Origin of the sequence: Bradyrhizobium sp. Ec3.3, from assembly GCF_000472925.1 — a bacterium.
Classification (GTDB): Bacteria; Pseudomonadota; Alphaproteobacteria; order Rhizobiales; family Xanthobacteraceae; genus Bradyrhizobium.
On the sequence record NZ_KI421479.1, the window covers coordinates 188,324 to 245,994 of the forward strand.

A 57,671-nucleotide genomic window follows, 5' to 3' on the forward strand; every position below is an offset into this window, starting at 1 on the left:
TATACGGTCTGGACGACCGACGCCAACGGCAATTTCGTGTCGAACTCCGGCGGCATGTCGGGCACGAGCTCAACGCTCGAAAACTACGAGACGACCTTCCATCAAGATTTGAACGGCGATGGCGTTATTGGCGTCCCCGGAACATCGGGTACCGTCATCGAATCCTTCGGCTCAACGAGCCTGGTCAGGACGGGAAGCAACTATTACTTGAACCCGGTGGCTGGCGGCACTGGTCCCGAATTAAAGAACGGCGGAGCTGCGGTTGTTGCTGGTGCTTATGCGGGCTGGGCTCCGATCGGAGCGGAGCAGGTGGGGACGAGTTACAAGGTCGCCTGGAAGGATTCCGATAGCGGCCTTTACACAGTCTGGACAACGGACAGTAATGGCAACCTAGCATCCAACACAGGGAGTATGTCGGGTACCAGCACGACGTTTGAGAATTTGGAGTCGACCTTCCAACAAGACCTCAACGGAGATGGAACAATCGGTGTTCCGGCTTCCTCGGGGACTACATTCTTGAATGCGCCCAGCGACGCTTTCATGTTTCGCGAGAGCTTTGCTACGAACGGCCAATCCGCGGACCTATTCGCCGGGTTCAAAGCAGGCGTTTGGTTTGACCATCCGCAGGACGATGGGTTGCATGGCTACTGGCAGGCGATTGCATCCCAGCCGACAATTCACGCGAATGAAGCGATTGGGACGATTGAATCTCACTTATTGGCCTCGTTGCAAGATCACTTCCTGATCAAGTGAGAATTCATCTCGTGCGGAACCGAGGTTCGGCGAACATTTTCCGCCGGACGAATCGCCGCTAAGTTGCCGGGCTGGCCCTATCTCAAGGAAGGTTACGGCTTGTCCGGCACAGAAATCAACATTTCAAGCAAGGCGCCGGCCGCAGGGGACGCGCTGAACTCCGGCGGTCGGTTGCGGCGTCTGATCCATGGCTGGTCGGCGAACCTCGTTCAAATCCTTCTGGTTCTGGTCCAGCAGCTGCTTTTGATTCCGGTGTTTCTTCATTTTTGGACCAGTGATGCGCTCGCGGCTTGGCTCGCCATCTATGCCGCGGGAAGCCTCATTGTCGTTGCCGACGCAGGACTTCAGCTCCGAGCCATCAATCGGTTTCTCGCTTTCAAATCCTCCGTCGATTGCGATGGCAGAACGGCGAGCTTCTATTCCGGTATGCTACGAATCTACTTTGGCTTGGTCATTGTGTTGGGGGCGCTGCTGCTTATCGCCACGCGGATCGTGCCTCCATCCGCGGTGCTCGGATTTCATGCGACCGTCACGTTTGATTCCGCTCTGCTGGTGATGATCTTGGGCATGCTGCTTGTCTTGCCCTCGAATCTCGTATCTGGCCTTTATCGCGCGCGTGGCAGGTATGGCCGGGCCGTTTGGCTGCAAAACCTCGCGCTGTTGCTCGGTCAGATTGCGCAAATCGTTGCCGTCGCTGTTTTCGGCCATTTACTGGCCGTGGCAGTCGCTTTCGTTTCAACCCAGGTCTTGCTTGCCTTCTTTCTTGTTGTGTTCGATGCGCCACGCTTATTTCCCTATCTGCGGCGCGGTGGGGACGTGCGGTCGTGGCGGTGGAGCATTGGGCAGTTTGGGCCGGCTTTTCCGTTTGCTGTAGCCAACCTCTCGGAACTGGCGATTGTGAACGCTCCTGTGCTGCTGGTCAGCGCCTTCGTCACAGACCGGGAACTGGTCGCGCAATGGGGGCTGACACGCGTGGTAGCAGGCCTGGTGCGAGGACTTTGCACGCAGATCGCCTTGCCGATTGCCGCCGAACTTGGCCATGACTATGCGATCGGCGACAAGGACCGCCTGCGTCGCATCTATTCTCTCGGCTCCGTAATCGTCACGGCAACTGCCAGCTTGATGGTGGCGGGTCTGCTTCCGTTCTGGCCCGACTTCTTTTCGCTCTGGACCCGAGGCAATATTCCCTACGATGCATCGCTTGCAATTATACTGTTGCTCGGGTCTGTCGCTGTTGCTCCATCGCTGTTGGCGCTTGCCTTCGCCAACTATAGCGACCGTCGCGATCTGCTGGTCCGCAGCAAGGGCTCGCAGCTTGTTGTCTTCCTTGCCTTGTCATTCATACTGATCCCTCGGCTCGGTCCGATTGGTGCGGCTTGCGCGATTGTTGTGAGCGATTTCCTTGTTCAGTTCGGCCTCCTCGCGCTCATGATCATGGGCCAGACCTTACGTCATCCGTTTCGACACGCGGCGTTCCTCGCTGCTGTTGCTCTCACGATCGTGGTGCCGGGATGGAGCTTGGGAGGGCTGATCGCTTCACTTCTGCCGGCGGCAGGTTTTGCGCATTTCATTGCAAAATGCGCCATTTGGCTCATTGCGGTAGGCCTTGTCGCGAGTCCGCTTCTGAGCGAGCGCGTCCGGGGTCGCTTGATGGATGCCGTTCCGACCTAGCGCTGCGTTAGCGCAAGGCGATGTTTCAGTCGATCCATGCGTCGCGCGAACTGCTTACGTCCCGATTCAGTTTCTTCGGCGAACTGCTGTAGCCGCTTTTCGCCTGCGTGGCGCAGCCGTTCGCGCGTCCCCTCGGCTCGCAGGCTCATGATGGCGTCCGCCAGCGAACGCGGGTCGTCATAGTCGAACAGGATCGCCGCGTCGCCGGCTTGCGCCTTGAACGCCTCGGGATAGATGACAGGCGTTCCGACCGCCCAGGCTTCCAGCGGCGGCAGATTGGTCGGGCCGAAATAGCTCGGCATGACCAGCGCGGCGGCCCCGCGGTACAGGGCGCCCAGTTCGGCCGACTCGACGAAGCCGATGATCGAGATCTGCTCGGAGAGGCCGTGGCTGATGATCGCCTTGTCGACCTTCTCGCGTCCGCCGCGGTCCGATCCGCACAAAACCAGCCGCTCTGCGCGGCCCTGTTCGCGTAGCAGTGCGAGGGCGGCCAGCAGCGTGGCGTGGTTCTTGTGCGGCCAGAACTGGGCGGGATAGAACAGATAGCCCGGCTCGAGCCGATATTTCCTCAGGACGGCCTCATCCGCGGCTCTGTCGTCGTGCGCGGATTTCGAGACATAGGTCGACGGGGAGAAAGGAATGCATACCGCGCGCTCACGCTCCATGGCGTAGCGCCTGCACAGGTCGTCGATCAGCTCTGGAGCGTTGACGACGACCAGTACCGCTTTCATGCTCGCAAGACCAAACAGGATCTCGCGCCGCTCGAACTCGCCGAACGCCCGCACTTCCGGAAATTCCGGCGCGTCGCGATGGCAGCCGTCGAAGATCGTGATGATGAACGGAAGCTGATGCAGCAGCAGATGCCGCTTGGACGTCGAAGTGAAGTGCACGACGTCGATCCCGTCGCGGACCAGGGCGCGCTCGAACGGCGATTTCAGGCGCAGAGCGATCTGCACCAGATCGAACGGCCCGACATATTTCAGGAAGAGGAAGGCGTAGTCGATAGCGCGAAATTTCAGCAGGCGCGCGTCGATGCCGAAGTTCTTTAGAACCGTCAAGGTTTGCTCGTAGGGCGAGTAAACGATGATCTCGTTGCCGGATTCCGTCGCCCAGTCGCGTAGCCACAGCACATCGTTCAGGGGCTGCTGGAATCCACCACCGACCTCGATGGCCTGCTCAAGCATTACAGCAAGTCGTAACGGTCTCACGGTCAGAAGCTCTTCCTGGCGATGGAGTAGGCCGCCCAGACGGTCGAATTCGGCGCCGCATCCGATAGCCAGGCATGGGTGCCGGCCGGTTCTAACCCGCTGCTCCTGAGCGAGGCCTCGACCTCGAACGGAAACCAGTAGCGCATGTGGTGTGTCTCGTCGACGCGCCGGATCGTCGAGCGATTGGTGTCTTCGCAGAACAGGGTGTAGCTTACGAGCACCGTCGCCTTGGTCTCGTCATGCTCCGATTGCGCGATTCGGGTCAGGCGCAGCGGCTTCTGCTCGATCACCTTGACGCGCGTCTCGACGCCCTGCGCCAGCACCGCGCCGCCATACCAGTAGTCGAAGAAGAACACGCCGCCGGGCTTCAGCGCCGCGTGAGCGGTGTGGAAGAGGGCCTCCAGCCGGTTTCGGTCCGTCTGATAGCTCGCGACGTGAAACAGCGACACCACCGCATCGTAGTCTCGTTCTGCACCGGCCTCGCAAGCGTCGCCCTGCCGGAAGGGAATCTCAAGGCCCGCCTCGACGGCGCGCGTCTTCGCCTTGGCGATCATGTCCGCGCTGAGGTCGATGCCGGCGACGTCCCAGCCGCGGCGAGCGAATTCGATTGCGTGCACTCCCGTGCCGCAACCAAGATCCAGTAGTTTGCCCGACGCGACGCCGTGGTCGCGCAGCCGCCCTTCGACGAAGTCCACTTCCGCGGCGTAATCCTTGTCCCGGTACAGGAGATCGTACCAGGGCGCGTAGTCCGCAAACACGCTCACGCCAGGATCTCCTTCAGCGCCTCCGCGGACCGCACTATCTCGTCGTCAGTCAAGGCAAGCCCGCTCGGCAGATAGAAGCCGCGGCGCGCGATCAATTCCGCATTGGGATGGGATTCGCTCAGCATGAAGCCCATGCGGCGCAGCACCGGCTGCTCATGCATGCACCAGAAAAATGGTCGCGTCCCGATGCCCTTCGCGGCAAGGCGCCGCATCGCCTCCTTGGCATCGAACGGCACCTCGTCGTCCAGCACGACGCCGTAGACCCAATAGATGTTGTCGGCATAGTTGGTTCTGGCGACGGGACGGCGTATGCCCGGCGCGTCGGCGAGATGCTCATCGTAGAGACGGCCGATCCGGCGCTTGAGTTCGACCGTGCGGGGCAGGCGCTCGACCTGGGCAACGCCGAGGGCCGCCTGCAAATTGGTCATGCGCGCGTTCCAGCCGAGCTCTTCATGAATGAACCGCTGCTGGGGCTGGAAACAGAGGTTGCGCAGACTTTGCAGGCGATCGGCGAGCGCAGCATCGTCAGTGAGAATCATGCCGCCTTCGCCAGTCGTGACGTGCTTGTTGGGATAGAAGCTGAAGGTCGAGACATCACCGAAACTGCCGCAGGGCGCACCGCGATAGGTCTGGCCGTGCATCTCGGCGGCGTCCTCGATCACCTTCAGCCCACGCGCACGCGCGAGCTCGAGGATCGGATCAAGATCGACCGGGAGACCGTAGATGTGGACCAGCATGATCGCGCGCGTTCGCGGCGTCAGTGCGGCTTCCACGCCTTCAACGGTCATGTTCCAGGTGGCCGGATCGCAATCAACGGCAACCGGAACGAGGCCGGCTCTGACCACGGCTGCTGCACAGCTGATGATCGTGAAGGTCGGAATGATGACTTCATCGCCCGGTGCGAGCCCAAGGGCGTGAACGGCAATATCGAGTGCGACAGAGCCGTTGGTGACGGCGACGCCGTAGCGGCGTCCCGCGGCAACAGCCATCGCCTGCTCGAAGCGTTTGATGAAAGGGCCCTCGGACGAAATCCATCCGGTGCGGATGCACTCCGTCAAATAGTCAGCCTCGTTTCCGTCGAGCAACGGCGTATTGACGGGGATGAACGCTTCGGTCACAGGCCTGGACCCTTGATCCGTATCTCGGACGGCGCGGCTTCCGAAAAACGAGTCTTGTCGTTTTCTCCGGCATAGGGCCCTTGCTTGATTTCGAACATCTCGAGTGGCTCGAGCACATGGAAGCCATGTGCTCCGCTACAGAGCAGGATGATGTCGCCTGCACAGAGCACGCGGCTTTCCAGATATTCTTCCTCGACCGTGTAGAAGTCGACCTGAAGCTTGCCCTTCTGGATGAGGAGCACTTCCTGCGTATAGTGCACCTCTCGCGTCACCTTGTTGTGGCGATGCGGCGCGATGCTCTTGCCCGCAGGATGGCTCATATAGGCGAGCTGCTGCGACAATTCGGGCGGGGAAAAGAAGTGGATCCCCGGCTCGCGAAAGGACGCTCGTACGATGATCGCGTACAGCTTTCCATCGAATTGACACTGCTCGACGCTATTCACGTTCCACCTGGAAAATGTTGCAGTTGCAAGAGGCTAATGACCTTGGCGGGTTTGTGCCAAGCCGTCAAGGCGACACTCCCTTCCTTAAGCTACTGCGCCAGAAAAGCTAGGATTTCCTCGACGCGGCGACGATAGGTGTGGTGTGCGAGGGTCTTCTGCTGACCGGCCGTTGCAACGGCTTTGCGCGCCCCTTCATCAGCGAGATACCGGTCTATGGCGACGGCGCATTCTTCCGGTGAACGCCAGACTGCCACCTCGATGTCGGGCTCGAAGAGGCTTTGCAGATTGCGTTTGAAGTCGGTCAGGAGGAATGCGCCGATCCCGGTTGCTTCGAACAGGCGCACATTGCCGGCTTCGTCGCCCGCGATATCGATGTGAGAGTTCAGCGTGACGCGCGACCGCCGCAGGGTTTCGTACATCTCCGCGCCCCACACCTCGCCCTGGAGGCACTTCCAGAGCGGCGAGGAGGCGGAAACGGTCTGCGAGATGTTTCCCCAGATCTTGAGGTCGTAGCGCCGCGCGAGGAACTCCAGGAGTGCGATGCGCCCGCGGTGATCCTCTGATATCGAGCCGACGAAGGAGACATCGACGTCCGGAGTGGAAGGCGGCGACAAGCGGTTCAGAATGTCCGGTTCAAATGCCAGATGATTGACCTCGGCGCGAACGCCCGCCAGGCGAAACTTGCTGACGATCCGCGGGAGTTGCGAGATCATCAGATCGTAGGGACTCCAGTCCACGCCTCGCGATGGCTCGATGCCCACCTGTCCGACCAGGAAAGGGGAGCCGATTTGCTTGATTCGCCTGACGAGGCGGCTGTCGACGTGAAAAACGTCCTGGTTGAGCACGAAGTCTGGCTTGTGCTCTTCGACCTGCGCGAGCAGGATTTCCTCGGATTGCCGTTTCAATCGAGGGCTAAGCCCCAGATGCCGGGCGAGCGGCCGCAGCAGCGGCTTCACGGGCGCAGCAACTCTCTTCAGCCAGGCTGGAACCCGCTGTGTCGTGGCGGGCGCTTCTTCGGATTCGACCGCCATTCCGTGTTCGCGAGCCCATGCCGACTGGAGCGACCAGTTGTTGACGTGGATGTCGGTGGCCTGGTGGCCCAAAAAGATGAAATTGCGAGAGTAAAAGTCTGCAACCCCGAATAGACTTGCGTTCCTGGCCGCCATCTGCTGCACGTAGGAGGCGTTCGCAAGCTCCGGACTCCGGCGGTAGAGCCAGGTCAGAAACTTGGGATAGTCGGCGTTCAGTATCAGGACACGCATGTGCAACCAGATCGTTCCGGACTTGTCTGCGTCCCTGCGCAAAGCATCATTTCGCAGGCAGATCAAGCGTTCCACCGCCCTCTCGGGGCACCGCAAGCAAAAATCGAGGCGGGGCCGAGCGCGGGCAATTGGCTTGATCTGAAAGGACTTTTCCGTATAGACACATGCTTCGTGCGTGAGGACATGAGCGGCCCTGGCCAGCCTCGCCGAAGGGGAACCCAATGATCAGATTCGGCTTGCTCGGTTGCGGACGCATCGCCACGCGGCATTCGGATCTTCTTGGCAGCGGCCAAATCGAGAATGCCAAGCTCGTGGCGGTCTGCGATCCCATTACCGCACGCGCGGATGCGATCGCGGCGAAATTTGGCGTGGCCGCACACCACGACATGGACAGCTTCCTGGCGCGGCAGGATATGGATGCCGTCGCGGTCCTCACGCCGAGCGGGCTGCATCCCCAGCATGCGATCGCCGCCGCCAAGGCGGGCAAGCACGTCGTCGTCGAGAAGCCGATGGCGCTTCGGCTCCAGGACGCCGACGACATGATCAAGGCTTGCGATCAGGCCGGTGTGAAACTGTTCGTCGTGAAGCAGAATCGATTCAACGTTCCTGTCGTCAAGGCGCGCGAGGCGCTGGACGCCGGCCGCTTCGGCAAGCTCATTATGGGGACCGTTCGCGTGCGCTGGTGTCGTGACCAGGCCTACTACGATCAGGATGCGTGGCGGGGCACCTGGGCTTACGACGGCGGCGTGCTGACGAACCAGGCGAGCCACCATATCGATATGCTGGAATGGTTTTTCGGGGAAGTGGTCAGCGTTCACGCGCGCGCCGTCACAGCGCTGGCAAAGGTCGAGACAGAGGATACCGCGGTTGCGACGCTCAGGTTTCGTAACGGGGCGCTGGGTATCATCGAGGCGACGACGGCGGCGCGCCCCACCGATCTCGAAGGATCGTTGTCGGTGCTCGGCGAGAAGGGGACTGTGGAGATCGCCGGCTTCGCGGTCAACCAGATCAGGCACTGGCGGTTCGTCGACGAGCTTCCGAGCGACAAGATCGTCGTCGAGAAATTCTCCGTGAACCCGCCGAACGTATACGGCTTCGGGCATCAGGCCTATTATCAGCACGTCGTCGATTGTCTCCTGCACCAGCGCGCTGCGCTGGTGGATGGTCTGGAGGGACGGAAGAGCCTCGAGTTGATCTCGGCGCTGTACGAATCCATCGAGACCGGGCAGGAGGTGTCGCTCCGCTTCGAGCCTCGGCGAAGCCGGCTTGGTGCCATCTCATGAACACGCCGATCGTATCCCGGGTCGGCGTGCGCGATGTCCGGTTCGGGGAACGCGTCAAGTTCGTCGAGCCCTGCAATCTCTATGATTGCACGATCGGCGACGACTGCTTCGTCGGTCCGTTCACGGAGATCCAGGCCGGCGTCGTGATCGGCGCCAGGACGCGCGTGCAGTCGCACGCCTTCATCTGCGAATTGGTGTCCGTGGGAGAGGACTGCTTCGTCGGCCATGGCGTGATGTTCATCAACGACACGTTCGCGATCGGAGGACCTGCGCGTGGGCGCAAGGAATTGTGGCGCGCGACGAGGATCGGTAACCGTGTCTCGATCGGCTCCAACGCCACGATCATGCCCGTCAGCATCGCCGATGACGTCGTGATCGGTGCCGGCGCCGTCGTCACCAAGGACATCATCGCGGCCGGTACCTACGCCGGAAATCCCGCGCGCCTGCTCAGGCTGCACAAATAGGGAAGATCAACAATGGCGGTACCTTTCGCGGATCTCGGGCTGCAATACCGATCGATCAAGGATGAGATCGACGGCGCAATTAGTGCGGTCATCCGCGACAACGCGTTCATTCGTGGACCATATGTCGATGCCTTCGAGCGCGAGTTTGCCGAGGCAGCTTCCGTCGAGCACTGCGTGTCCTGTGCCAATGGCACGGATGCCCTGTACCTTGCGATGTCCGCACTCGGCGTCAAGCCAGGCGACGAGGTCATCACGACGGCCCATTCCTGGATCTCCACCTCCGCAATGATCACGCATGCCGGGGCGACCGTGGTGTTTTGCGACACCGACGCCGCCACGTTCACGATCGATCCGGCCGCGATTGAGGCCGCGATCACGCCGCGCACCGTCGGCATAATCCCAGTCCACCTCTATGGGCAGCCCGCAGACATGGATGCGATCATGGCAATCGCCCGCAAGCACGGCCTCTGGGTGGTAGAGGATTGCGCTCAGGCGCATCTGGCGAAGTTCCGCGACCAGCCCGTCGGCACGTTCGGTCAGGCTGCGACGTATTCGTTCTACCCCGGCAAGAATCTCGGGGCGTTCGGTGATGCCGGCGCCGTCGTGACCAACGACGCGGTGCTTGCCGAGCGCATGGCGATGCTGGCCCGTCACGGCGGCTTGGTGAAGCACAATCATCAGATCGAGGGCATCAACAGTCGGCTGGACGGCTTGCAGGCGGCCATCCTTTCAGCAAAGCTGAAGCACTTGGCGGTTTGGACCAGGGCGCGTCGGGAGGCTGCGATGATTTATGACGCGGGCCTCAATCAACTCGATGGGGTGGAAGTACCGTATGTCGCGCCCCAACGTACTCACGTTTATCATCTCTACACAATCAAACACCGGAACCGCGACGGCCTGGCGTCGTACCTGAATGCGAATGGGGTACAGACGGCGATTAACTATCCCGCCGCGCTACCGTTGCTGCCCGCCTATGCGCGATATGCGCACAGGCCAGATCAATTCCCGCACGCCTTCGGCGATCAGGGTAGGATTCTCTCGCTTCCTATGTTTGCCGAAATCACGCGCGAGCAGCAGCACGAGGTGATTAGGCTGATCCGGGATTTCTAGCTGGCGTTGCTTCCGGGAGAAGACTCTGCACGATCGGTGATCGTGACCGTCACCACGGCACATACACCATCACCAGCACGAGGAGCCCGCCAAGAACCAGTGCCCACAAGGCGGCACTATCGAAGGTTCGAGTGTCCCAACGGGATCGCTTGAGGTTCCAGACCATTCTCTTCTTCCCCTTCTGATGCGCAGGTGCGCCTCTCAAGCTACGCGTTGTGCTCGCCGCCACGAAGACTCTTCATCTAGCGAATCCAATGCTCGGAGCAGCTGTGACCTGACCAAGTTGAGGGAAGGTCAGCTCTCGATAGACCGTGGACCGACTCGATATTGAGGCTCAAAGATTGAACGAGGGGTAAGAAACCAGAGCAAAAAGAGGAGCGCGGCGCCATAAGTGACGAACGAAATCGTGAGCGGGACGTTGACGAACGTTTGCGCGAGAACGCCGGCAGACAAAAGCACGAATCTCGGCGGTAGACCCGATGATAGGCAATTGCCGAGCGATATGATCAACCCGCATACCAGGGCAGAGATGGGAGCCCAAATCATTCCAACTGATGCGATACCTTCGGTCGCGAACAGGGAGGCGTTGAAATTCCCGATCTGATAGGCATTTTGCATCGCGATGGCCAACGGCTCGCGGTAAGGGCAATTGACAAATGTCTTTACGAAATTGACCTGACAAAAGTAGGTCAACTCGTGCGTCGAAAAGAAATCATTGTAGTAGTCAAGAGCACTCGATGGTAGGGCGACCATCCTGAAGTTCACCAAACTGAAGTATGCGATGAATTGCTGAAATGTGATCGCATCCGCGTCAAATAGTTTCGCCAGAAGTACTCCAACTGAAATCGGCAAGAGGAGCGAAAGAACGACAGTTGTTCTGGCTTCAAACAGAACCGAGCCTAGGCTCAGCAACAACAACCATCCCGGCGCGAACAGCGAAAGCTTGCTGAGTGTGATCGGGTAAAACAGCAACAGGAGCATCAGCGTCAACGCAGCTCGCCACCAGCTCTTCTGCGTAACAAAGTATGCAAATGCAAATGGAAGCAGCACGTTCGATGCGATGCCCATTGCATACTCTAGCCAGGTCGGAAATTGAAGCTCGTTGCGGAAGCTATAGATGTCGGACAGTCCCACCAGTCTTAGGTTGAAGACGGCGCCGCAGCCAACAATGATCGATGCGAGAACAACGATTGACATCAAGAATCTGCCAAAGGCCTTTTCCGATATGACAAATGGCGGTTTTATGGGGGACGCAATGAACAGTGCAGGAATGAGAAAGGCGATCGCCGACGTAAAAGCCGAGGCGTATGCCAAGGAATGATCGTAGGAGAACTTGGATAGTTCGATTAGCCCAAGATAGCCTAGAATCATCGTGTAGAAGTAGAATCCGAGCAGGTAGCCGAAGTTGAACCGGGCAAAGGAAAAGAAAACTGAGATCAACGCAAAGGGCGCGATATTCAGGGCGGCCTTGAACAATACGTCCGGATTAACTTCGGTTAGTCGCATCAGCGATCCATAAAATCGCGTGACGTAAGCGAGTGACACGGAGCAAAGTACGACGTGAACGGAAATAAGTAGGGCGGGCCCGAGCCTGCTGGCCGTGAGTACAGTTGATGCTTCAGGGCTTCGATCAAAAGTCGTAGTCATTGAACTGTGCGACATGGGCGGGGTTTGCCGATCAAATGAGTCGAAAGCCCGAGCTTCAGGTCTTTGTCTCTGCAAAGTTGTGTAAGAGAGCAGCTGCCGCGAACATGACCAAAATGGAGGCGACGGCAGCAATGAACAGGAATTTGAGTGGTCGCGATCTTTCTGTCGTGGTCGCTCTTTCCGGTGCGAGAGAGACTCGCGTTTCGTTGATGGATTTCAGCAAAAGTTGCGCTTCCGCGAGAGCGCTTTCCTGCGACGCGTGTTCCGTGCGGGTCGCCATAAGATCTCGGGCGAGTTCAGTTCGTTCGATGGACAGGCTAGCTAACAGGTTCAGTTGGGCCGAGATGAGCTCTCGAGAACGTTTGGTGTCGTCGGTGGAAGAGGGCGGTGGTTGCTGAGCATCGCGAGCCTGCTGTGCAGCCAAATCTTCGCGTTGTGAGCGCAAGGACGCTCGTAGCTCATCGGACAATTCCTCAAAGTCGTTACTGGCCTTTAGGCTGTTGGTGATCTGCTGGCTCAGATCATCGGTCGATTTCTTGGCCAACACGGTGCGCGCAGCGATGCCCTCGCGGATGAAATCGCTTCGTCGTTTCTGGGCGCCGATGATTTGATCAAGGACGTTTTGTTGAAATTGCTTCGCGTCGGTCTCGGCGCTCGGGTCAATGACGCTCTGCAAAGCCACGGTACGTCCGATGCTCTCTGCGGTGGAGTTCCGCAGGGCGCTCAGAGTCGGGGCCGGCACGCCCTTCTTCCCTAACTCCAACAGGGCGAGTGGGACGTAGACGACCGGAATTCGCTTTGCCACCAGGTCTGGAACGTCCAACAGCTCGTCTTTTCCGTTCACGGTAAAGGAGCCAATATCTATTGCCGATCGAATAGTTGTTAATGGCCCGACGAGCAGGAAGATGGCGGTTGCCAAGAGAAGAAATGTCACGCCCCCGATCGAGAGCAAGATCCAACGATACGACAAGAACGAACGTACAACTGAAGGTTTCATGATCTTGTCGGCCATCGTCTTGCGCCAGCTTCGGAAAGCTAGGTTGCGTCGAGGCTATTCTACGTCTGATAGTGATCGAATCAGGGCAGATTCGACATCTGCGGCGACCAATCCAACAGGAGCACCGTCGGTAGCTCACTGAGCATGTCGGGAGCACAAGCTCCGCAGAATCTTTCGGTAAGCGCCAGTCGAAGCTTCCTCGGTATATTTGAGGGCAGCGGTGGCCGCTCGGTGGCTTCGTTCATGCGTGGTTGCCCGATCTGCTGCCGCGTTGCGCACCGCCTGCGCGAGTTGGAGTGGGTCTTCCGGGGGCACAATCCATCCGATACCTTCTTCGGTTACCGCTAATGCAACCTCAGAATGTGGTTCCGTCGCAACGATGACGGCGCGCCCGACCGCCAGAAAATTATAGAGCCGGCTTGGGATGGAAACGCCGGCTACTTTATGCCGGTAAGGAATAAGCCACACATCCGCAGCCGCAAGAAAATCGACGAGCTGGTCCTCCGGTACGGGGTCCAGCAGGGTTACATTCTCTAGCTTCTCGGACTCTTGAAGGCTTCTAAGCTCTGACCATCCAATCCCCCATCCGGAGAGAACGAAGTGTATATTTTGCTCGTTTCGTAACAGCCGTGCAGCCTCGAAGACGGTACGAGGCGCGTGCGTGAAGCCGAGATTGCCGCATAGCCCAACAATGAATTGCGAGGAATGGGCCTTTCTGAAGCGATTTTCATCATCGGGCTCGCGGAAGCCAATAGGAAGCAGCGTCCAGTTTGGCACGAAATGGATCTTCTCCGCATTCACTCGCGGATAGCGCAGCAGAAGAGGAGGTACGTCGCGGCCGATGACGAAGATCACATCCAACGATCTGAAGAGCCATGCATTGGCAACACGAAAAGTGCGCGCAACCAGGGACGTTCGTCGGGCAAGTCCGGCTGCCTCCAGCGCCTCAGGATAGAGATCGTAGATCAGTAACGCCGTATTTGCCTGCCGCAACCTTGCGGCAAGCGTGATCGCATATGGTAGCGTGAACGGGCTCGTGACTGACATGACGACGTCGTTTGAGCGTGCTCGTCGGTAGACCGCCCAGAACATCCTCATCGCCAGCGCCATATTCGCGATAAGGCGCCTTCCAAGCGCGTGCTTGGGCGGGCGCCGGTTCAGGATCTCGATGACATCGGGAGCCTTTGGGTCGTCCTCCGCTTGCCTGGCGGAACCGGGAGTTCCAGAGAGCACGACTACCTTCATGTCGAGGGCGATCGAATGGGCGATAGCTCCGAGATAGGTCGCCGTCGTGCTTTCATCTGGTGGATAGAACTCCGACGCAAGGATTAGCCTAGGTGGTCCCACCGCCTTCACCTGTTCTGCGCCAGGAGTGGCGCAATGAAGCTCTGGAGGTTCCCGCCTCCAAAGAGACGGCCGGACAACCCTGCGGCGCGGGCTGCGTCCATATCGGACGACTTGTCACCGACGACGAAGCTATTCGTGACGTCGATGGGAAATCTGTTCAAAAGATCAAAAATCATGCCGGGTTGTGGCTTTCGTCGGTCACTTACACATCTGTAACGCTCGACCACTCCTTCTGGATGAAATGGGCAATATTCAAAGGCATCAATACGTGCATCATGCGCCGCCAACTGGGTTGCCATCCAATCGTGCAGGATATGCACGTCGCTCTCTTCATAGAGGCCTCTAGCTACGCCTGATTGGTTGGTTATCACGAAAGCGAAATAGCCAGCATCATTGACCGCCTTTACGGCTTCAATCGCGCCCTCGATCCAGACGAATTCGGAGATCTGAAACGTGTATTCGCGGTCGACATTTAGAACGCCGTCACGATCGAAAAATACTGCCGGGCGTTGTTCCGCCAATCCTTTACGTGGGGCATACGGAATTTGGATTCCTGCCATGTCATTCACGACCTGAACAAATGATCATAGAACAGCTTGGTATTTCAAACTGCCTTCAACTTCCGAAAAGCAAATAGTACCATTTTTAGTAGCAGCCAACCGTCTCGAAAGCGGGAGATCTGGGTATCGCCAAATGTACGCGCTTTGTAGTGGACGGGAGTCTCGATCATTTTGAGATTTTGCTTCGCCGCGCCGAAGATCAGGTCGAAATCACCAAACGGATCGAAGTCTCCAAAGTAGGACCTCTCCTTGATGAGGGCCTCGTAGTCACTGCGGCGCAGCACCTTCGTGCCGCAAAGCGTGTCGGTAAGACGGGTGTTGACGAGATAGCTGAAGATGTAGGCGAACGCCCGATTTGCTAGAAGATTGAGTGGCCGCATCGCCTCGTTCTCCATCGGGTAGACGAGGCGCGTTCCGTTCACGAAATCGGCTTTTCCCGTTTCCACGATGGCGTGATACCTCGGAAGCTCCTCCGGCGGCATCGTGAGATCCGCATCCAGGATCATCAGTACGTCGCCCGTCGCGTGAGCAAATCCTTTGCGAACGGCGTCTCCCTTGCCTTTGCCGTCTTGCTTCAAGATCTTGATCTGCCACTCGTCTCTGTACTTATCCTGAATGCGTTCGCATTCCTCGAACGTGCCGTCCACGGAATTGCCTTCGACGAAGATGATCTCCTGTTGCGATGCAAAGCGGGGCATTCGAAGAATGGCATTTTCGATGTTGCCTCGCTCGTTGCGGCAGGGAATGACGACGCTCGCCGAGAACTTTCGGCCCGGGAATGGCCGGATCGGTCGTCCCACCAGATAGGTACGTAGGCAGAGCCGCCGTATTCCCGGCAGCGGTGCGACGAAGCGATTGACGAATGTGCCGAAACCCAGAAGCTTGCGTGGCAAGAGCTGGCGTTGCTCCTGTCGGATGACCTCGAAATCCGCAAGGTCCATCAGGTTGAGGAAGTCAGCGGTCGCGAAGTAGTTGATCGGCGGCTGCTTGCTCTTGAGCTTAAGGATTTCGCCGACTTTCAGGATCGGCTCCCAGAGATGCGAGTAGTAGGCAATTACCAGCCGCGTCTCCGGCGTACTGAGACGGTGCACCGTTCGCAGCGTTTCATCTATCTTCTCGAACATTCCTATCGTGTCTGAAATCACGATGTAATCGAAGGGACCCTCGATGGACGTCATCGTGTCCGGATCTTCGACGTCGCCAACAATGAAGTTCAAATTGGGGTACTGGGCCTTTGCGCGCTCGATCGCGCGCGGGCTGAAGTCGACGCCAACGCCGTAGCTCGGTTCGAGCGTCGCCAGCAAGTCGCCGCGGCCGCAGCCGAGCTCTAATACCCGCTTCTGACGCGGGATCAGGAATCGCATGTAGGCGCGATCATCGTTGTAGTAGGCGGAGTTGATCGTTCGCCAATGCACCTGGTCATCGATCGTGTCCTCGGTGTGCTGAACGAAGCCGTGCTTCCGGGCACTGCGGGGGGGGAGGACGTCGGCCGTGGGAGGGGTGGACATGATCGTAGCGCTTCCTTCGGAGCGGTCTTCGGGCGTGTGACGACTTACTGGATGACCGGACGCAAGAGAAGAAAGACGGTGCGAAGCTCGAGCAGGGTGTCGCCGTCCTGGTACTGGACGGGCTTAGGCCCCAACAGATCGACGTTGCTGGCCGCTTTGACTGCATCGGCAGTAGGAAAATAGTTCTTGTCGATCACGTATGCTCCTACATCTTCATGCACGAGAGCCTCCGCAAAACTGTTCGTGGTGCCCCGCCTATCTCCTAGATAGGCCGCGGTCAATGGCTGGATACCGGCATAGGTCAGTACAAATCCTTCCCCGTATTCGGGAAAGGGTACGCGATAGGCGAATTCGATGACCCTGCTTCCAGTCAGGTTGCGAATCTCGTCGCGGTCGAGCACAGCGGCCTTGGTTAGCTCCGCGTGATTTCTCAAATAGGACTGTAGCCGCAGGGCGACCGGATACGCCACGAGCACCGTGACGGACGCAGCAATCAAGGTTGCGATCCGCGAGAGACGTCCCTTCATGAGGAGATGAAACGCAATGACGCAGCCCGGTAGAGTGGCCGAAACGCCGGCGGAGTAGTGGAAGGCGTAGTGCTTGAAAACGAACAGGGCGGACAGTGCGCTCGCAACGCCGCACCCAATGGCAATCGTAAGCTCGGGACGCGGCTGCCGACTTCTGAGCAGGAGTAGTCCTGCCGTGAGTGACAGTCCTGCTCCTCCGATGAGTGCGATCGGAAGGGCAAATGTCTTGTCCGATGGAATTGCGCGAAATGCACTGAGGACCTCATCGGAACTTACGACAGTCTGGCTACCGGCTCCGTAGAGGCCAGATCCGAGCGCCACGGCGCGATGAAAATTCAAAAGCGCGCGGAAGTCGTTCCAGCCAATGATGAAGTAACCGATGGCTATGAGGATTGCGACGAACATTGCGCTGAAGACGATCAACCCTCCCAGAAGTCGAACGGAATTGCTTCGGGAGAAGCCGTATTGCGCGATCATTGCCGCGCAGAGAGCCGCGGGCACGTAGATGTAGGACAACTTGTTGAGATACGCGATTGAACTGACTGCGGCCGCGAGGACGAACGTTTTGAGCATCCCGCGGTCATCCCGCGTGATCTGGAACAGGCTGAAAAGGAAGAGCGAATTGACCGCAAACGCGAAGGATTCGTTACTCGGCGAGAGGAACGTCGTGACCGTGCCCGGGGTCGACAACATCCAAAGCAGAATGCTGAGGACGATCACCGGCGCGGAGACCAGAGAAGCGGTTATCCGGACGAACAGGTAGACACTACAGGCGCCGACCAGGGCAGCCAGCGCGATCGCAAGCAACTGGTAGGTGCGGATGTGCTCGAGGACTGCGTGAAAGAATTCGAGTGGGGTGGACGCGAACGGATATCCGCTGAGCGCCAGAGCCGACCAAGTCAGAAAGTAGAAGGGAAGGCCCGGATGGTTCGTCAGGCCATTCGCCGGATACATATGGTGGTGGCCCAGGCGGAAAGCGAGATTGAGTGCATTGGCAAGGCCAAGAGGCTCATAGTCGTTGCCGAGCCAGAACGAGATCGGGTACAGAAGGGCCAATGACGGCGGCAGCAGGAAGAACAGGGCGGCCAGGACAAGCGGCAGTTTCGCAGATCTAGACTTCATAAGAGGGTAATCTCGTGCGGGCAGACCAAACCGACCAATTCTCTTTGCACCGCTGGCTCAATCGTGGATTGTACAGAAATCGGCAGAGTTGACGCAACAATGTTTCAAAAGCTATTGCGGGATCTTGCCGTCAGGGTGTTCGGAGTCGTGGCCGAATTCGGTTCCAGGTCTAAGCTGTTTCAGCGGATGTTTCTAGCATCCTATTCCATGTATAAAGAGTACCTGGAAGCTGGGCCAGTCGACGAGCTCAAGCAGTTTGTTCCGGTCGGCTCCGTCGTGATCGATGTGGGGGCGAATGTTGGTTTCTTTTCGAAGCGCTTCGCGTCCTGGGTGGGTCCGCAGGGTCAAGTGATTCTGCTTGAGCCGGAAGACAGAAATTTCGAAGCCTTGCAGTCGATGCTCAATCGGGATGGCTTGATCGGTCGAGCCCGTTTGATCAAGGCCGCCGCCTCAGAAACGTCCGGCAAAGCACTGCTGAAGATCAATCCTCACCATCCAGGGGATCATAAGCTGTCCACGGACGACACGGGCGTCGCGGTAGAAACGGTGCGCTTGGACGATCTGGTGTTGGACAAGGGCGCTGGCAAGCCGAGCTTGATCAAGATTGACGTTCAGGGTGCCGAGCTGATCGTGTTGCGGGGCGCGCCGGAGATATTGAAGCAGGCAAAGCCGGCGCTTTTTGTCGAGCTTGACGAGGCGGGGCTCGGGAAATTCGGTGCGTCTGTCGCGCAAATACTCGGCTACATGGGCAGCGCCGGGTACGATGCGTATTGGCTCAGAAAAGGAGGGCAGTGCACGAGGGCGACTGAAAGCGACATTGTCGCGCGAATCTCAGAGATCGGATACGTGGACGTGCTTTTTCTGTGTTCGAGCGGGCGGGCCTCGGGCCGGACCGGGTGAGCGAGGGAAAGTGCGGAGGCTCCTTGCCCGGAGGCCACGCATTTCCCACGCCTGATCTACGCGGCCGATTCATCAGTTCCAGCCATTCGTCCGGGACATGTCTGGGCTTGACCCGGCCCCCCCGACATGTCCAAAGAAGGGCCGGATGGGGGCGTTGAGACTCCCAATTGGCGACCCCTTCAAGAGCCTCCGGCATGTTTGCGAGTAGTGGCATCCTGTTCAACCACGAGAGTCCAATCTGCGGCGAAACCTTCGTGACCCGCAAGATCACCTGCGGTGTCGCTCGCATCGAAGTCCGCCTCGAGGGCGCGCTCCCTCTCGGCAATCTCGAGGCCAAGCGCGACTGGGGCCATGCCAGAGGCTATGTCGAGGGCATGCGCATGATCTTGCAAGCCGACAAGCCCGACGATTTCGTGTTGGCAACCGGCGAGACCCGCTCGGTTCGCGAGATGGTCGAGCCCGCCTTTGCCGAGGTTGGCCGCCGGATCGAATGGCGCGGCAAGGGCGTCGACGAGACCGGCGTCGATGTGAAGAGCGGCAAGACGGTGGTGAAGATCGATCCCACCTATTTCCGTCCCACCGAGGTCGATCTCCTCGTCGGCGAGGCCAGCAAGGCGCGCGCAACTCGGCTGGAAGCCGAAGCGCACTTTCGCGCAGCTCGTGCAGGAGATGGTGGCAGGCGATCTGGCCGAAGTCAAACGGGAAGCCACCGATGGCAAGCTTAGCGTTTGAGCTGAAGGGCAAGAGCGTCTACGTCGCCGGCCATCGAGGCATGGTGGGCAGTGCGCTTTTGCGCCGGCTTGCCCAAGAGGACGTCAGGCTGCTCACGGCCAGTCGCAGTGAAGTCGACCTCTGCAATCAGGCCGCCGTGTTCGACTGGTTCGCCCATAATCGGCCGCAAGTCGTCTTTCTTGCCGCCGCCAAGGTCGGCGGCATCGTCGCCAATGATACGCTGCGCGCCGAGTTCATCTACGACAACATCGCGATCGCCGCGAATGTGATCCACGCCGCGCATCTGAACGGCGTGGAGAAGCTGATGTTCCTGGGCTCCTCCTGCATCTATCCAAAACTGGCGCCGCAGCCCTTGCGCGAGGATTCGGTACTCACCGGCCCGCTCGAGCCGACCAACGAACCCTATGCGATCGCCAAGATCGCGGGCATCAAGATGGCGGAGGCCTATCGCAGCCAGTATGGCAGCGATTTCATCAGTGTGATGCCGACCAATCTCTACGGCCCCGGCGACAACTATCATCCCGAATACAGCCACGTCGTCGCCGCCCTGATCCGCCGCTTCCACGAGGCGAAGCTCTCGGGTGCGGCGAGCGTCGCGGTCTGGGGCACCGGCACGCCGCGGCGCGAGTTCCTCTATGTCGACGACATGGCGGATGCCTGCGTCCACCTCATGAAGACCTATTCGGCCCCGGAGCTGATCAATATCGGCACGGGCGAGGACGTCACCATCGCCGAGTTCGCCCGCGTCGTCGCCGACATCGTCGGGTACCGTGGCGCCATCACCTTCGACACTTCGCGCCCCGACGGCACGCCGCGCAAGCTGCTCGACGTCAGCCGCCTTTCCGAGCTCGGTTGGTGCGCGCAGACCTCGCTCGATGACGGCATTCGGCGGGCCTACCAGGCATTCCTGTCGAGCTAGTCCATCGAATTGGGAGTTCGTTGTCCCGCCACGTTGCGGGCACGGCTGTTACGAATGTCGGGACACGCTCGCCTTGGGCTCGAGATCGACGTCGCGCTCCGCGAACAGGGAACGAGGTGTAACATACCAAAGCAGGAGCAACAGCAAGGCGCCGTGACTCGCTAGCGCGACCGACAGCGGCACGTTCATCAGGATGTTGAGCAGAACTCCACCGGACAGGAAGACGAGTTTGGCCGGCAGTCCCGCGGAAACACGGTTGGCGAAGCCGAACAGGAGCCCGCAGCCGAGGGCTGAAAGTGGCGCCCAGGTCATGCCGAGGGAGGCGATTCCTTCCGTCGCAAACATCGAGGCGTTGAAGTAGCCAATATGATAGGTGTTCTGCATCACAACGGAGAGTTGGTCCTGATAGGGGCAGGCCACCAGCCGATTGATGATGCCGATGTGGCAGAAATGGGTCACGTCGTGGCTGGAGAAAAAGCCGTTGTAGAAGTCCATTGCGCTGGACGTGAGCGCGAACGCTCTGAAATTTGCTGACCCGAAGTAGGCAATGAATGCCTGGTGTGGAAGCAGGTGGAAGGCGTTGAGTGCGGCCGCTGCAATCCCCACCAGCAGTGGCAGGAGAAGAGAGACCATGACCGCGGTCCGAACCTCGAAGAAACGGGTCAGTGCGGCCAGGAACATCAGCCATGCCGGGGCGAACAATGACACCTTGCTCAGCGTGATCGGCCAGAAGAGGACGAGCAAGAGCAGGCACAGCGCTGCGCGCAGGCGCATGTCGAACCAGACGAAACACGCAAATGCAAAGGGTAGCAGCGTGCCCGAGGTCATTCCCATGGCGTATTCCAGCGGCTTCGGGAATCCCAGCTCATTGCGAAACTGGTAGATGTCCTCGAGGCCGACCAGCCGAAAGTGGTAAAACATCCCCATCGCAACGACAGCCGCGGCCGCGATCAGGATCGCCGACAGAAGTCTTCTGAACATTTCAGGCGTCAGCGCGAAACGCTGTTTGATCGGCGACGTGATCAGGAGCGCCGGTGCCAGGAAGGCGACCCCCGAGGCGAAGGCAGACACTGACGCCTTGAAGTGATCATAAGGAAACGTCGAAAAGTTCACGAGCCAGAGATAGCCCAGGATCAGAGTGTAGGCATAGAAACCGAGCGCATAGCCGAAACTGAAGCGGCTGAAGGCAAACGCGACGGACACGAGGGCGAAGGGGGCCACCCCGAGAGCAGCCGCTCGAAGATGGTCAGGATCATTTCCGGCGAGTCGAAGAAATACGTCGTAGTTGTCGACCACGATGATCAGCGAGATGCAGCACGCGATGACGTGGCAAAAGCCGAGTAAAGTTAGCCGCATCCAGCCAGAGGGACGCGAACCAAATGTAGCCTGATCAGCAATCAAGTCTATTTCTGCGCGAGAAGGCCCACCGATGAATGTCGAGGTCAAGACGAGAATAGCCTTCCATTGTCACGATCCGCAATCCAGGGGGCCACTTGGCCGACCACGAACACGCGCATGTGCCAGACAATGTCTTCCCCCGAGAAGCGGGCGGGTGCTCCGCAAACACATGTGTTTGTTTAAGGCCAAGCGTGTGGAAAGTCTAGTTTTCGGCGCATAGGACTTTTTGGGGATGGGCGGGCCCTGCCTCGGGCGCGGCCGATTGTCCGATAGCGACTGAGGCAATCGAAGTACGGATCAATCAGCGTGCGTACGCTCCGAAGTCGCTTGAGATCTCGCGAATGGCTGATCCGGTCGCAGATTCAGTTCAACCGGGAATACTGCTGCTGCTCGCATTCTTCGAAAAGCACCGATTGTCTCGAGCCCTCGTAAACATCGTTATTGAAGAACACCGAAAAGGTGTAGTGCGGCCTGCCAGGCACCGGAGCCGCCTCTCTCAGACAAACAAAATAATCACCTGGCCCATGGTCAGTTCTGCGCAGCGCCGATATCTCGACGGGCTGCGTCAGTTTGGCTTCTTTCACAGAACTGCCGATGCCTTTTTGCAAGGCTTCCTGGCTAGGAGGTCCCACTGGCTGGACGGCTGATGGGGGTGCAGGGGCGTCTACCCACCCTGAAGAACAGCCGGATAGAAATAAACAGAGCGGTAGGATGTAGCGCATCACTCGACTCCCTAAGCGGCCGGAATGGCTGCGCTAGAAGTTCGGAGGCTCGGGCTGCGGCAACAACGTGCCACGGCCGTCAGCGAATGAGACTGTACTTTTAGCCTCCTTCGTTCAGTACTGGCAGGCGATCGTGAAACGCCAGCCTCAGTCGTGCTGATTGTCACTCTGGGCGTATCGTCTTGGGGCCCGTACGGCCCGTCGGCTTAGATTCAACTACCGTAAACAGCAGGGTCCAGAGCGAAAGTGCGGCGCACGGAACTGTGTAGTAGGGCGTAAAAACGGGATGTGTCGCAAAAAATAGGATATTGACGGCGAGATTGGCGGCTAAGACCATCGTAACTCCGCCTCTTGCACTATGGCGCGTCAGCAGGGCCGTCCAACCGACGGCGAGCAATAGCAATCCGAACTGCGGGTCCATCGCATATTCGAGCAGCGTCGCCAAATCCAGTTGCGGAGAAACGGCATCAGCAGCTCCGTAGGTCGTCGAAAATGGCGAGCCAGCGTTGATGGCATTCGCGACCAAAGTTGGCGACACCCCGAACAGCAAGCCCACTCCGAAGGAGACCCCCCTCAAGAAGCTCGTCATGTTGCGCGTTAACAGGAATGTGCCGAACAAAGTCAGAGAGTATCCGGCGGACAGCAGCAGATTGGCCAAACGAAAGTTGACTGATAGCCCGAGCAGGAATCCGAGAGCGGAGAATATTGCAAAGGAATGGTCGCGTCGCGAATTGAACAACTGCGCCGTTAGCCAACCCGCGGCTGCACAAACGGCCATGGTCGGCGCCATAGAATAACTGGCCTTGGTCGGATTGATCATCAAATATAGCGCGACGGCGCCGAAAACCATTGCAATCGCCAGGGTAGCTTGCGTCTGGGCGCGCCGAATCGCGAGGACAACAAACGCAAAAACGAGAAGGGTACATACGGTGTACAGGGGTACTACCTGAGTGCCGGGCGAGAATAGGGCCAGCACGAACCCCGTGCCCGGCGGATATTGAAGAACCCATTTGTTCAGCGTGGATATGTACGTGTGACAAGGGGGTATCTTGCCTTCGTCCCATCCTCCTGGCAGTCGGTGCAATTTGTTGATCAGGTAACGGTCGTCGTCCTTTGTGAGGGAAGTCTCGAGTCCGTCGACGCCAAATCTCTGGAAGAGATGCGCCTGCCGAAGATAGCAAATGTCATCATTGACGCCGCGATCTTCCGTCCAGCGGGACATGGACAGGAGATTGCTTATTGCAATGCCAAGGCAAAGCGCCAAAGCAAGTGCTTTTTGTACTCGAATTGTCATTCCGCCGCCGCTCTATCTTTCGCGGGGACATCAAGCACCGCACTCCGTTTCACGGCGTCCACAATGAACAGCGGACGCGCCTTTCCGCTCAGATATATCCGCCCGACATATTCGCCGATGATGCTGAGCGAGACCAACTGGAAGAAGGATGCAACAATGATGGAGATCATTAAGCTGGTCCAACCCCGTTCAACTGTCAGGTACATCCAGGCGTAGAGGGAGTAGAGGCCGACGGCAAAAAGTACGATCAGAAGACAAATCGCTGCGATAGAAGAAAACCGAAGCAGAGTCATCGAGTAGCCAAGAAATGCATCGGCCGCGAATGCAAGCATTTTTCGCAAGGGGTATTTGGTCTCGCCGGCAAATCGCTGCTGACGATCGTATTCAAACGGAACTTGCCGGAAGCCGACTGACGCTACCATGCCGCGGATGAAGCGATCCCGTTCTGGCATTTGGGCGATCAAGTCCGTCACGCGACGCGACATAAGTCTGAAATCGCCGGTGTCGACGGGTATCACGATATCGGTCATCCTTTCCAATAGCCGGTAGAAAAAACGCGCCGACGCCTTTTTGAACCAGCTATCGCCCACCCGACTTCGCCGTTTTCCATAGACTACGTCGGCGCCCGTTGCATATCTGACCCGGAGCATCTCGCCGAGCAACTCCGGAGGATCTTGCAGGTCGGCATCCAGCACAAAGATGTCGGTGCCTCTCACCGCCGATAGTCCAGCGGTTAATGCAATTTGATGACCAAAATTGCGGGAAAGCCGGATCCCGATGATGGGATCACCCTTATTGATGAGTTCCTCAATAGCTTTCCACGTTTCATCCGAAGAGCCGTCGTCGACCAGGATGATCTCGTAGTTCGCTCCCACGGCCGTTACTGCGCTTAGGCTTGCGCGCCGTACGAACTGACCGACGCTTTCCTCCTCGTTGAAGCATGGCGCGACAATGGAGACGAACGCCCGCGAGGCTTCATTCGCCATGCCAATCGCATTGGTGTTCATGCTGGAGCTAGAGTGGGCCACAAGTACCTTCCATGCATCCGTCATTTGTCGCTGATCTGAAGGTTGATCTGAAATGGAGTGCAGGCGTTGTCCGGCGGCCCAAGTAGGCCGACGCTGAGGCATCCTTTTGATCGATCGGACAAGGCGGTCGTCAGTGGTGTGAAGCCATTGGTTGCCGCGTGCTCGATATCGACCAGGGTGCGTTCAAGTCCGCTATAGAGCGCGTTGTCTTTTGTGTTTTCCTCAGGAGTGAACCTGACAGCTATGGCATTATGAACACCTAACGCGCGCAGATAGGCCATCACTGAAAGTACTGGTTCATAGGCGCGTGGGCCATGAGCATCTAAGACAACTGGACTAACCGGGGCTTGCTGAGCAGCACGTGCTACGCGCTCCACTTCGTGGAAGAACGTATTGGTGGAGTCGATGTTTTTTTTGACAGCGACCGCGAGGGCGGGCGGGCTTTTTAAGTTTCCGGTTACGAGAGCGAATATCCAGAAAACCGAGGCAGCGAGTTGTGCGTATTTGATTGTGCGGTCAGGGAAGTGATCGCGGAGTTTGCTTGATAGCTCGCACAAGATAAGGCAGCAGACGGCTGGAACGAGCAGCATCGCTGGGAAGTCGTATCGAGAATTGTGTGGAAAGAGCATGCGGTACACGCCGCATTGAGCGGCGTACATCGCGACAAAGAAGAGATAAATCGCGAATGCGCCGCACGAGAGCGTGATCCAATGTGTAAGTGGTTTGTTCGGGAGGACCTTCAACAATCGGAAGAAGACTATTGGGAGAACCCATAACCACCACGTAAGCGACAGTGCTTCCAGCGTGCCCACTATTGCGAATAGAATAGTCTGGGATGGGCCGGCCGATTTCCCATAGTAGTCAGCCCCGCCCATGCTGCGTACCTCCTTGACGATCATGAAGGCGATCGAAGCGATGGAAGTCAGAACGAGCGCTGTAAGTAGAAGGATGAGAATTGTGGACAGTCGTTTGTAGGTCCGCGCCAGCGCAAATACGAAAGCGGGTCCAAAGAGCGCCAGAGGCAGGAACGTCTCTTTCAGGCCGGCGAGAGCAACCGCTGCAACGGTGAGGAGGATCGCGCCTGCGCTCGGGCCAAGCCTCCATCTGGAAAAGAAAACAAGATCGGCGCCCAAGATCATTGCCGCGACAGCCGCGGCGCCAAATATCTCCGACGGTCCGAGGCGGGACCAGACATCACTCCACAAAGGTAGAAGCGCGATCCAGGCAACTATCGGCCCGCCGAGCCATACGCCAACAAATCGCGAAATCGTCCACCAGACGGAGGCAAGAAAGAAGGCAAAGCAGACCGTGTTGACGAGATACCACAGGTGAACGTCGGGTCCGAAGAGGGAGGCCTCGCTAACCTTGAGGAGATAGAAGACGGGTCGAAAGCGTCCCTGCAATTGCCCGACCTCGGTCTTTTCGATGAGCGTGCTCCAGATTTTGCCCGCGGGCAGATGCAGATCGGGTCCCAGATAGCTAAACACCTCGTGGTCATCGATCACGCCCCAGTTGGCCTTGGATATCTGGTTGCCGGTGAGGAGATAGGAGAAGGCCACGGAGAAGCTCAGGATGGCAACAAGCTGCAGCGTCCGGTTATTCGGAAAAAGCAGCCGATCGAGCCAGTCCATTTCAGTCCCCGTTCCGCTCCAGCCCATGCCAAAGACGGCCGGCCAATCATTTAGGCTGGGAGGGTCGCACTAGGGACGGATCGCGTGGACGACAGGTGGCCGAAGGGTCAAAAGGTGGGCACCCTCTTCGGATAAGCGGGGCCGCCAACAGGCCAATCCTCAGCAGCAGACAATAATTCTGCGGCCCGCCAAAACAAGGCGGGATGCCCAATGTTGCTCGTCGTCCCGAGCTATGCCTAATGCATTAAGATAACCCCCAGCTCCCAGAGCTAGTAAGCGCAACTCTCGGGCGAGATCAATAGCCTGCAACCGCGCGCTGATCGACGATGTCACAGTGATGGGTCAACCGGTCGAGGAGCGCGGCGGTCATCATGGCGTCGCCGAACACGCTGGGCCATGCTCCGAAGGTGACGTTGACTTGGACCTCGGCGACGATAGAGCCGCGCCAGGGTGATTTTCCCTGCAGAATTCCCTGATCCCAAGGAAACTGGGATTTAAGCACTCACCGCTCGTCGGCGATCACCTTGCCATCGTTCGGTAGTGCGCCCTGGCTCACCAACTCGACATTGCCACCGAGCTTCGTCACCGCGCGTAGCGTGGCGGCGATCTCCTCGTGGAGCGCCTCGCTTGCTGCCGCCGTCTCGGCCTTCAACGTCATCGCATCCGTTTCGCGCTCGCGGGTGACGACGAGACGCAGGCGCCCGAGCGCGGGATGGCGCTTGCCGATCTCGGCGATCTGCTCGGGGCGGACGAACATGCCCTTGACCTTGGTGGTCTGGTCGGCGCGACCCATCCAGCCCTTGATGCGCATGTTGCTGCGGCCGCAGGAGCTCTTGCCCGGCAGCGCCGCGGTGAGGTCGCCGAGCGCAAGGCGGATCCAGGGATGATGCGGGTCGAGCGAGGTCACCACGATCTCGCCGACGTCTCCTGGCGCAACGGGATCGCCGGTGCCTGCCTTGACGATCTCCATGATCAGGTCCTCGTTGACGACCATGCCTTCGCGGGCCTCGGTCTCGAAGGCGATGAGGCCGAGATCGGCGGTACCGAAGGCCTGATAGGCGTCGATGCCGCGCGCCTTGATCTCGGCCTGGAGCGAGGGCGGAAACGCGGCGCCCGACACCAGCGCGCGCTTGATCGAGGAGACATCGCGCCCCGCGCTTGCGGCGGCGTCGAGCAGGATCTTCAGAAAGTCCGGCGTGCCGCTATAGCCGATCGGCCGGTAGGCCTCGATCAGCTCAAATTGCGCTTCCGTGTTGCCCGGGCCCGCCGGGATCACCGCGCAGCCCAGCGCCCGCGCCGAGGCGTCGAAAATGAAGCCCCCGGGGGTCAGATGGTAGCCGAACGTGTTGAGCACGACGTCGCCGGGCCGAAAGCCCGCGGCGAATAATGCCCGCGCCCCGCGCCAGGGGTCGGCCTGGGTTCCCTCCGGCTCAAAGATCGGTCCGGGCGAGGTGAACAGGCGCGCGAATGCCCCGGGCGGGTGCGCCACGAAGCCGCCGAAGGGCTGGGAGGCCCTGTGCAGGGCGGGCAGTTCCGACTTGCGCAGCACCGGCAGCCGCGCCAGCGCCGCCCGCGAGGTCACGGAGGCCGGCTCGAAACCCTTCAGACGCTCGGCATAGGCCGGTGCGGCCATGGCATGGTGCAGGATGCCTGGCAGCCGCGAGAACAGCTCGGCCTCGCGCTCGTCGGGCGCGCGCGTCTCAAGGGCGTCGTAATGGGCGGTCATGGCTGGTCCTCAACTGGTTCGCTTCCGTTGCGCCGCCTCGCGCGCGTCGCTATCAGGGCGGCAGCCGGAGCTGGAGAAGGTGGAATGGCCGACGAACAGGGGATCACGACGGAGGAGGCCGCCGATGTCGTCGCCAGATTGAAGCGGCGAACGATCGACGCAGCGCTGCCGTTGTGGTCGGGCGAAGGCTGGGATGGGGCTACGGGCGGCTTCATCGACCGGCTGCACAAGGATGGCACGGCGGATCGTGTGGCGCCTCGCCGCGTGATGGTGCAGGCCCGCCAGATCTACTGCTATGCCAAGGCGGCACAGATGGGCTGGTATCCGGACGGCCGTGCGATCGCGTTGAAGGGTCTCGAGTACATGCTGGCGCGCGCCAAGGCGCCGGACGGCCGTCCGGGCTACGTGCATCGCTTGACGCCGGAAGGTACCGTGCTGGACGGCAAGCGCGATGCCTACGACCACGCTTTCATCCTGCTCGCGCTTGCGACCGTCTATGCGCTGGACAGGGACGCGCAGGTTCGCGCCGAGATCGACGCGCTGCTCGCCTTCATCGACGCGCATTTGCGCTCGCCGCATGGCGGTGTTCACGAGAGCCTGCCGACGGCGATGCCGCGCCGGCAGAATCCACACATGCATCTGTTCGAGTCGATGATCGCGTGTTTTGACGCGACGCATGACCTGTCGTTCCAGAACCGCGCCGGCGAGTTCTTCGCGTTGTTTCTCGCCAATCTCTACGACAAACAGAAGCGCGCGCTCGGCGAATATTTCGAGGAGGACTGGTCCAAAATCGAGCCAGTCAGTGTCGAGCCCGGCCACCAGGCCGAATGGGTCTGGCTGTTGAAGGGATTCGAGCGCATCACGGGCTGCCCGACGGGCCGCTATCGCGGCGAATTGCTGCAGACAGCGGTGCGCTGTTACGACACCGCAACTGGCTGCCTCATCGACGAAGCCGACGTCGACGGCAATATCCGCCGGCATTCGCGGCGGCTGTGGCCGCAGACCGAGATCGCGAAAGCGTGGATCGCGCAGGCCGAATCCGGCGAGACGGGCGCGGCGGACAAGGCGCTCGCGGCGCTGGTGCGGCTGGAACGGCACTATCTCAGCCATCCGGTGAAGGGCGGCTGGTATGATCAGTTCGACCGCGACGGCAACTCGCTGGTCGAGACCATTCCTGCGTCGTCGTTCTATCATGTTCTCTGCGCGGTCACGGAAGCCGAGCAAGTGCTGGGGTGAAACGCTTTTGTTTTGACGCGTTTTCTTCACGCGAACCGGTTCCCACTTCGCTTGAAAACGCTATAGCCAGCGCTTGCGTCGCTTGAAGCTCTTGAGTTTCTTGAAGCTCTTGCGTTGGTCGCCGGCGCCGCCGAGGTAGAATTCCTTGACGTCCTCGTTGTCGCGCAGATCGTCGGCGGTGCCGTCGAGCACGACCTTACCCTGCTCCATGATGTAGCCATGGCTCGCGACCGAGAGCGCGGCGCGTGCGTTCTGCTCGACCAGCAGGATGGTGACGCCGAGGTCGCGATTGATCTTCTTGATGATCGCGAACACTTCCTTCACGAGCAGCGGCGACAACCCCATCGACGGCTCGTCCATCAAAATCATCTTCGGGCGCGCCATCAGCGCGCGGCCGATCGCGAGCATCTGCTGTTCGCCGCCGGAGAGATAGCCGGCGAGGCCCGTGCGCTCCTTCAGGCGTGGGAAATAGTTGAAGACCATGTCGAGGTCGGCATCGATCTCGCGGTCGCTGCGGGTGAAGGCGCCGAGCTTGAGGTTCTCCAGCGACGTCATGTCGGCGACGATGCGCCGCCCCTCCATCACCTGGAAGATGCCGCGGCGGACGATCTTGTCGGGGTCGATGCCGTTGATGCGGGCGCCGTCGAACATGATCTCGCCGCGCGTGACCTCGCCGTCCTCGGTCTTGAGCAGGCCGGAGATTGCCTTCAGCGTCGTCGACTTGCCGGCGCCGTTGGCGCCCAGCAGCGCCACGATCGCGCCCTTGGGCACTTCGAGGCTCAAGCCCCGTAGCACCAGGATGACGTCGTCATAGACGACCTCGATGTTGCGCACGCTGAGCAGCGGCGGCGTGGGAACGACGCTTGGATTGGGGCGCTCGATATGAGTCACTTCACTCATGGTCAGTTACTCTCGTTCTCTTGGTTCGTCATTCCGCGGCGCCTCGAAGAGGCGAGTCCGGAATCTCGAAGGTTCCGGGTTCAATGCTTTGCATTGCCCCGGAACGACGGGAGAAAGCTGCGGATCCCCCGCTTTCGCGGGGGATGACGCGGCGAATAGTTGGTACGCTCGTTCCTACCTCACCACCCCAGCCATTCCGGCTTGCGCGGCAGCTCGACCGTCTTGACCTTCTCGAGCTTGATCACGCCCTTGCTCATGAGATCATTGAGGTCGCCATCGGTCGCGCCCGTGATCTTGGTGCGATAGAGATCGACCTTGAGCGTGCCGCGATGGTCCTTGTCGGTCCAGGTCGAGGGATTGCAGACGCCTTCCATTCCCGCCGGCACCCAGTCCTTCTTCTGGTAGAAGCCCTTGGCGACGTTCTCGCCGGTGGCGCCGCCGTTCTTGACCGCCCAGTCGAGCGCTTCCTTGGTGTAGAGCGCGCTGCAAACGGCGGCGACGTAGTGCACGGGGCGATAGACCTTACCGGTCGGATCGGACATCTTCGAGATCTCCATCACCGTCTTCATGCCCGGTGCGTTACCGCCCCAGCTCACTGCGGTACGCAGCGGGAAGATCACGCCGTCCGCCGCATCGCCGGCCGTCTTGGCAGCGTTCTCGTCCATGCCCCAGACGTTGCCAAGGAACTGCACGTCGACGCCCGCGGTCTTGCAGGCCTTCAGCACGGAGATATTCGAGGCAGCCGTATTGCCGAGATAGGCGTAGTTGGCGCCGCTGCTCTTCAGGCTCAGGCATTGCGCGCTGTAGTCGCCGGGCGTCAACGCAAACACGATCGGCGGCAGCACCTCGAAACCGAGCTCGGTCGCGAGTGCCTCGCCGGCGGCCTTCGGTGCGTTCGGGTAGGGATGGTTGCCGCCCATGTGCACGAATTTGGGCTTGCCGCTCTTGCCCTTGGCCTTCCAGTCTTCGGCCGCCCAGGTCAGCATCGCGCGCATGGCATCGGAATAGCTCGGGCCATAGAAGAAATTATACGGCGCGGCCTTCGCCTTGCCGCTGCTGCCCTCGGGATCGGTGAGTGCTGCGGCGTAGGAGCCGGACATATAGGGGATCTTGTCCTGCGCGACGAAGGTCGTCAGCGCTTCGGTGTCCGCGGTGCCCCAGCCCATGATCGCCGCGACCTTCTCGCCGCCGGACCACTTCTTGTAAAGCGCGACCGCGCGCGGCACCTGGTAGCCGTAATCATTGCTGTCGACATTGAGCTGCTTGCCGCCGATGCCGCCATTCTTGTTGATCCAGGCGAAGGTATCCACTACGGCCTGGCCGTAGGGCGTTCCCACGTCGGAAGTGGCGCCGGAATAGTCGGCGAGATGGCCGATCGCGATCTGCGCATGTGCCGGCCCGGCTACGGCGCCGATCAGCAGCGCAAGCGATGCGGTGCTCAAAAGGGCTTTGATCTTCATGGGTTGGTTCCTCCTGTTTTTCGTTTAGATGGCCCGCGCTCAATGCGAGAACGGGTAGAGTTTCCAGTAAGCCTTGATCTGCCGCCAGCGATGCGCGAGCCCGTCCGGCTCGAACATCAGGAATGCGATGATGATGAGCCCGATCGCGATCTCGCGCAGGAAGGTGATGTTGGTATTGAGCGACAGCGCGTGATCGATCGCGCCGCCCTTCAATTGCAGGCTGAGCCATTCCATCGATTCCGGCAGCAGCACCACGAAGGCCGTTCCCATCAGCGTGCCCATGATCGAGCCGGTGCCGCCGATAATGATCATGGCGAGGAACAGGATTGACCGCTCGATGCCAAAGCCTTCCTGCGAGACCACGAGCTGGTAATGCGCGTAGAGCGCGCCGGCGATGCCGGCGAAAAAGGCGGCGAGCCCGAACGACAGCGTGCGGTACTTCGTCAGGTTGATCCCCATGATCTCCGCGGAGAGATAATGGTCGCGGATCGCGACCAGCGCTCTGCCGTCGCGCGTGCGCATCAGATTGGTGACGAGGACGTAGCTTGCGAGCACGTAGGCCAGCACGACGTAGAAATACTGCTTATCGCCGCGCAGCGCATAGCCGAAGATCGAAAACGGCTCGGCGCTGGCCGGCACCGAGCCGCCGGAGAACCATTCTGCGCGCGAGAAGAAGTCGAGCAGGATGTATTGCGCCGCGAGCGTCGCGATGACGAGATAGAGCCCCTTCAGCCGTGCCGCGGGAATACCGAAGACCAGGCCGACGAGCGCGGTGACGATGCCGGCGAGCGGGATGGCGAAGAACACCGGGATCGGTGCGTTGTTGGAGATATAGGCCGAGGTGAAGGCGCCGAGCAGGAAGAAGGCAGCATGGCCGATCGAGATCTGGCCGGTGAAGCCGACCAGGATGTTCAAGCCGAGTGCAGCGATCGAGAAGATGCCGATCTGGATCAGGATGCTCAGCCAATATCCGCTGAAGAATTGCGGCGCCAGGCAAAGCAGCAGCACGCCGGCAATCGCAAAGTTGCGGCTGGTCCTGGTCGGGAAGATCGTGGTGTCGGCCGCGTAGGTGGTGCGGAAATCACCAGCAGGGATGAGGGCAGGGCCAGCCATGGTCAAATCCGCTCGATGTCGTGGGTGCCGAACAGGCCGTAGGGCTTGATCATCAGCACGATGATGAGGACGTAGAACGGTGCGATCTCGTAGAGATTGCCCCAGTGCAGATACTGGCTGTCGACATATTGCGCGATGTTCTCGAGAAGCCCGATGATGATGCCGCCGAGCACGGCGCCGCCGACGGAGTCGAGCCCGCCGAGGATCGCCGCCGGAAACACCTTGATGCCGTACGCGGCGAGCCCCGACGACACGCCATTCACCACGGCGACGACGACGCCCGCGACCGCCGACACCGTCGCCGAGATCGCCCAGGCCATCGCGAACACGCTTTTGACGGAAATGCCGAGCGACTGCGCCACTTGCTGATTGAACGCGGTGGCCCGCATCGCAAGCCCGTATTTCGAGGCCCGGAAGAACCAGGCCATGCCGATCATCATTGCCACCGACACCACTAGGCTCATGATGTAGACGGTCTGGATCTGCAGCCCGAGCAGGTTCACCGACTGGCTCTCGAATACGCGCGGGAACGGCTGCGGGTTGACGCCGAACATCCACTTCAGCGCGGCCTGGAAGACCGTCGAGAGGCCGATGGTGACCATGATCACCGAGATGATCGGCTCGCCGATCATGGGCCTCAGGATCAGGACCTGGATCGCAATGCCGAACACGAACATGAAGACGAGCGTCATTGGCATGCCGATCCAGAACGGCACCTGGTATTTCGCCAGCAGCGCCCAGCACACCCAGGCGCCGACCAGCAGCAATTCACCTTGCGCGAAGTTGACGACCTGCGTCGCCTTGTAGATCAGCACAAACGACATCGCGACCACGCCATAGAGCGTTCCGACCACGAGGCCGTTGACCAGGAGCTGGATGAGGAATGCGGTATTCATGTCGATTTCCGCGCAAAATGCAGAAGCGTTGGCGGTGCACCCTCTTCCCTTGCGGGAGAGGGTGGCTTCGCGAAGCGAAGCCGGGTGAGGGGTTGCCTCCGCATTGAAGGTGTGGAGACAGGACCCCTCACCCCTACGAGCTTGCGGCTGAGGGTGGAGCTGCCCTCTCCCACAAGGGGAAAGGGCACAATAAGGTGCATCGTGCTCGTTGCTTGCGAAAGACTCACTCCGCCGCCTCCGCCATATGCGCGTCGGCGCTCAGGTCCACCACCCGCAAGCTCGTGCGCACCCTCTGCGTGGTGCCGTCCTGGAAGCGGATCACGGTGTCGACGGGGATGTTGGCGTCGCCCCGGTAGATGGCGTCGATGATATCTGCGTATTTCTCGTTGATGACGCCGCGGCGCACCTTTCGGGTGCGGGTGAGCTCGCCGTCGTCGGCATCCAGCTCCTTGTAGAGCAGGAGGAAGCGCGAGATGCGCTGCGCCGGCGGCAGCGTCGCGTTCACGGTCTCGACTTCCTTCTGGAGCAGCGCATAGACCTCCGGCCGCGAGGCGAGGTCGCTGTAGGTCGTGAAGGAGAGGCGGTTCTTCTCCGCCCATTTCGAGATGATGGAGTAGCGGATGCAGATCATGGCTGCGAGCGCGTCGCGGCCCGCACCCAACACTACGGCTTCCGCGATATAGGGTGAGAACTTCAGCTTGTTCTCGATGAATTGCGGCGAGAAGCGTTCGCCGCGCGAAGTCTCTGCGAGGTCCTTGATGCGGTCGATGACGACCAGCTGCTTGCTATCGTTGAAATAGCCGGCATCGCCCGAGAGCATCCAGCCATCCCTGATGTCGGCGACGCTTGCCTCGGGGTTCTTGTAATATCCTAAGAACATGTTGGGATGCCGCACCACGATCTCGCCGACACCATGGATGTCGGCATTGTCGATGCGGATCTCGATATCGTCGGCCATCGCCACGCCCGTGGTGTCAGGGTCGACCTTGCCCTCGGGATGCAGCGTGTAGGCGCCCAGGAGCTCGGTCTGGCCGTAGAGCGTGCGCAGCGGCACGCCCATCGCCTGGAAAAACTTGAAGGTATCAGGCCCAAGCGCCGCGCCGCCGGTCGCAGCCGAGCGCAGCCGCGTGAATCCGAGACGGTCGCGCAGGGCGCGGAACAGGATCATGTCGGCGAGGCTCGAATGCTTGCCTTGCGCGAGCGCCGCAAGCCCGGTCTTCATGCCAAGATCGAACAGCCGCTGCTTGAACGGCGTCGCGTCCATCACCTTGGCCCGGACATCGGCGGCGATCGATTCCCATACGCGTGGCGCGAAGAGAACGAACGTCGGCGCGATCTCGCGCAGATCGTTCATCATGGTGTCGGGCTCTTCAACGAAGTTGATCTTCATCCGGCAGAGCAGGCCTTTGCCGAGCACATACACCTGCTCCATGATCCAGGGCAGAGGCAACACCGAGACGTATTCGTCGTCCGGTCCCTTCGGATCGAAGGCGAGGTAGGTCGCGCAGTGGCCGAGCACGCGGCCGGCGGCGAGCATCGCAAGCTTGGGATGCGAGGTGGTGCCCGACGTGGTGCAGAGGATCGCGACGTCCTCGCCCCTGGTCGCATCCACCAGCCTGTCGTAAAGCTCCGGCTCGCGCGCGGCGCGCGCACGGCCGAGCTCGGCGAGCTTCTCGGCCGGCATTAGCCGCGGATCATCATATTTCCGCATGCCGCGCGGATCGGAATAGATGATGTGCTTCAGTTTCGGCACGCGGTCGGCGAGCCCCAAAAGCTTGTCGACCTGCTCCTCGTCCTCGGCGAAGACGAGCTGCGCTTCGCCATAGGTGAGGAGATAGGAGGCCTCCTCATCCAGCACGTCGCGATAGAGCCCGAGGCTCAGACCGCCGATGGCATGGGTAGCCACTTCCGCCGCGACCCAGTCGGGCCGGTTGTCGCCGATGATACCGATGACGTCGCCGCGGCCGAGGCCGAGTTCAACGAGGCCGAGCGCGAAATCGCGCACCCGCCTCTGGTAGTCGCTCCAGGTGAAAAGACGCCAGAGCCCAAAATCCTTTTCGCGAAGCGCGACCTCGCTGCCGTGCTCCTTCGCATTCAGCCGTAGCAGTTTCGGATAGGTGTCGGCCTGCGCGACGCGCCCCGCATAATCCATCATGCCGCGCACTCCGGGGCAGCGGGCTTGTCGTCGGGATCGACCAGCACGTCGTCCTCTTCGCCGAGATAGGCGCGCTTGACGTGGGGATCGGCCAGCACCGCCGCCGGATCGCCCTCGGCGATCTTGCGGCCGAAATCCAGCACCATGACGCGGTGGGAAATATCCATCACTACGCCCATGTCGTGCTCGATCATCACCACCGTCATCCCGAACTCCTCGTTGAGATCGACGATGTAGCGGGCCATGTCCTCCTTCTCCTCGAAGTTCATGCCGGCCATCGGCTCGTCGAGGAGAATGAGGCGCGGCTCCAGCGCCATGGCGCGCGCCAGCTCGACGCGCTTGCGCAGGCCGTAGGGCAGGGTGCCGGCTTGCGCTTTTCGAACCGATTGCAGGTCGAGGAAGTCGATGATCTCCTCGACCTTGCGGCGGTGCGCGAGCTCCTCCTTGCGCGCGCCGGTCAGCCAGTACAGCGAGCCCGTGATGAAATTGTTCTTCAGCAGGTGATGGCGGCCAACCATGATGTTGTCGAGCACGCTCATATGGTGGAACAGCGCCAGATTCTGGAATGTGCGGCCGATGCCGAGCGAGGCGCGGGCGTTTGGCGTCAATCCGGTGATGTCGCGGTCCTGGTAGAAGAGCTGGCCTTCCGTCGGCTTGTAGCGACCGGAAATACAGTTCACGATCGAGGTCTTGCCTGCGCCGTTGGGGCCGATGATCGAGAACAGCTCGCCGTCCTTGATGGAAAAGCTGACGTCGGTCAGCGCGCGGACGCCGCCGAACCGCAAGGACACGCCGCGCACTTCAAGATTGGTTGCCACCAATAATTCCCTCCCCGGCGACGGCGCTTTGGCGCTCTTTCGTCCATTTCCTTGGGCTGATCCTATATCGGCCGTTCGGGCGAGGCCATGCAGCCGATGGTCCCGGTCCGATCACGCGGCCGGCGCTGTCCCCATTGGGAACAAAAGCCGCATCGCGCGAGGTGGTCCTCAATAGGGTAAAGCGCTATCTTGAAATGTCTTGTGCCTGACAATTCGTCGGCAAAGTTTTTCGCGGGGGCGGGGCTTGCTTCTTTCGCCGCAGGGCGAATGAGGCGAGTTTGCTGCGATGCAGCAATCAGGCGGGGTGGCGTTACGGTGCGGTTGGCTTCGGGATCATGATTTCAGAGGATCAATTGAAGCGCGTCGCCGCCTGGTCGCGCGAACTCACGACGCGCGAGATTGAGGTCGCCCGCGCCGGGATCGTCGAAAAATCCTACGCCAACGGCGAGACTGTCTTCATGCGCGGCGACAAGTTCGACTATTGGGCCGGCGTGGTCAGTGGCCTCGCCCGGATGGGCGGGGTTTCGCGCGACGGCAAGGAGACGAGCCTCGCAGGTCTCACCGCGGGAGCCTGGTTCGGCGAGGGCAGCGTGCTCAAGAACGAGCCGCGGCGCTACGACGTGGTTGCGCTCCGCGACAGCCGTCTCGCTCTGATGGAGCGCAGCGCCTTCCTGTGGCTGTTCGAGAACAGCGTCGGCTTCAACCGCTTCCTGGTGCGCCAGCTCAACGAGCGGCTCGGCCAGTTCATCGGCATGCTCGAGGTCAACCGCACGCTGGACGCCACAGCGCGCCTTGCCCGTAGCATCGCCTCGCTGTTCAATCCGATCCTCTATCCGGATTCCAAGACGCATCTGGAGATCACGCAGGAGGAGATCGGCGCACTCTCCGGCATGTCGCGGCAGAACGCGAACCGCGCGCTGAACCGGCTCGAGAAGGAGGGGCTGCTGCGGCTCGAATATGGCGGCGTCACCATCCTCGATGTCGAGCGGCTGCGCGGATATGGGGATTAGGGTTTAGGGCGCCAATCCATCATCGCGCATTGGCTGGCGCGTGTGCCGGCCACAGATCGGCGCGCCAGCGCACTGCAATCGCCACCATCGCGATGAAGCCAGAGATCGCATACAGCGAACCTGTCGCCGAATAGCCGATGCGGTCGATCAGGCTGCCCGCCGCAAGCAGCCCGAGCGGCAAGCCGTAGATCACCATCATGCGCACCCCCATGACGCGGCCCCGGAGGTGCGCGCTCGCCGCGCGCATCAGGATCACGGCGGCTGATATCATCGACATGCTCTGCGCGATGCCGGCGAGCACGAGGCAGGCCATGGCGACCGGCATGGTCCTCATTCCGACGAACACCAGCAGCATCGCGTACCAGGCGAGCGTCGCGCCGATCAGAAGCCGGGCGATCCGCAAGCCGCTCATAAGGCTGAGTGCGATCGAACCTGTCAGCGAGCCCACGGCAAAACTCGCCGACAGATAGCCGAGACCGGTCTGGTCAGTATGAAAGATATCGCGCGCGACGAAAGGTAACAGCCCGCTCGTCAGCGGAAATGCCGTGAGATTGGCCAAAAATGCGACGCAGAGCGCCGCTCTCATCCCGGGGCCGTTCCAGGCATAAACGATGCCTTCCTTCAGGTCGCGCAGCAATCTCGTGCCGGCGCGGCCGTCCGCCGGGCGATGGCTTGCGGCAGAGGACTTTGCCGGCCGGGTCAGGCAGAGCATCAGGATCGCGGCCACGAGATAGAGGCAGGCGGTCGCCACATACACGAGGCCGATGCCAAGCGCGGCGAACAGTCCGGCGCCGGTCAAGGCACCGGCGATGCGCGCGCTATCCTGGGTCGTGCGCGACAGGCTGATTGCACCAACCAGTTGTTCGGCCGGCATGATGCTGGCGAGCAGCGCGCCGCGCATGCCGAGGTCCGAAGGGCGGATCAGGCCCATGACCGCGACGATGATCATCACATTGAGCGGCGCCAGATGGCCGGTGAGGGCCAGCGCCATGATGGTCGAGGACAGTGCCGTATAGGCAAGACGCATGGCGATGAGAAGGTCCCGGTGACCGATGCGGTCTCCGATCATCCCGAACACCGGCGCAATGAGTGTCCCGACATATTGCAGCGATGCCAGGATGGTAAGCAGCAGAACCGAGCCGGTCTCCACCATGATGTACCAGCCGAGCACCAGCGTCTCCACCTCGAACGCCCACGAGGTGAGGAGATCGGATGGCCATTGAAAGCGATAGTTGCGGATGCGGAACGGCGCGAGCGCGGAAGGTCGTTTAGGTGTGCTCAAGATGCGATGACGGGTTTCACGGCGATTCCCTGCCCTTATTATTGGTTCTTTCGTCAGCGTAGTGCGGGCGATACTCGTGTCAATTGACGCTACCGCATGCCGCCATGCTCGCCGACGATTCGCGATGAGCCGCGCTCCCCGGGACTTCCGCCTGTTGAATAGAATCGCTGCAGATTGAAGAGTGCAGTTTTGTGCGGGGTAGCGCACAGCAGTCGCCTTCGGTCCGCCAGTGCACCCGCAGCACGGCCTCGCTGTCCCACCTGTTTACGTGGATGAGCAGACGAGCCGCCGCTTGCTCTTCCGGCGCGTCGAGCCCATTCTGGTCGCATCCCTGGGCCCATTCGGTCGGGCCTGCTGATCGCGCCATCGTGGCTTCCGCGAGGTCTTGGGCTACGAAAAGGTCTTGGGCCATGAAGTGCTCGGGTTGCGAGTACGAGGTTCAGAGCGGCTTTGCGTTCTGCCCGAAGTGCGGCACGAAGCAGCCGATCGCGTGCCCTGGCTGCGGCTTTCCATGCGCGCCGGATTTCGCATACTGCCCGAAATGCGGCATTCCCGTCTGTGAGGCTTCCAAAGGCGGCGGGCAGGCATCGGTTCGGACGAGCCCGACGACAATCCCGATCAGGTCCTCCTCGCCGCCGCTCGCGCCGATGGTCGAGGCTCAACACGCGTCTCGACCGCAGTCGGACAAAATCGATGGCGAGGCAAACCGTCGTACCATCACCGTGCTGTTTGCCGACCTCAGCGGCTTCACTACGATGACCGAGCGGCTCGACCCCGAGGTCATGCAGACGCTTCAGAACGAACTATTCGAGGAGCTGACGGCCGCCGTGCAGGGCTTTGGCGGCTTCGTGGACAAATTCATCGGCGATGCGCTGCTTGCTCTTTTTGGTGCGCCGGCCGCGCACGAGGACGACCCGGAGCGGGCGATCCGCGCCGCCCTGGACATGATCAGCCGGACGGCGCGCCTCAGCGAACGCGCGAAGGCGTATGCCGGTTCACCGCTGCTGCTCCATGTCGGCATCAACACCGGGCACGTCGTTGCGGGAGGGCTGGGTGTGGGTGTTGCCAAATCCTATTCGGTGACCGGCGACACGGTAAATACCGCACAGCGATTGCAGTCGATGGCTCCTCCGGGCGAGGTCCTGGTCGGGCCGTTGACCCACCGGCTGACGCGGCATGCTTTCTCCTATGACTCGCTTGGCGAGGTCTCGCTCAAGGGCAAGATGGGCAGCGTCCTGGTCCATCGTTTGAAGGGGGCGCTCGAAACGCCCCGTGCGGCGAGAGGCCTCGACACGCTGGGCCTCAGCGCGCCCCTGATCGGGCGCGACGCCGAGCTTGCCCGCGTGATCGGCAGCCTTGATCGTGCGTGCGGCGGCGCGGCTCAACTGGTGCGGCTGGTCGGCGAAGCCGGAATCGGGAAAACGCGCCTGGTGAACGAATTCGTCGCCCGTATCCGCGATGAGGATCGCTTCGCAGATGTGGCGATCCGGCAGGCTGTCTGCTCGCCATTGGGTGAACAATCCTACGGCACGCTCGCGGCGGTGCTGCGCAGCGCCTATGGCATCGCGCAGAAGGCCAGCGCCGCGGAGACCGAGGCCAGGCTGGCTGCCGCGCTGTCGGAGCTTGGCCTTGCGACTGATGAGGCAGAGCGATTGATGCCGCTCTATTTCCACGTTCTCGGCCTCGGCGACCCCGACGCCGTGTTGCAGCACGTCGAGCCCGAACAGCTCCGGCGGCAGATATTCTTTGCGATTCGCACCGTCTTCGAACGGCGTCTGGCCTTGTCGCCGCTTCTGATCATTGTTGAAGATCTGCACTGGGCCGATGCCGTGTCTCTCGAAGCGCTGCGGTTCCTGATGGACCGGCTGGAGCGTACGCGGCTGATGCTGTTGTTCACGCATCGGCCAATGCTGGAGCTGGATCAGTTCGGTTCGGGTCGGATCAGCCACACAACCCTTCGGCTGCCTCCGCTTGGTGACGCCGACGGACAAAAGCTGCTCGCGGCCTATTTCAGTCAGGGTTGGCGCGAACCGCCGGGGCGTCTGTTCAGTCGAATCCTCGAGCGTGCGAGCGGCAATCCACTCTTCTTTGAGGAGATCATCCGCGGTCTCATTGAAGCCGGCGCCCTGGAGCGCGACGGCTCGCAGTGGCGGATCAAATCGGATGAAGCCGCCGCCGATATTCCGGCAAGCATTCAGGCGCTGTTGCTGGCGCGCCTGGACCGGCTGCCGCATGAGGTGCGCCGGCTGGCCCAGGAGGCCGCGGTGATCGGCCCGCGCTTCGATGCGGCTCTCCTCGGTGCGACGGCGACCGATCGGGCAAAGGTAGAGGTGGGGCTCGAGCTTCTGTGCGACGCCGAGCTCGTCGAGGAGGTCGCAGGCTCGAACTCCATTTCGCTGCGATCCTACCGCTTCACGCAAACCATGCTTCAGGACGTGATCTATCAGAACCTGCTCTTGCAGCGCCGGATCGAGCTCCACGCGCGGATTGGTGCCGCTCTGGAGCGTCTCTACGGCAACGAGCCAGAGCGGCTCGAAGACCTCGTCCTGCTCGGGCACCACTTCAGCCTGAGCGCGAGCAAGCCGAAAGGTGCTCGCTATCTGCGGGCAGCCGGCGATCGCGCTCGCGCGACCTATGCCAATGACGATGCCATCCGTCTCTACCAGCAGGCCCTCGCCGTACTGTTGACCGGCGGCGAAGGCGAACCGGAACGCCTGGCCCTGTACGAGCGGATCGCGGACCTCTGTGGCGCGGCCGGCCGTCGAAACACCGCCGAGGAGCACTACCAGAGCGCGCTGGAAGGTCACCGGGCCGCAGGGGACCGCATCGGCGAAGCGCGCATTCTTCGCAAGCTTGGCCGGATGTTGTGGGACGCCGGCAAGCGGACCAAGGCAGAAACGCACTACGCAGAGGCGGCTGAACTGCTTGGAGGGACCGAGGCGCCAATCGAGTGGGCGCACCTCCTGCAGGAGCGCGGCCGTCTCGCGTTTCGCATGGGTGACCACGTAGCTGCCGCGAGATGGGCCGACGAGGCGCTTGGCTACGCCCGATCCGCGCCGGCGGACGCGGACAAGCAAGCCGAGGCAGCGCGGGCCATTGCCGAGGCTCTCAACACCAAGGGGGTTGCACTGGCGCGGCTTGGACGACACCAGGAGGCGGTGCGCGAGGTGGAGCAAAGTGTCGCAGCCGCCGAGGCCGCCGGCCATCTCAACGTGGCCTGTCGCAGCTACACCAATCTTGGCGTGCTCTACACCACTGTCGACCCGGCGCAAGCCATGGAGGTTTGCCGGCGCGGCCTCGATGTCGCGCGTCGCATCGGCGATCTCGGCTTCCAGGCGCGCCTGTTTGCCAATTATGCCGTCGCCTGTTGCACCTTCACGGACAAATGTTCCGAGGAGGGGGTGCCGGCTGCCGAGAAGGCGATCGAGATCGACCGTGCACTCGATCAGCGCGAGCATCTCCCGGTGCCCTTGATCGTGCTCGGGCAAATCCATCAGTGCCATTTCCGCCCCGACCTGGCTGCCCGCTGCTACAATGAGGCAATCGAGGTGGCGAGCGAGACCGGCGAGCCGCAGCAGCTCTTTCCGTGCTATGATGGTCTTGCGACACTGAACCTTGATCGAGGCGACATGCCCGAGGCCGAGCGGTATTTCGCGCTGGCCCAAGATGTCTGCGCCCGGCACGGGCTCGATCCCGCAGGGCTGATCGTACTGCCATTTCTGGACTAGCCAATGTGAGGGAGTTCAACCATGTCAGACCGCCATGTCGATGGACCACTTCAGCCCGGCGATCGCGCACCGAACGTCGTGCTGGACGCCATCACGCGCGAAGGAAAGGTCGCGCTCGAAGATTTCCGCGGGCATAGTCCGATCTTGGTCGGCCTGTTTCGAGGCCTGCACTGCCCGTTCTGCCGGCGCCATATCGCCGCACAGGCGCAGCTTGACGCAGCCCTGCGCGAGAAGGGCGTCGAAAGCCTCACGGTCGTCAATACGCCGATCGAACGCGCGCGGCTCTACTTCCGCTACCATCCGTTGCCCAACCTTCTTGCCGCGTCGGACCCCGAGCGGGTCTCGCACCGCGCGTTTGGCCTGCCCAATGTCGAGTTCACGCAGAACGAGACCGAGTGGCCGCGCAAGGTGGGCATGGACGTGGTTCTGAGCATGCCAGTCAATATGCCCGGCGAATTGCCCGGCCCGATGAACCGGCCGGCGGCCGCGGAGTACCTCAACAACAAGGACGGCTACGAGATGACCGAAGCCGATCAGCGCATGGCCGCGGCCGGCACGGGCCAGCTGTTCGGCCAGTTCCTGCTCGATCGACAGGGGATCGTGCGTTGGACGTTTACCGAGGTGCCTGACGGCGGCCAGCGCATGTTCGGAGCGCCGAACCCACAGGAGTTGATGTCGGCCGCCTCACAGGTGGCAGGCTAGGCGTCTGACGATTAACCCGTCGCTTTCGACCGTTTCTCTGCGAGCGCCGCCGCCATCGCCGAGATCAGCGGGCGCATGAAATAGTGGTCTTCCACCGGCGCGACGTCGGTGCGCAAGCCGTGGGCCGCGAGCTCGCCGGAGACAGCCGGGCCCACCGACGCGATCAGCGTCCGCTCGAACCCTGCGCGCAGGCGCGCCTCGCTGCCATGCGCCTTCGCGGCTTCGATCAAGCGGCGGACCTGGCCAAGATTGGTGAGTGCGATGGCGTCGATCCGCCCTTCCGCCATCTCGTCGATCGCAGTGACGATATTCGCATCCGCCGCCTTTGGATCGTAGACGTAAGGCAACACGGTATCGACTTCAGCACCCTGCGCCTCGAGCGAGCCGATCAGCGCGCTGTGATCCTTGTCAGGATAGAGCTGCAGGCCGAGGCGATGCCGCCCGAGGTCGATCTTCGCCAGCATCTCGATCACGCCCTCGGTGGTCGGCTTCTCCGTGGTCTGCTGCGAATCCAGCCCAATCTCGCGCAGGGCACGTCCAGGCTTCGGTCCGCGAGTGAATTTTCGCGATTTGGCAAGCGCCTCGACAAGCGCCTGGTCGATCCCACGCTCGCGCGCGAGCTTCATCATCCGCCGCAGGCCTTCGCCGGTCATCAGCACGAGGTCGTCGAACGGCCTGTCGATACAGCGTCGGATCCAGGCCTCGACCGGCGCGGGATCCGGCGCATCGTGAATGGCGAACATCGGGCATTGCACGACATCGGCGCCCTGTTCGGCGAGAAGCTTGGAGAATTGGGCCTCCTCGCGCGTTTCCAGGATCAGGATGCGGTAGCCGTTCAGCCGGTCCATGGTCGGGCCTCAGTTTGGAATTGCAATGTTACGTTCATCCTGACTCCGGTCTTGGGATTGGCGCAAGGCCGGCTCCGGTGATAGAGCAGGACGCAAATCGGCCTGTTCCGCTTCATTTGCCCAAACCTTCATCAACGCTCATGCCCGACCAGCAATATGTTCTGACGCTCTCCTGTCCGGATCGCCCCGGCATCGTCTCGGCGGTGTCGACTTTCCTTGCCCATAACGGACAGAACATTCTCGACGCCCAGCAGTTCGACGACATCGAGACCAAGAATTTCTTCATGCGGGTGGTGTTCACGGCGGCCGATCTCGCCGTCGAGCTGTCGGCCTTGCAGACCGGTTTCGCCGCGATCGCGGAGCGCTTCGGCATGGAGTGGCAGATGCGCGACCGCGCCGCGCATCGCCGCGTGATGCTGCTGGTGTCGAAGTCCGACCACTGCCTGGTCGACATCCTCTATCGCTGGCGCACCGGCGAATTGCCGATGACGCTCGCAGCGATCGTCTCCAACCATCCGCGCGAGGTCTATGCCGGGCTCGATTTCGGCGGCATCCCGTTCCACCATCTGCCGATCACCAGGGAGACCAAGCGCGAGCAGGAGGCGCAGATCCTCGAACTCGTCGCCAAGACCGCGACCGATCTCGTGGTGCTCGCCCGCTACATGCAGATCCTGTCGGACGATCTCTCGGCAAAACTCTCCGGCCGCTGCATCAACATCCACCACTCGTTCCTGCCGGGTTTCAAGGGCGCGAAACCCTATCACCAGGCGCATGAGCGCGGCGTCAAGCTGATCGGCGCGACCGCGCATTACGTCACGCGCGACCTCGACGAGGGACCGATCATCGACCAGGACGTCGAGCGCATCAGTCATCGCGACACGCCCGAGGATCTCGTCCGCAAAGGCCGCGACATCGAAAGGCGCGTGCTTGCGCGCGCGATCCGCTACCATCTCGACGACCGCGTCATCCTCAACGGCCGCAAGACCGTTGTGTTCGTGGATTAGTCGGCCGTCGTTCCGGGGCGCGCGAAGCGCGAACCCGGAACCTCGAGATTCCTGGTTCGATGCTGACGCATCGCCCCGGAATGACGATTTGCGGCTCAATGCACCGCGTCGCTGGACGTGGAGCCCGTGGCGCCTTTCTGCGCCTGCTCTTCCTTTTCGCGATCCGCAGCCGGCATCATCCGCTTGCGTTCACGCTCCTTCATCCAGGCGTCGTATTGCGGCGTGCCAGGGCGCGGAGGTGCGTCGGCCGGCAGGCCGCCGGCCCAGTGCGGAACGTAGTCGCCCATCCCAGCGGAAAGCTTCTCGTTGACGGTGCCGCAGCCTGCAAGGCCGGAAGCCAGCAGGGCGGCTGCGGCAGCAATCGAAAGCGAGTGGAAACGCATGGGTATCTTCTAAGGCGATGCCGGATCAGGCGCGGTGACGGGACGCCGGATGGCGCCAGCGGCGGACTCTAGCGCTTCAACAGGTAAAATTGGCTTATTCGAAGACCTGTTTCATCTGTATACAGAAATGGTATTTTGGTACGATAATTCGGCTCTTGAAGCGTCCTTCCCAGCTGGTATGTATACATAGCGTATTCACTGAAGCTGAACTGTAAAGCGTATCGGCGTGTTCAAATTCTGCAAATGAAAGGCGCAATTCTCCATCCACGCCGCGGCGGGGCTTCTTAGAGTGTCGGCCCCAGTTCGCGACAAATTGGCTGTCGCAGCGACGGGGTTTTTCGTTGACAAGACCATTTTATTTGTACAAGCGTACAAATCGTCGAAAGACCAATAACTGGTAACAAATACCGTGGAAATCGGGCCGTGTTGTCCCGGGTCGCATCGTCCGGCTTGCGCCGAACGTTCGATTGACAACAGGGGCGCGAAAGACGCCTTGTGGCCCCCGCCACATGGTCCGGTCTGAGTTATGGTGAGGCAAGAGCCGGGTACTCGGTTCAGGGCGCAAGAGAAGGAAGAAGGGGAGGGACATTTTGATGTTCGGACGTCGCAGATTGTCATGGGTCGCCACGCTCGCGGCCGTCGCAGGCCTCGTGGCCGCCACGGCCGCCAGGGCTGAAGATACCGTGAAGGTCGGCCTGATCCTGCCGATGACCGGCGGCCAGGCCTCGACCGGCAAGCAGATCGAGAACGCGATCAAGCTCTACATGCAGCAGAAGGGCGACACCGTCGCCGGCAAGAAGGTCGAGATCGTCGTCAAGGACGACGCCGCGATTCCCGACAAGACCAAGACGGCCGCGCAGGAACTGATCGTCAACGACAAGGTCAATTTCATCGCCGGTTTCGGCGTGACGCCGGCGGCGCTTGCCGCTGCGCCGCTCGCCACCCAGGCCAAGATTCCGGAAGTCGTGATGGCGGCCGGCACCTCGATCATCACCGAGCGCTCGCCCTACATCGTGCGCACCAGCTTCACGCTGGCGCAGTCCTCGACGATCATCGGCGACTGGGCGGTGAAGAACGGCATCAAGAAGGTGGCGACGCTGACCTCGGACTACGCGCCGGGCAATGACGCGCTCAACTTCTTCAAGGAGCACTTTGTCGCCGGCGGCGGCGAGGTGGTCGAAGAGGTCAAGGTGCCGCTCGCCAACCCCGACTTCGCGCCATTCCTCCAGCGCATGAAGGACGCAAAACCCGACGCGATCTTCGTGTTCGTGCCGGCCGGCCAGGGCGGCAACTTCATGAAGCAGTATGCCGAACGTGGACTCGACAAGGCCGGAATCAAGGTGATCGGGCCGGGCGACGTCACCGACGACGATCTCCTCAACAACATGGGCGATGCCGTGCTCGGCACCGTGACCGCGCATCTCTACTCTGCGGCGCATCCCTCGCAGATGAACAAGGATTTCGTCGCGGCCTACAAGAAGGCCTTCGGTACCCGCCCGGGCTTCATGGCGGTGAGCGGCTATGACGGCATCCATTTGATCTACGAGGCTCTGAAGAAGACGAATGGCGACACCGACGGCACCAAGCTGATCGAGGCCATGAAGGGCCAGAAGTGGGAGAGCCCGCGCGGTCCGATCTCGATCGATCCCGAGACCCGCGACATCGTGCAGAACATCTACATCCGGAAGGTCGAGAAGGTCGACGGCGAGCTTTACAACGTCGAATTCCAGACCTTCGAGGCCGTCAAGGATCTCGGCAAGACCAAGAAGTGACGCGCGAGGCGCGCGTCACCCCGGGGCGCGCCTTGGCGCGAACCTCAGATGCGCAATTGCGCATCGGGGGATCTCGAAGTTGTTGAAATGAGATTCCGGGTTCAGCGCTCACGCGCTGCCCCGGAATGACGAGCGTCTACCAGGATCAATCAACTTCCGATGACCGCAATCCTCACCAACCTGTTCGATGGCGTTGCCTACGGCATGCTGCTGTTCGTGCTCGCCTGCGGGCTCGCGGTCACGCTCGGCCTGATGAATTTCGTCAATCTCGCCCATGGCGCCTTTGCAATGGCAGGCGGTTACATCTGCGCCGTGCTGGTCAACCAGCAGGGCTGGCCGTTCTTCGCCGCACTGCCGCTCGCCTTCGTCTCCGCCGCGGCAATCGGCATCGTGCTGGAGCGAACGCTCTACCGCCACCTCTATACGCGCAGCCATCTCGACCAGGTGCTGTTCACCATTGGTCTTACGTTCATGTCGGTCGCGGCCGTCGACTACATCCAGGGCTCGTCGCGCGTCTTCATCAACCTGCCGGCCGCGTTGCAGGGCCAGTTCGACCTGTTCGGCGTTGGCATCGGCCGCTACCGCTTGATGATCATCATCATCTGCGGGCTCCTCACCATCGCGCTTCAGCTCGTGCTGGCCAAGACGCGTTTCGGCAGCCGTTTGCGCGCCGCCGTCGACGATCCGCGCGCGGCGAGCGGCCTCGGCATCAACGTGCCGCAGGTGTTCGCCTTCACCTTTGCGTTCGGCTGCGGCCTCGCCGGCCTCGGCGGCGCGCTGAGCGCGGAGATTCTCGGGCTTGATCCGTACTTCCCGCTGAAATTCATGATCTACTTCCTGATCGTGGTCACCGTCGGCGGCTCCTCCTCAATTACCGGTCCATTTCTGGCTTCGCTTCTGCTCGGCATTGGCGACGTCGCCGGCAAGTATTACGTGCCGAAGATGGGCCCCTTCGTGATCTACACCATGATGATCGTGATCCTGATCTGGCGCCCGAACGGCCTGTTCGGCCGCACGGCTGCGCGTTGAGTAATCCGATGAGCGCTGCATCCGACGTCGGTTATCACGCCCAGCGCCATGCGCGCTGGCACTATGGCGAAGTCGCCTTCTGGCTCATCGTGCTGGCCTGCGGCTTCGTGTTTCCCTCGCGCTATCTCATCATGACCGACATCGTGCGGCTTGCGTTGTTTGCGATGTCGCTCGATCTCATCCTTGGTTATGCCGGTATCGTCTCGCTCGGCCATGCCGCCTTCTTCGGCGTCGGCGCCTATGGCGCGGGGCTTCTTGCGCTGCACGGGATTATCAACGAGCCCGTGATTGCGCTCGTTGTCGCCGGTCTTGCGGCGATGGTGCTGGGGTTTGCCACCAGCTTCCTCGTCATCCGCGGCGTCGACCTGACCCGTCTCATGGTGACGCTCGGCATCGCATTGCTGCTTGAAGCGCTCGCCGAACGATTCTCCAACATCACCGGCGGCACCGACGGCTTGCAAGGCATCGAGATGCAGCCGATCTTCGGAACGCTTGCCTTCGACATGTTCGGCAAGACCGGGTTCTTCTATTCGGTCGCCGTCCTGTTCGTCCTGTTTCTGCTCGCGCGCCGCATCGTGCATTCACCGTTCGGCCTGTCGCTGCGCGCCATCAAGAACAATCCGCTGCGGGCCGCCGCCATCGGCATTCCGGTCAACCGCCGCCTGATCGCGATCTATACGCTTGCCGCGTTCTATGCCGGCATTGCCGGCGCGTTGTTCACCCAGACCACCGCGATCGCCTCGCTCGACGTGTTCGCTTTCGAGCGCTCGGCCGATCTCATGCTGGTGCTCGTCATCGGCGGCACCGGCTATCTCTATGGCGGGCTGATCGGCGCGGTCATATTCCGCATCCTCCAGGAATGGTTCTCCACCATCACCCCGCAATATTGGCAGTTCTGGATCGGCCTCGTGCTGGTCGTGATCGTGCTGGTCGGGCGCCAGCGGCTGCACCGCTGGGTGCTGTTCGTGCCGAACCTGATCATCAAGCAGGTCGCCGGTCGCAAGGCGGTCGTCGCCGTGCCGGAGGGCGATGCATGACCATCGCGCTCGAAACCAAAAATCTCGAAAAGACCTTCGGTGGCCTGCGCGTGACGCGCGACCTGTCGCTGAAAATCGAGCAGGGCGCCCGACATGCGCTGATCGGACCAAACGGCGCCGGCAAGACCACGGTGATCAACCAGCTCACCGGCGTGCTCAAGCCGAACTCGGGGCGTATCCTGCTCGAAGGCCACGACATCACCGATCTGCCTGTGCACAAGCGCGTGCTGCGCGGCCTGTCGCGTACCTTCCAGATCAATCAGCTCTATCCCGACTTGACAGCGCTCGAAACGATCGGCCTCGCCGTCTCCGAACGCCTCGGCCATGGCGGCGACTGGTGGCGGCGCATGGGTACCCGTGACGACGTCAATGGCGAGATCGCCGAGCTCCTCAAACACTTCCATTTGCTCGACGTCATGAACGAGCAGACCGTGACGTTGCCCTACGGCAAGCAGCGCCTGCTCGAGATCGCGGTCGCAATCGCGGCCAAGCCGCGCGTGCTGTTGCTGGACGAGCCCGCCGCGGGCGTGCCCGAGAGCGAGCGCCACGACATCCTTGCCGTGGTCGCAGCGCTGCCCCGCGACGTCACCGTGCTCCTGATCGAGCATGACATGGATCTCGTCTTCTCCTTCGCTGACCGCATCTCGGTGCTGGTCTCGGGCGCGCTGCTCACCGAGGGCCCGCCCGACCAGGTCGCGCGCGATCCGCAGGTCAAGGCCGTCTATCTCGGCGAGGAGGCGGTCAATGTCTGACCTGCTCGCAATCGAATCCCTGCGCGCCGGCTATGGCGAGGCGGTGGTGCTGCCCAACATGTCCCTGCGCCTCGCCGAGGGGCAGGTGCTCGCGCTGTTGGGCCGGAACGGCACCGGCAAGACCACGCTGATCAACTCCATCGTCGGCGTCACCCGACGCTTTTCCGGCTCGGTCGCGCTCGCCGGCACCGACGTCACCTGGCTGCGGCCCGACCAGCGCGCGCGCGCCGGCATCGGCTGGGTGCCGCAGGAGCGCAACATCTTCCGCTCGCTTACGGTGGAAGAGAACATGACCGCCGTGGCGCAGCCCGGCCTCTGGACGGTCGAGAAGGTCTACGAGATGTTCCCGCGGCTGAAGGAGCGGCGGAGCAACTTTGGCAACCAGCTCTCCGGCGGTGAGCAGCAGATGCTGGCGATCGGCCGCGCGCTGACCCTCAATCCCAAGGTGCTGCTTTTGGACGAGCCGACCGAGGGCCTTGCGCCCATCATCGTCGAGGAGCTTCTGAAAGCGATCGGGACCATCACCCGGGCCGGCGGCATTTGCTCGATCATCGTCGAGCAGAACGCCCAAAAGATTCTGGGGCTTGCCGACCGCGTTGTGATATTGGAGCGCGGAACGATCGTCCACGACGCCCCGAGCGCCGCGCTGAAGGCCGACCCGTCGGTCCTCGAGCGCCATCTGGGCGTCGCCGGAGCGGCCGCCCATTAGTCTGTCTGACGCGTTTTCTTCACACGAACCGAAAACGCTCTGGAAAATTCGGGAGTGAACCAATGCAGCGAACCAAAGCCCCCTTCCGCGCCGACGAGGTCGGCAGCCTCCTGCGTCCGGCCAAGATCAAGGAAGCCCGCGCCAAGCTGGAGAAGGGCGAGATCTCGGCCGATGATCTGCGCAAGATCGAGGACATGGAGATCGAGAAGGTCGTGCACAAGCAGGCCTCGATCGGCTTGAAGCTCGCGACCGACGGCGAATTCCGCCGCTCCTGGTGGCACTTCGACTTCTTGGCGAAGCTCACCGGCTGCGAAATGTTCCACCCGGACACAGGCATCCAGTTCGCGGGCGTCGAGACGCGGCATGACGCAGTGCGGGTGATCGGCAAGCTCGACTTTCCCGACCACCACCCGATGCTCGACCACTTCAAGTTCCTGAAGAAGTATGCCGACCAGGCCCACGTTACCGCCAAGATGACGATCCCCTCGCCGGCGGTGCTGCATTTCCGCGGCGGCCGCAAGGCGATCTCCAAGGACGTCTACCCCGATCTCGATGCCTTCTACGAGGATCTCGGCAAGACCTACCGCAAGGCGGTCAAGGCGTTCTACGATGCCGGCTGCCGCTATCTCCAGTTCGACGACACCGTGTGGGCCTATCTCTGCTCGCAGGACGAATTGAAGAAGGCGCGCGAGCGCGGCGACAATCCGGATGGTCTCCAGCAGATCTACGCGCGCATCATCAACTACGCGCTGGCAGAGAAGCCCGCGGACATGGTGGTGACGACCCATGTCTGCCGCGGCAATTTCCGCTCGACCTGGATCTCCTCCGGCGGTTACGAGCCGGTGGCCGAGACCTTGCTCGCCGGCACCAACTACGACGGCTACTTCCTGGAATATGACTCAGACCGCGCCGGCGGCTTCGAGCCGCTGCGCTTCTTGCCCAAGGGCAACAAGGTCGTCGTGGTCGGCGTCATCACCTCGAAGTTCGGCGAACTCGAGAAGAAGGACGACATCAAGCGCCGTCTGGAAGAAGCCGCCAAGTTCGCGCCGCTGGAGCAGCTCGCGCTCTCCCCGCAATGCGGCTTCGCCTCGACCGAGGAAGGCAACATTCTCTCCGAGGAAGAGCAGTGGGCCAAGCTGAGCCTGGCGGTCGAGATCGCGAAGGAAGTGTGGGGCAATTAAGACCCGCTAGCTCGCTGTCATTCCCCGCGAAAGCGGGGAATCCAGTACGCCGCGGCTTCTCCGTGCCTCTCGCTGTCTCTGGAATACTGGATCGCCCGGTCAAGCCGGGCGATGACGACTGAGTTTGTTGCGGGCGCCGTCACTTCTCCGCCAGATAAACCTCGCCCAGCAGCGACGAGTTCGACCACGGCACCTGCTTGTTCTTGGTGGACGAGACGACCTCAGCACGCACGCGCGTCAGCATCTGCTGCACCTCGAGCCCCGGCGTGCCGATATGGCGGGAGAGGGCGGACGAGAAAGGCGAGTTGGCGCCTTCGCCGTCGAGGGCAACCTGGCCCGGCGCCGTGGCGAATGCGATCAGCGTGCCGGCCCCTAAGGTCGCGCCGGCGCCGAGACTCGCCGGCGCTGCGAGACCCGAGGCGCCCTCGATGCCGCGATTGGCACCGGCGGCAGCGACCTGCGGCGCCATCGGGTTGTTGCGGCAGGCATCGAAGATCAGGATGTTGGTGCGGACCTGATCGTCGAGGCCGGCCATGATCGTGTCCGTGTCGATCATCGCCTCCGTCATGTTGGCGCCTGCCTTGAGTTCGACGTCGATCGGGATGAGATAGTTGCGGCCGTCGATCTGCACACCGTGGCCGGCGTAGTAGACCACCGCGACCTGCGCCCGCGCCGCATCGCGCAGGAAGTCGCGCGTCATCTTCTGCATCGTCGCGCGGTCGAGGTCGATGCCCTCCGACACCGTGAAGCCGATGTCACGCAGGCTCTTCGCGACTGCGCGCGCATCGTTGGGCGGATTAGGCAGCGCCTTGACGTGGGCATAGGCGCCGTTGCCGATGATCAGCGCCATGCGCTTGCCGCGGCCTGCCGGAGCGGGCAAGGGCGAAGGCGCCGTGCTCGCCTGCTGCTGCCCTGAAGGCGCCGTCGTCTGCTGCGCGGTCGAGGTCGGCGCATCGCGCGGCGTCGGCACGGTTGTGTCTGATAGCAGGGACAGTCGCACCTTGGCTGTCGCCTGGTTGGACTTGCTGCCGGCGTCCGACGCCGTGACGCCGAGCGCGCCCTTGTAGTCCTCCTCGGCGTGCGCGTAATCGCCCTTGGCCTCGTAGGCGAGCCCGCGAAACGTATAGGCCGAGATCAGCACGCTGTTCGGCGGCGTCATGATGTTGACCGGCGGCTTGTCCTTGGCGAGTCGGATCGCCTCCGTGCCGTCGGCGATGGCGCGATCGAACTCGCCCTTGGCGCGCCAGATCGTGGTCCGGTGCACCAAAGGCTGCGACAGGCTGGGGTCGAGCCTGATCGCCTGGTTGATGTCGGCGAGCGCGCCGTCGAGCTCGCCGAGCGCCTTCTTACAGTTGCCGCGGTTTTGGTAGGAGAATGCCGATTTCGGATCGGCCTTGATCGCAGCATCAAAATCCGCGATCGCCTTAGCGTACTCCTTCTTGCCCTGATAGGCGTTGCCGCGGTTGTGGAAGATGATTCCGCTCGGCGGCCCAAGCTTCAGCGCATCGTCGAAATCGGCGATCGCGATGTCGTACTCGCCTTTGTCGAAATAGGCGGAGCCACGCAGGTTGTAGACCGCCTGGCTCGGCTCCAGGCGGATCGCTTCGGTCGCATCCGCGATGACCTTCGCGTAGTCGCCCTTCTTGTTCCAGCCCACCGCGCGCCAGAAATAGACGGTGGCGAGCTGTCCGCCCTTGAACACCTTCAGCGCGATGATCTTGTTGCAGGCGTCGATCTGCTGGTCGGCCGGCGTGGTGTCGGTGGTGCAGAGCGGACCGAGCTGCGCGCGGCTTTGCGCGAAGGAGGGGGCGGACCAGGCGGAGGCAAAGAGCAGGCAGAACGCGACGAGCAAACGACGCATGAAGGCCTCGGGAATGCGGAAATGAAATGGATCGTCCGTGTGTTTGTCGCCACCGTGGGACGGGCGGTTCAGTCCGGGTGCCGCGCCGCAGGCCTTACCTCTTCGGCTGGCGGGTGCGGACCTCGATGAAGCCGCCGGCCATCTGCACGTCGAACCGAGACAGGAAGCTCATGCCGAGCAGGCCGTCGATGCCGGGGCCATAGCTCTTGTCGTCCACGTTCTGGATCGCGATCGGGACGTTGCTTGCCTCCAGCTTGCCGAGCGCGATCTTGTCGGCCCTGGCGAGCCTGGCTTTGGTTTGCCCATTGGCCGTCACGAGAGTGATCTCGCTGGAGCCGGCATCGGGGATTTTGGCCCGGCCGGCGAAGGCGGATTTCACGGACACATAGCTGGCACCGGTGTCGAGGATGAACATGCCTGACACGCCGTTGATCTGGGCCTTGACGGTGAGAACGTTCTTCTGGCCGTGGAGCGGAAAGGTTTCCTTTCGAAGCGCGGTTGATGCGATACAGTTTCCCTGGCTTTCGTAGTCGGCGATGATCTTTCGGGTCTGGCTCGTATCGCGATTCATCGGATCGAGCGCAATCCACATATTGATCGGCGCAGTCGCTTCGCAGAACTGCTTGAGCGCCGCATAGGCACCGGCCATGCGCAGAAAGACACGGCTCGATATCGTTTTCTTGTCCGCACCATAGAGCTCGATCGCATCCGAGTAATCGGCAAGCGCGCGGTGGTAGTCGCCGACGCCCTCCAGCGCAACGCCTCGCAGATAGTGCGCCTCGCGATTTGATGGCGCGCGCCGCATGAATTCGTCGGCGACCTCGACCGCTTTCGGATAGTCGGTCAGCTTCAGATAGATGTCGATCGACCGGTGCAGAGCGGTCAGCGGTGCACCGCAGTTCTTGACGAACTTATAAAGCCCATCGGCGGCCTGTCGCCGGTAGCCGAGCTTATCCAGCATCAGTGCGAGATCGGCGATGCTCTTCTGGTCGCACGGCTCACGCTTGAGCTCTTCCAGACGCAGCCAGACATAGGGATCGCGCGCGGCCTGGACCGGCAGGGACCCGATGCGTTCATAGACCGTTGCAAACACCTCGTCGGGATTCTCGTCCAGATAGCCTGCGCGCGCGCTGGCCAATAGTGCCGCAAAAAGACACGCGGCCAGCCAAAACGACCTGAACATATCCACCCCGAACATCCCCGTACGTTACGTATACTGGGAAGTGTGCGCGCTGCCAAACGCACGACAGGGATGTTTGGGGGCGACCTCGCGGGGCCGGCCGTATGAAGCTCAGAAGCGGGCGGGAAGCCCCTCATTCGGAAGTGGAGCAATTCCAGAGGGTATTCCCTGAGTGGGCAGAATTTGCTATGCGATCGGACCCAACATCGCTGCCCACCACCGTCCCACCCATGAAGAACGACGAAATCCTCAGCCAGATCACCGAGTTCTGCCGCAAGGCGGACATGGCGGAATCGACCTTTGGCCGGCGCGCGGTGAACGATGGGAAGCTGGTGCAGCGCCTGCGCGAGGGGAAGCGCATCACCATCGACACGCTCGAGCGGATCCAGGCCTATATGGCCGCATCGATGACCGGGGGCCTGCCACCGCCGCGAGGGCTTCAGGTGCCGCCGGAGAAGCGCGATCCGCGCGGTAATTTCCGCTTCTTCGAGAACCGGCAGAAATACCTGCTGTTCGTCCATACCTGCAGCGAGAAGCGCGTGGTCGCCGAGCGCGTGGCGCTCGAGCTCACCAGCATCCATCCGCGCCCGCCGGCCCTGCGCATATTCGACGCGGGCGTCGGCGACGGCACTGTGCTGGCGCGGGTCCTGCGCGCCACGCACCAGCGCTTTCCGCACATGCCGTTCTATGTCGCCGGCAAGGAGCTCAGTCTCGAGGACCTGCGCCTGACGCTGGAGAAGGTGCCGGACCGCATTTTCGAGCATCCGGCGTCGGTTTTCGTCTTTACCAACATGTTCTACTCGGAGGCGCCCTGGCTGACGCCGGCATCGCCCGCCGCGGCGGCCGCCGCCGTCTGGCACGAGGTTCCGCTGCGGGGCGCTTCCTCGGGAGAGTTCGAACAGCAGATCGCCGAGCTGAGGCCGTTCCTGGAGCAGAACTGGCGCGCCGCGATCAGCCCGCGCACGGCCATGCCGCTCTACGAGCGGCCCGTCGTCCTCGTGCTGTATCGCGAAGATCACAGATTCCTGCTGGATTCGACCATTCCGCGGCCGGGCCAGACCGAGGCCAATTTCGACCTCGTTATTGCATCCCAGCCATACCGCGCCCTGTCCTCGGTTAATTTTCGGGCAAAGCGGATCATTGCACCTCTGGCGCGGGCATTGCGACCGGGGGGGCGCCTGATCGGAATTCACTCTCATGGTCACGATCCCGGCATGGAAATGATCCAGGCGATCTGGCCTGGAGAAAATCCTTTCGCGGTGAGCCGTCATGAGCTATTGCGCGCTGTTAGGTATGAGCTCGGATCGTTGGGCCGCGACCTTAATTTTAATGCTTATGCTGATAACCGCTCGATCTTCAGGTATGATATGGAAGCGCTGCCCAACGAGGTGACCGGGACCATCGGAACCTCGACAGCCTTTGCAGCGTGGAATGCGGCGGTGTATGTCGCTCAGATTGAGGACGACCGATTGACAGAAATGACTCAAAACGGCCGCACTCTGGATGCCGCCAGGGACGTGCTGCGCAAACACAACGGGCTCTGGTTTTACGACGAATCCTACGTCATCTCGCGCCGGCGTGACTGACATAATCCAAAAGTAAACATCGCAAACGACCGCCCAACGGGGCGGGACAAGGGGTTACTGATGCGAGCGTCCTATCTCTTCACCAGCGAGTCCGTATCTGAAGGCCATCCGGACAAGGTCTGTGACCGGATCTCCGATGAGATCGTCGATCTGTTCTACCGCGAGGGGCCGAAAGCCGGCATCGACCCGTGGCAGATCCGCGCCGCCTGCGAAACGCTTGCGACCACCAACAAGGTCGTGATCGCGGGCGAGACCCGTGGTCCCGCATCGGTCACCAACGAGCAGATCGAGAGCGTCGTGCGCGGCGCGATCAAGGACATCGGCTACGAGCAGGAAGGTTTTCACTGGAAGACCGCGGATATCGAGATCCTCCTGCATCCGCAGTCGGCCGACATCGCGCAGGGCGTCGATGCGCTTCAGCCGGGCGAGGTCAAGGAAGAGGGCGCGGGCGACCAGGGCATCATGTTCGGTTACGCCACCAACGAGACGCCCGACCTGATGCCGGCACCGATCTTCTACGCCCACAAGATCCTGCGGCTGATCTCCGAAGCGCGCCACTCCGGCCGCGAGAAGGTCTTGGGCCCGGACTCCAAGAGCCAGGTCACCGTGCAGTACGAGAACGGCAAGCCGGTCGGCGTGCGCGAGATCGTGGTTTCGCACCAGCATCTGGTCGAGGACATCTCGTCCAAGCAGATTCGCGACATCGTCGAGCCCTATGTGCGCGAGGCGCTGCCGAAGGACTGGATCAACGGCAAGACCATCTGGCACATCAACCCGACCGGCAAGTTCTACATCGGCGGTCCCGACGGCGACACCGGCCTGACCGGCCGCAAGATCATCGTCGACACCTACGGCGGCGCGGCCCCGCATGGCGGCGGCGCGTTCTCCGGCAAGG

At 61.3% G+C, this 57,671-nt stretch carries 47 protein-coding genes and 3 pseudogenes (1 of these 50 cut by a window edge); 21 read left to right on the forward strand and 29 right to left on the reverse strand.

All coding sequences use genetic code 11. The annotated features are described in order from the left end of the window. Both YUU_RS54710 and YUU_RS0148185 read left to right on the forward strand, forming a co-directional pair. Positions 1–753, forward strand: a pseudogene (locus tag YUU_RS54710) (hypothetical protein); the annotation flags it as partial. Between the two features lie 99 nt (positions 754–852). After that, positions 853–2,424 carry a hypothetical protein gene (locus tag YUU_RS0148185; RefSeq protein WP_156944977.1) on the forward strand — a complete coding sequence of 524 codons (1,572 nt, stop codon included), beginning with the start codon at positions 853–855 and terminating at the stop codon, positions 2,422–2,424. Here YUU_RS0148185 and YUU_RS0148190 read toward each other — a convergent pair. From YUU_RS0148190 to YUU_RS0148210, 5 genes are all read right to left on the reverse strand, one after another. After that, positions 2,421–3,608 carry a glycosyltransferase gene (locus YUU_RS0148190; protein WP_245288341.1) on the reverse strand — a complete coding sequence of 396 codons (1,188 nt, stop codon included), beginning with the start codon at positions 3,606–3,608 and terminating at the stop codon, positions 2,421–2,423. The two genes, YUU_RS0148185 and YUU_RS0148190, sit on opposite strands and share 4 nt — an antisense overlap. 26 nt (positions 3,609–3,634) lie before the next feature. Then, the gene (locus YUU_RS0148195) at positions 3,635–4,396 is read right to left on the reverse strand and encodes a class I SAM-dependent methyltransferase (protein ID WP_027528528.1); all 762 of its coding nucleotides are present in this window, start codon (positions 4,394–4,396) and stop codon (positions 3,635–3,637) included. Continuing rightward, positions 4,393–5,514, reverse strand: a complete 1,122-nt coding sequence (locus tag YUU_RS0148200; RefSeq protein ID WP_027528529.1) for a DegT/DnrJ/EryC1/StrS aminotransferase family protein — start codon at positions 5,512–5,514, stop codon at positions 4,393–4,395. Before YUU_RS0148200 ends, YUU_RS0148195 begins: the two co-directional genes overlap by 4 nt. Continuing rightward, positions 5,511–5,957 carry a hypothetical protein gene (locus YUU_RS0148205; RefSeq protein ID WP_027528530.1) on the reverse strand — a complete coding sequence of 149 codons (447 nt, stop codon included), beginning with the start codon at positions 5,955–5,957 and terminating at the stop codon, positions 5,511–5,513. The genes YUU_RS0148200 and YUU_RS0148205 overlap by 4 nt, the downstream gene beginning before the upstream one ends. Positions 5,958–6,046: 89 nt before the next feature. After that, entirely contained in the window at positions 6,047–7,219 is a 1,173-nt protein-coding gene (locus tag YUU_RS0148210) for a glycosyltransferase (protein WP_027528531.1), read from the reverse strand. A gap of 221 nt (positions 7,220–7,440) precedes the next feature. Between YUU_RS0148210 and YUU_RS0148215 the strand changes: the two genes are divergently transcribed. Genes YUU_RS0148215 through YUU_RS0148225 form a run of 3 tightly spaced genes read left to right on the forward strand, consistent with a single transcriptional unit; the run spans position 7,441 to position 10,076 of the window. Continuing rightward, the gene (locus YUU_RS0148215; RefSeq protein ID WP_027528532.1) at positions 7,441–8,502 is read left to right on the forward strand and encodes a Gfo/Idh/MocA family protein; all 1,062 of its coding nucleotides are present in this window, start codon (positions 7,441–7,443) and stop codon (positions 8,500–8,502) included. Further along, positions 8,499–8,966 (forward strand): acyltransferase, encoded by a 468-nt coding sequence (locus tag YUU_RS0148220; protein WP_027528533.1) that lies wholly within the window; start codon positions 8,499–8,501, stop codon positions 8,964–8,966. Before YUU_RS0148215 ends, YUU_RS0148220 begins: the two co-directional genes overlap by 4 nt. 12 nt (positions 8,967–8,978) lie before the next feature. After that, positions 8,979–10,076 (forward strand): DegT/DnrJ/EryC1/StrS aminotransferase family protein, encoded by a 1,098-nt coding sequence (locus YUU_RS0148225; RefSeq protein WP_027528534.1) that lies wholly within the window; start codon positions 8,979–8,981, stop codon positions 10,074–10,076. A gap of 294 nt (positions 10,077–10,370) precedes the next feature. Here the strand turns inward: YUU_RS0148225 and YUU_RS0148230 are convergent, their stop codons facing one another. From YUU_RS0148230 to YUU_RS0148255, 6 genes are all read right to left on the reverse strand, one after another. Further along, positions 10,371–11,582, reverse strand: coding sequence for a hypothetical protein (locus tag YUU_RS0148230; RefSeq protein ID WP_051390317.1), 1,212 nt, complete (start codon positions 11,580–11,582; stop codon positions 10,371–10,373). Positions 11,583–11,778: 196 nt separating this feature from the next. Then, positions 11,779–12,735, reverse strand: coding sequence for a hypothetical protein (locus YUU_RS0148235; protein ID WP_027528536.1), 957 nt, complete (start codon positions 12,733–12,735; stop codon positions 11,779–11,781). A gap of 120 nt (positions 12,736–12,855) precedes the next feature. Next, positions 12,856–14,076: a glycosyltransferase family 4 protein gene (locus YUU_RS0148240; RefSeq protein ID WP_027528537.1), complete on the reverse strand. Its 1,221-nt coding sequence runs from the start codon at positions 14,074–14,076 to the stop codon at positions 12,856–12,858. After that, complete coding sequence (locus YUU_RS0148245; protein WP_051390318.1) at positions 14,073–14,627, reverse strand: HAD-IIIA family hydrolase; 555 nt, start codon at positions 14,625–14,627, stop codon at positions 14,073–14,075. Before YUU_RS0148245 ends, YUU_RS0148240 begins: the two co-directional genes overlap by 4 nt. A 44-nt stretch (positions 14,628–14,671) precedes the next feature. Further along, a complete protein-coding gene (locus tag YUU_RS0148250; RefSeq protein WP_027528539.1) occupies positions 14,672–16,135 on the reverse strand; it encodes a bifunctional class I SAM-dependent methyltransferase/glycosyltransferase family 2 protein in 1,464 nt (487 codons plus the stop codon). A gap of 44 nt (positions 16,136–16,179) precedes the next feature. After that, positions 16,180–17,616, reverse strand: coding sequence for a hypothetical protein (locus YUU_RS0148255; protein ID WP_156944978.1), 1,437 nt, complete (start codon positions 17,614–17,616; stop codon positions 16,180–16,182). Between the two features lie 267 nt (positions 17,617–17,883). Here YUU_RS0148255 and YUU_RS55720 point away from each other — a divergent pair, with 267 nt between their 5' ends. The 3 genes and pseudogenes from YUU_RS55720 (at position 17,884) to YUU_RS0148270 (ending at position 20,335) form a co-directional block, all read left to right on the forward strand. Continuing rightward, complete coding sequence (locus tag YUU_RS55720; protein ID WP_051390319.1) at positions 17,884–18,684, forward strand: FkbM family methyltransferase; 801 nt, start codon at positions 17,884–17,886, stop codon at positions 18,682–18,684. A gap of 185 nt (positions 18,685–18,869) precedes the next feature. Continuing rightward, positions 18,870–19,416 (forward strand): annotated as a pseudogene (locus YUU_RS54720) (GDP-mannose 4,6-dehydratase); the annotation flags it as partial. Further along, a complete protein-coding gene (locus tag YUU_RS0148270) occupies positions 19,397–20,335 on the forward strand; it encodes a GDP-L-fucose synthase (protein WP_027528541.1) in 939 nt (312 codons plus the stop codon). The pseudogene YUU_RS54720 and the gene YUU_RS0148270, both read left to right, overlap by 20 nt. A gap of 48 nt (positions 20,336–20,383) precedes the next feature. On the opposite strand, the gene YUU_RS0148275 is transcribed toward YUU_RS0148270, so the two are convergent. The 7 genes and pseudogenes from YUU_RS0148275 to YUU_RS0148305 all read right to left on the reverse strand — a co-directional run bounded on the left by YUU_RS0148275 (position 20,384) and on the right by YUU_RS0148305 (position 28,134). Further along, complete coding sequence (locus tag YUU_RS0148275) at positions 20,384–21,781, reverse strand: hypothetical protein (RefSeq protein ID WP_156944979.1); 1,398 nt, start codon at positions 21,779–21,781, stop codon at positions 20,384–20,386. Positions 21,782–22,095: 314 nt separating this feature from the next. Continuing rightward, the gene (locus YUU_RS59975; RefSeq protein ID WP_156944980.1) at positions 22,096–22,455 is read right to left on the reverse strand and encodes a hypothetical protein; all 360 of its coding nucleotides are present in this window, start codon (positions 22,453–22,455) and stop codon (positions 22,096–22,098) included. A 163-nt stretch (positions 22,456–22,618) separates the two neighbouring features. Then, positions 22,619–23,749, reverse strand: a complete 1,131-nt coding sequence (locus YUU_RS54725) for a hypothetical protein (RefSeq protein WP_035665410.1) — start codon at positions 23,747–23,749, stop codon at positions 22,619–22,621. Then, positions 23,746–24,756, reverse strand: coding sequence for a glycosyltransferase family 2 protein (locus tag YUU_RS54730; protein ID WP_084802067.1), 1,011 nt, complete (start codon positions 24,754–24,756; stop codon positions 23,746–23,748). Before YUU_RS54730 ends, YUU_RS54725 begins: the two co-directional genes overlap by 4 nt. Before the next feature lie 41 nt (positions 24,757–24,797). Then, entirely contained in the window at positions 24,798–26,408 is a 1,611-nt protein-coding gene (locus YUU_RS0148295; RefSeq protein WP_156944981.1) for a hypothetical protein, read from the reverse strand. Positions 26,409–26,703: 295 nt separating this feature from the next. Then, positions 26,704–26,832, reverse strand: a pseudogene (locus tag YUU_RS0148300) (ATP-binding protein); the annotation flags it as partial. Between the two features lie 78 nt (positions 26,833–26,910). Further along, entirely contained in the window at positions 26,911–28,134 is a 1,224-nt protein-coding gene (locus YUU_RS0148305) for a phenylacetate--CoA ligase family protein (protein ID WP_027528546.1), read from the reverse strand. A gap of 84 nt (positions 28,135–28,218) precedes the next feature. On the opposite strand from YUU_RS0148305, the gene YUU_RS0148310 reads away from it, so the two are divergent. Further along, complete coding sequence (locus tag YUU_RS0148310) at positions 28,219–29,370, forward strand: AGE family epimerase/isomerase (protein ID WP_027528547.1); 1,152 nt, start codon at positions 28,219–28,221, stop codon at positions 29,368–29,370. 60 nt (positions 29,371–29,430) lie between these two features. Here the strand turns inward: YUU_RS0148310 and YUU_RS0148315 are convergent, their stop codons facing one another. The 6 genes from YUU_RS0148315 to YUU_RS0148340 form a co-directional block, all read right to left on the reverse strand. Beyond that, positions 29,431–30,270 (reverse strand): ABC transporter ATP-binding protein, encoded by an 840-nt coding sequence (locus YUU_RS0148315; RefSeq protein WP_027528548.1) that lies wholly within the window; start codon positions 30,268–30,270, stop codon positions 29,431–29,433. A gap of 179 nt (positions 30,271–30,449) precedes the next feature. Next, positions 30,450–31,730, reverse strand: a complete 1,281-nt coding sequence (locus YUU_RS0148320) for an ABC transporter substrate-binding protein (RefSeq protein WP_027528549.1) — start codon at positions 31,728–31,730, stop codon at positions 30,450–30,452. A gap of 39 nt (positions 31,731–31,769) precedes the next feature. Then, on the reverse strand, positions 31,770–32,843 hold the full coding sequence (locus tag YUU_RS0148325) for a branched-chain amino acid ABC transporter permease (protein WP_027528550.1): 1,074 nt from the start codon (positions 32,841–32,843) through the stop codon (positions 31,770–31,772). 2 nt (positions 32,844–32,845) lie between these two features. Continuing rightward, complete coding sequence (locus tag YUU_RS0148330; protein ID WP_027528551.1) at positions 32,846–33,739, reverse strand: branched-chain amino acid ABC transporter permease; 894 nt, start codon at positions 33,737–33,739, stop codon at positions 32,846–32,848. Between the two features lie 223 nt (positions 33,740–33,962). Further along, a complete protein-coding gene (locus YUU_RS0148335) occupies positions 33,963–35,894 on the reverse strand; it encodes a long-chain fatty acid--CoA ligase (protein WP_027528552.1) in 1,932 nt (643 codons plus the stop codon). Next, positions 35,891–36,712 carry an ABC transporter ATP-binding protein gene (locus YUU_RS0148340; RefSeq protein ID WP_027528553.1) on the reverse strand — a complete coding sequence of 274 codons (822 nt, stop codon included), beginning with the start codon at positions 36,710–36,712 and terminating at the stop codon, positions 35,891–35,893. The genes YUU_RS0148335 and YUU_RS0148340 overlap by 4 nt, the downstream gene beginning before the upstream one ends. Before the next feature lie 335 nt (positions 36,713–37,047). Here YUU_RS0148340 and YUU_RS0148345 point away from each other — a divergent pair, with 335 nt between their 5' ends. After that, positions 37,048–37,722: a Crp/Fnr family transcriptional regulator gene (locus tag YUU_RS0148345; RefSeq protein WP_027528554.1), complete on the forward strand. Its 675-nt coding sequence runs from the start codon at positions 37,048–37,050 to the stop codon at positions 37,720–37,722. Between the two features lie 19 nt (positions 37,723–37,741). On the opposite strand, the gene YUU_RS0148350 is transcribed toward YUU_RS0148345, so the two are convergent. Then, positions 37,742–39,004: an MFS transporter gene (locus YUU_RS0148350; protein ID WP_027528555.1), complete on the reverse strand. Its 1,263-nt coding sequence runs from the start codon at positions 39,002–39,004 to the stop codon at positions 37,742–37,744. 410 nt (positions 39,005–39,414) lie between these two features. Between YUU_RS0148350 and YUU_RS0148360 the strand changes: the two genes are divergently transcribed. Together YUU_RS0148360 and YUU_RS0148365 are read left to right on the forward strand one after the other, a co-directional pair. Continuing rightward, positions 39,415–42,732, forward strand: coding sequence for an adenylate/guanylate cyclase domain-containing protein (locus YUU_RS0148360; protein ID WP_027528557.1), 3,318 nt, complete (start codon positions 39,415–39,417; stop codon positions 42,730–42,732). Between the two features lie 21 nt (positions 42,733–42,753). Next, a complete protein-coding gene (locus tag YUU_RS0148365; protein ID WP_027528558.1) occupies positions 42,754–43,434 on the forward strand; it encodes a redoxin family protein in 681 nt (226 codons plus the stop codon). Between the two features lie 11 nt (positions 43,435–43,445). Here the strand turns inward: YUU_RS0148365 and YUU_RS0148370 are convergent, their stop codons facing one another. After that, complete coding sequence (locus YUU_RS0148370; protein WP_027528559.1) at positions 43,446–44,282, reverse strand: uroporphyrinogen-III synthase; 837 nt, start codon at positions 44,280–44,282, stop codon at positions 43,446–43,448. 140 nt (positions 44,283–44,422) lie between these two features. On the opposite strand from YUU_RS0148370, the gene purU reads away from it, so the two are divergent. Next, positions 44,423–45,286 carry a formyltetrahydrofolate deformylase gene (gene purU, locus YUU_RS0148375; protein ID WP_027528560.1) on the forward strand — a complete coding sequence of 288 codons (864 nt, stop codon included), beginning with the start codon at positions 44,423–44,425 and terminating at the stop codon, positions 45,284–45,286. Between the two features lie 95 nt (positions 45,287–45,381). On the opposite strand, the gene YUU_RS0148380 is transcribed toward purU, so the two are convergent. Then, positions 45,382–45,669, reverse strand: coding sequence for a hypothetical protein (locus YUU_RS0148380; RefSeq protein ID WP_035665413.1), 288 nt, complete (start codon positions 45,667–45,669; stop codon positions 45,382–45,384). Between the two features lie 593 nt (positions 45,670–46,262). Here YUU_RS0148380 and YUU_RS0148385 point away from each other — a divergent pair. From YUU_RS0148385 to YUU_RS0148410, 6 genes are all read left to right on the forward strand, one after another. Next, the gene (locus tag YUU_RS0148385) at positions 46,263–47,441 is read left to right on the forward strand and encodes an ABC transporter substrate-binding protein (protein ID WP_027528562.1); all 1,179 of its coding nucleotides are present in this window, start codon (positions 46,263–46,265) and stop codon (positions 47,439–47,441) included. Positions 47,442–47,600: 159 nt separating this feature from the next. Next, a complete protein-coding gene (locus YUU_RS0148390) occupies positions 47,601–48,470 on the forward strand; it encodes a branched-chain amino acid ABC transporter permease (protein WP_027528563.1) in 870 nt (289 codons plus the stop codon). Positions 48,471–48,478: 8 nt separating this feature from the next. Next, on the forward strand, positions 48,479–49,507 hold the full coding sequence (locus YUU_RS0148395) for a branched-chain amino acid ABC transporter permease (RefSeq protein ID WP_027528564.1): 1,029 nt from the start codon (positions 48,479–48,481) through the stop codon (positions 49,505–49,507). Beyond that, the gene (locus tag YUU_RS0148400; RefSeq protein ID WP_027528565.1) at positions 49,504–50,259 is read left to right on the forward strand and encodes an ABC transporter ATP-binding protein; all 756 of its coding nucleotides are present in this window, start codon (positions 49,504–49,506) and stop codon (positions 50,257–50,259) included. Before YUU_RS0148395 ends, YUU_RS0148400 begins: the two co-directional genes overlap by 4 nt. Continuing rightward, complete coding sequence (locus YUU_RS0148405; RefSeq protein ID WP_027528566.1) at positions 50,252–50,968, forward strand: ABC transporter ATP-binding protein; 717 nt, start codon at positions 50,252–50,254, stop codon at positions 50,966–50,968. The genes YUU_RS0148400 and YUU_RS0148405 overlap by 8 nt, the downstream gene beginning before the upstream one ends. A 62-nt stretch (positions 50,969–51,030) precedes the next feature. Further along, the gene (locus YUU_RS0148410) at positions 51,031–52,149 is read left to right on the forward strand and encodes a cobalamin-independent methionine synthase II family protein (RefSeq protein WP_027528567.1); all 1,119 of its coding nucleotides are present in this window, start codon (positions 51,031–51,033) and stop codon (positions 52,147–52,149) included. 139 nt (positions 52,150–52,288) lie between these two features. On the opposite strand, the gene YUU_RS0148415 is transcribed toward YUU_RS0148410, so the two are convergent. Further along, on the reverse strand, positions 52,289–54,010 hold the full coding sequence (locus YUU_RS0148415; RefSeq protein WP_027528568.1) for a caspase family protein: 1,722 nt from the start codon (positions 54,008–54,010) through the stop codon (positions 52,289–52,291). Positions 54,011–54,104: 94 nt separating this feature from the next. Next, entirely contained in the window at positions 54,105–55,193 is a 1,089-nt protein-coding gene (locus YUU_RS0148420) for an aspartyl protease family protein (RefSeq protein ID WP_027528569.1), read from the reverse strand. 227 nt (positions 55,194–55,420) lie between these two features. Here YUU_RS0148420 and YUU_RS0148425 point away from each other — a divergent pair, with 227 nt between their 5' ends. Both YUU_RS0148425 and metK read left to right on the forward strand, forming a co-directional pair. Further along, on the forward strand, positions 55,421–56,776 hold the full coding sequence (locus YUU_RS0148425) for a hypothetical protein (RefSeq protein WP_027528570.1): 1,356 nt from the start codon (positions 55,421–55,423) through the stop codon (positions 56,774–56,776). A 60-nt stretch (positions 56,777–56,836) separates the two neighbouring features. Continuing rightward, on the forward strand, positions 56,837–57,671 hold the 5' portion of the coding sequence (gene metK, locus YUU_RS0148430; protein WP_027528571.1) for a methionine adenosyltransferase. 362 nt of this gene lie beyond the right edge of the window; the window shows 835 of its 1,197 coding nt (coding positions 1–835); the start codon lies at positions 56,837–56,839; its stop codon lies off the right edge, out of view.

Coding starts and splice junctions, on each gene's coding strand:
- YUU_RS0148190 (WP_245288341.1), bottom strand. CDS start 3,608: ATGCTTGAGCAGGCCATCGAGGTCGGTGGTGGATTCCAGCAGCCCCTG.
- YUU_RS0148210 (WP_027528531.1), bottom strand. CDS start 7,219: ATGCGTGTCCTGATACTGAACGCCGACTATCCCAAGTTTCTGACCTGG.
- YUU_RS0148215 (WP_027528532.1), top strand. CDS start 7,441: ATGATCAGATTCGGCTTGCTCGGTTGCGGACGCATCGCCACGCGGCAT.
- YUU_RS0148220 (WP_027528533.1), top strand. CDS start 8,499: ATGAACACGCCGATCGTATCCCGGGTCGGCGTGCGCGATGTCCGGTTC.
- YUU_RS0148225 (WP_027528534.1), top strand. CDS start 8,979: ATGGCGGTACCTTTCGCGGATCTCGGGCTGCAATACCGATCGATCAAG.
- YUU_RS0148230 (WP_051390317.1), bottom strand. CDS start 11,582: ATGCGACTAACCGAAGTTAATCCGGACGTATTGTTCAAGGCCGCCCTG.
- YUU_RS0148235 (WP_027528536.1), bottom strand. CDS start 12,735: ATGGCCGACAAGATCATGAAACCTTCAGTTGTACGTTCGTTCTTGTCG.
- YUU_RS0148245 (WP_051390318.1), bottom strand. CDS start 14,627: ATGGCAGGAATCCAAATTCCGTATGCCCCACGTAAAGGATTGGCGGAA.
- YUU_RS0148250 (WP_027528539.1), bottom strand. CDS start 16,135: ATGTCCACCCCTCCCACGGCCGACGTCCTCCCCCCCCGCAGTGCCCGG.
- YUU_RS0148255 (WP_156944978.1), bottom strand. CDS start 17,616: ATGTATCCGGCGAATGGCCTGACGAACCATCCGGGCCTTCCCTTCTAC.
- YUU_RS55720 (WP_051390319.1), top strand. CDS start 17,884: ATGTTTCAAAAGCTATTGCGGGATCTTGCCGTCAGGGTGTTCGGAGTC.
- YUU_RS0148270 (WP_027528541.1), top strand. CDS start 19,397: ATGGCAAGCTTAGCGTTTGAGCTGAAGGGCAAGAGCGTCTACGTCGCC.
- YUU_RS59975 (WP_156944980.1), bottom strand. CDS start 22,455: ATGCGCTACATCCTACCGCTCTGTTTATTTCTATCCGGCTGTTCTTCA.
- YUU_RS54725 (WP_035665410.1), bottom strand. CDS start 23,749: ATGACAATTCGAGTACAAAAAGCACTTGCTTTGGCGCTTTGCCTTGGC.
- YUU_RS54730 (WP_084802067.1), bottom strand. CDS start 24,756: ATGAACACCAATGCGATTGGCATGGCGAATGAAGCCTCGCGGGCGTTC.
- YUU_RS0148295 (WP_156944981.1), bottom strand. CDS start 26,408: ATGGACTGGCTCGATCGGCTGCTTTTTCCGAATAACCGGACGCTGCAG.
- YUU_RS0148305 (WP_027528546.1), bottom strand. CDS start 28,134: ATGACCGCCCATTACGACGCCCTTGAGACGCGCGCGCCCGACGAGCGC.
- YUU_RS0148310 (WP_027528547.1), top strand. CDS start 28,219: ATGGCCGACGAACAGGGGATCACGACGGAGGAGGCCGCCGATGTCGTC.
- YUU_RS0148315 (WP_027528548.1), bottom strand. CDS start 30,270: ATGAGTGAAGTGACTCATATCGAGCGCCCCAATCCAAGCGTCGTTCCC.
- YUU_RS0148320 (WP_027528549.1), bottom strand. CDS start 31,730: ATGAAGATCAAAGCCCTTTTGAGCACCGCATCGCTTGCGCTGCTGATC.
- YUU_RS0148325 (WP_027528550.1), bottom strand. CDS start 32,843: ATGGCTGGCCCTGCCCTCATCCCTGCTGGTGATTTCCGCACCACCTAC.
- YUU_RS0148330 (WP_027528551.1), bottom strand. CDS start 33,739: ATGAATACCGCATTCCTCATCCAGCTCCTGGTCAACGGCCTCGTGGTC.
- YUU_RS0148335 (WP_027528552.1), bottom strand. CDS start 35,894: ATGATGGATTATGCGGGGCGCGTCGCGCAGGCCGACACCTATCCGAAA.
- YUU_RS0148345 (WP_027528554.1), top strand. CDS start 37,048: ATGATTTCAGAGGATCAATTGAAGCGCGTCGCCGCCTGGTCGCGCGAA.
- YUU_RS0148360 (WP_027528557.1), top strand. CDS start 39,415: ATGAAGTGCTCGGGTTGCGAGTACGAGGTTCAGAGCGGCTTTGCGTTC.
- YUU_RS0148365 (WP_027528558.1), top strand. CDS start 42,754: ATGTCAGACCGCCATGTCGATGGACCACTTCAGCCCGGCGATCGCGCA.
- YUU_RS0148370 (WP_027528559.1), bottom strand. CDS start 44,282: ATGGACCGGCTGAACGGCTACCGCATCCTGATCCTGGAAACGCGCGAG.
- purU (WP_027528560.1), top strand. CDS start 44,423: ATGCCCGACCAGCAATATGTTCTGACGCTCTCCTGTCCGGATCGCCCC.
- YUU_RS0148380 (WP_035665413.1), bottom strand. CDS start 45,669: ATGCGTTTCCACTCGCTTTCGATTGCTGCCGCAGCCGCCCTGCTGGCT.
- YUU_RS0148385 (WP_027528562.1), top strand. CDS start 46,263: ATGTTCGGACGTCGCAGATTGTCATGGGTCGCCACGCTCGCGGCCGTC.
- YUU_RS0148390 (WP_027528563.1), top strand. CDS start 47,601: ATGACCGCAATCCTCACCAACCTGTTCGATGGCGTTGCCTACGGCATG.
- YUU_RS0148395 (WP_027528564.1), top strand. CDS start 48,479: ATGAGCGCTGCATCCGACGTCGGTTATCACGCCCAGCGCCATGCGCGC.
- YUU_RS0148400 (WP_027528565.1), top strand. CDS start 49,504: ATGACCATCGCGCTCGAAACCAAAAATCTCGAAAAGACCTTCGGTGGC.
- YUU_RS0148405 (WP_027528566.1), top strand. CDS start 50,252: ATGTCTGACCTGCTCGCAATCGAATCCCTGCGCGCCGGCTATGGCGAG.
- YUU_RS0148410 (WP_027528567.1), top strand. CDS start 51,031: ATGCAGCGAACCAAAGCCCCCTTCCGCGCCGACGAGGTCGGCAGCCTC.
- YUU_RS0148415 (WP_027528568.1), bottom strand. CDS start 54,010: ATGCGTCGTTTGCTCGTCGCGTTCTGCCTGCTCTTTGCCTCCGCCTGG.
- YUU_RS0148420 (WP_027528569.1), bottom strand. CDS start 55,193: ATGTTCAGGTCGTTTTGGCTGGCCGCGTGTCTTTTTGCGGCACTATTG.
- YUU_RS0148425 (WP_027528570.1), top strand. CDS start 55,421: ATGAAGAACGACGAAATCCTCAGCCAGATCACCGAGTTCTGCCGCAAG.